The sequence below is a fragment of the Gillisia sp. CAL575 genome (assembly GCF_000403785.1).
In the GTDB taxonomy this organism is placed as follows: domain Bacteria; phylum Bacteroidota; class Bacteroidia; order Flavobacteriales; family Flavobacteriaceae; genus Gillisia.
Genome location: NZ_APHJ01000021.1, coordinates 403,699 through 461,369, shown reverse-complemented (window position 1 = coordinate 461,369; position 57,671 = coordinate 403,699). Strand labels below are relative to the sequence as shown.

Annotated in this window: 43 protein-coding genes and 1 tRNA gene (2 of these 44 only partly in view); 16 read left to right on the top strand and 28 right to left on the bottom strand. The window is 35.6% G+C overall.

The genetic code is table 11. The features are described 5' to 3' along the window. From I130_RS04800 to I130_RS04765, 8 genes are all read left to right on the top strand, one after another. A protein-coding gene (locus I130_RS04800; protein ID WP_034920001.1) for a triple tyrosine motif-containing protein crosses the window boundary here: on the top strand, positions 1–709 show its final stretch. 2,069 nt of this gene lie to the left of the window's left edge; the window shows 709 of its 2,778 coding nt (coding positions 2,070–2,778); the start codon falls outside the window, past its left edge; it ends in the stop codon at positions 707–709. 240 nt (positions 710–949) lie between these two features. Continuing rightward, positions 950–3,976, top strand: coding sequence for a SusC/RagA family TonB-linked outer membrane protein (locus tag I130_RS04795; RefSeq protein WP_034920000.1), 3,027 nt, complete (start codon positions 950–952; stop codon positions 3,974–3,976). 11 nt (positions 3,977–3,987) lie between these two features. Continuing rightward, the gene (locus I130_RS04790) at positions 3,988–5,448 is read left to right on the top strand and encodes a RagB/SusD family nutrient uptake outer membrane protein (RefSeq protein WP_034919999.1); all 1,461 of its coding nucleotides are present in this window, start codon (positions 3,988–3,990) and stop codon (positions 5,446–5,448) included. A gap of 22 nt (positions 5,449–5,470) precedes the next feature. Then, complete coding sequence (locus tag I130_RS04785; protein ID WP_034919998.1) at positions 5,471–8,170, top strand: hypothetical protein; 2,700 nt, start codon at positions 5,471–5,473, stop codon at positions 8,168–8,170. 11 nt (positions 8,171–8,181) lie between these two features. Then, a complete protein-coding gene (locus tag I130_RS04780) occupies positions 8,182–9,834 on the top strand; it encodes a family 16 glycosylhydrolase (RefSeq protein WP_034919997.1) in 1,653 nt (550 codons plus the stop codon). Between the two features lie 64 nt (positions 9,835–9,898). Beyond that, a complete protein-coding gene (bglX, locus tag I130_RS04775) occupies positions 9,899–12,178 on the top strand; it encodes a beta-glucosidase BglX (RefSeq protein ID WP_034919996.1) in 2,280 nt (759 codons plus the stop codon). Positions 12,179–12,190: 12 nt separating this feature from the next. Next, positions 12,191–12,946, top strand: coding sequence for a family 16 glycosylhydrolase (locus I130_RS04770; RefSeq protein ID WP_034919993.1), 756 nt, complete (start codon positions 12,191–12,193; stop codon positions 12,944–12,946). 28 nt (positions 12,947–12,974) lie between these two features. Then, on the top strand, positions 12,975–14,375 hold the full coding sequence (locus I130_RS04765; RefSeq protein WP_034919990.1) for a sugar porter family MFS transporter: 1,401 nt from the start codon (positions 12,975–12,977) through the stop codon (positions 14,373–14,375). 249 nt (positions 14,376–14,624) lie between these two features. On the opposite strand, the gene I130_RS04760 is transcribed toward I130_RS04765, so the two are convergent. Further along, positions 14,625–15,074: a nucleoside deaminase gene (locus I130_RS04760; RefSeq protein ID WP_034919988.1), complete on the bottom strand. Its 450-nt coding sequence runs from the start codon at positions 15,072–15,074 to the stop codon at positions 14,625–14,627. Positions 15,075–15,112: 38 nt separating this feature from the next. On the opposite strand from I130_RS04760, the gene dxs reads away from it, so the two are divergent. Together dxs and I130_RS04750 are read left to right on the top strand one after the other, a co-directional pair. Continuing rightward, the gene (dxs, locus tag I130_RS04755; RefSeq protein WP_034919985.1) at positions 15,113–16,888 is read left to right on the top strand and encodes a 1-deoxy-D-xylulose-5-phosphate synthase; all 1,776 of its coding nucleotides are present in this window, start codon (positions 15,113–15,115) and stop codon (positions 16,886–16,888) included. A 77-nt stretch (positions 16,889–16,965) separates the two neighbouring features. Further along, positions 16,966–17,922 (top strand): DUF3078 domain-containing protein, encoded by a 957-nt coding sequence (locus I130_RS04750; protein ID WP_232224024.1) that lies wholly within the window; start codon positions 16,966–16,968, stop codon positions 17,920–17,922. On the opposite strand, the gene I130_RS04745 is transcribed toward I130_RS04750, so the two are convergent. The 6 genes from I130_RS04745 to I130_RS04720 all read right to left on the bottom strand — a co-directional run bounded on the left by I130_RS04745 (position 17,923) and on the right by I130_RS04720 (position 25,960). Then, positions 17,923–19,062: a sensor histidine kinase gene (locus tag I130_RS04745; RefSeq protein WP_034919980.1), complete on the bottom strand. Its 1,140-nt coding sequence runs from the start codon at positions 19,060–19,062 to the stop codon at positions 17,923–17,925. 27 nt (positions 19,063–19,089) lie between these two features. Beyond that, entirely contained in the window at positions 19,090–20,436 is a 1,347-nt protein-coding gene (dgt, locus tag I130_RS04740; RefSeq protein WP_034920495.1) for a dGTP triphosphohydrolase, read from the bottom strand. Positions 20,437–20,516: 80 nt separating this feature from the next. Continuing rightward, positions 20,517–20,894, bottom strand: a complete 378-nt coding sequence (locus tag I130_RS04735; protein ID WP_034919978.1) for a GxxExxY protein — start codon at positions 20,892–20,894, stop codon at positions 20,517–20,519. 139 nt (positions 20,895–21,033) lie between these two features. Beyond that, entirely contained in the window at positions 21,034–23,508 is a 2,475-nt protein-coding gene (locus tag I130_RS04730) for a ribonucleoside-diphosphate reductase subunit alpha (protein WP_034919975.1), read from the bottom strand. Between the two features lie 194 nt (positions 23,509–23,702). Next, positions 23,703–24,680, bottom strand: a complete 978-nt coding sequence (locus tag I130_RS04725; protein ID WP_034919974.1) for a ribonucleotide-diphosphate reductase subunit beta — start codon at positions 24,678–24,680, stop codon at positions 23,703–23,705. Positions 24,681–25,390: 710 nt separating this feature from the next. Then, positions 25,391–25,960: a DUF3109 family protein gene (locus I130_RS04720; protein ID WP_034919971.1), complete on the bottom strand. Its 570-nt coding sequence runs from the start codon at positions 25,958–25,960 to the stop codon at positions 25,391–25,393. A gap of 145 nt (positions 25,961–26,105) precedes the next feature. On the opposite strand from I130_RS04720, the gene I130_RS04715 reads away from it, so the two are divergent. Both I130_RS04715 and I130_RS04710 read left to right on the top strand, forming a co-directional pair. Continuing rightward, positions 26,106–26,681, top strand: a complete 576-nt coding sequence (locus I130_RS04715) for a MarC family protein (RefSeq protein WP_034919969.1) — start codon at positions 26,106–26,108, stop codon at positions 26,679–26,681. Then, entirely contained in the window at positions 26,678–26,878 is a 201-nt protein-coding gene (locus tag I130_RS04710; protein ID WP_034919967.1) for a hypothetical protein, read from the top strand. The genes I130_RS04715 and I130_RS04710 overlap by 4 nt, the downstream gene beginning before the upstream one ends. A gap of 334 nt (positions 26,879–27,212) precedes the next feature. Here I130_RS04710 and I130_RS04705 read toward each other — a convergent pair whose 3' ends face one another. The 6 genes from I130_RS04705 to I130_RS04680 all read right to left on the bottom strand — a co-directional run bounded on the left by I130_RS04705 (position 27,213) and on the right by I130_RS04680 (position 31,885). Beyond that, a complete protein-coding gene (locus I130_RS04705) occupies positions 27,213–27,533 on the bottom strand; it encodes a hypothetical protein (protein WP_232224023.1) in 321 nt (106 codons plus the stop codon). 7 nt (positions 27,534–27,540) lie between these two features. Next, the gene (locus I130_RS04700; RefSeq protein WP_034919961.1) at positions 27,541–29,130 is read right to left on the bottom strand and encodes a S41 family peptidase; all 1,590 of its coding nucleotides are present in this window, start codon (positions 29,128–29,130) and stop codon (positions 27,541–27,543) included. Then, complete coding sequence (locus I130_RS04695; protein ID WP_034919959.1) at positions 29,127–29,558, bottom strand: deoxycytidylate deaminase; 432 nt, start codon at positions 29,556–29,558, stop codon at positions 29,127–29,129. Before I130_RS04695 ends, I130_RS04700 begins: the two co-directional genes overlap by 4 nt. A 103-nt stretch (positions 29,559–29,661) precedes the next feature. Next, positions 29,662–30,252, bottom strand: coding sequence for a HupE/UreJ family protein (locus I130_RS04690; RefSeq protein ID WP_034919956.1), 591 nt, complete (start codon positions 30,250–30,252; stop codon positions 29,662–29,664). A gap of 124 nt (positions 30,253–30,376) precedes the next feature. Next, positions 30,377–31,321 (bottom strand): PD40 domain-containing protein, encoded by a 945-nt coding sequence (locus tag I130_RS04685; RefSeq protein WP_034919954.1) that lies wholly within the window; start codon positions 31,319–31,321, stop codon positions 30,377–30,379. Between the two features lie 96 nt (positions 31,322–31,417). Continuing rightward, positions 31,418–31,885: a GNAT family N-acetyltransferase gene (locus tag I130_RS04680; protein WP_034919952.1), complete on the bottom strand. Its 468-nt coding sequence runs from the start codon at positions 31,883–31,885 to the stop codon at positions 31,418–31,420. Positions 31,886–32,546: 661 nt separating this feature from the next. Between I130_RS04680 and I130_RS04675 the strand changes: the two genes are divergently transcribed. Further along, a tRNA-Leu gene (locus I130_RS04675) sits at positions 32,547–32,628 on the top strand. Positions 32,629–32,813: 185 nt separating this feature from the next. Next, entirely contained in the window at positions 32,814–34,376 is a 1,563-nt protein-coding gene (locus I130_RS04670; protein WP_034919950.1) for a calcineurin-like phosphoesterase C-terminal domain-containing protein, read from the top strand. A gap of 7 nt (positions 34,377–34,383) precedes the next feature. Here the strand turns inward: I130_RS04670 and bglX (I130_RS04665) are convergent, their stop codons facing one another. The 8 genes from bglX (I130_RS04665) to I130_RS04630 form a co-directional block, all read right to left on the bottom strand. Then, positions 34,384–36,687 carry a beta-glucosidase BglX gene (bglX, locus tag I130_RS04665; protein ID WP_034919948.1) on the bottom strand — a complete coding sequence of 768 codons (2,304 nt, stop codon included), beginning with the start codon at positions 36,685–36,687 and terminating at the stop codon, positions 34,384–34,386. Further along, the gene (locus I130_RS04660) at positions 36,680–37,528 is read right to left on the bottom strand and encodes an endonuclease/exonuclease/phosphatase family protein (protein ID WP_034920494.1); all 849 of its coding nucleotides are present in this window, start codon (positions 37,526–37,528) and stop codon (positions 36,680–36,682) included. The genes bglX (I130_RS04665) and I130_RS04660 overlap by 8 nt, the downstream gene beginning before the upstream one ends. Then, positions 37,521–38,429 carry a family 16 glycosylhydrolase gene (locus tag I130_RS04655; RefSeq protein WP_034920493.1) on the bottom strand — a complete coding sequence of 303 codons (909 nt, stop codon included), beginning with the start codon at positions 38,427–38,429 and terminating at the stop codon, positions 37,521–37,523. Before I130_RS04655 ends, I130_RS04660 begins: the two co-directional genes overlap by 8 nt. A 174-nt stretch (positions 38,430–38,603) precedes the next feature. Beyond that, the gene (locus I130_RS04650) at positions 38,604–40,205 is read right to left on the bottom strand and encodes a RagB/SusD family nutrient uptake outer membrane protein (protein ID WP_051119607.1); all 1,602 of its coding nucleotides are present in this window, start codon (positions 40,203–40,205) and stop codon (positions 38,604–38,606) included. 11 nt (positions 40,206–40,216) lie between these two features. Beyond that, positions 40,217–43,276 carry a SusC/RagA family TonB-linked outer membrane protein gene (locus I130_RS04645; protein ID WP_198012031.1) on the bottom strand — a complete coding sequence of 1,020 codons (3,060 nt, stop codon included), beginning with the start codon at positions 43,274–43,276 and terminating at the stop codon, positions 40,217–40,219. A 260-nt stretch (positions 43,277–43,536) separates the two neighbouring features. Further along, on the bottom strand, positions 43,537–46,389 hold the full coding sequence (locus I130_RS04640) for a triple tyrosine motif-containing protein (RefSeq protein ID WP_157480500.1): 2,853 nt from the start codon (positions 46,387–46,389) through the stop codon (positions 43,537–43,539). A gap of 399 nt (positions 46,390–46,788) precedes the next feature. After that, positions 46,789–49,347, bottom strand: coding sequence for an ABC transporter permease (locus tag I130_RS04635; protein WP_232224022.1), 2,559 nt, complete (start codon positions 49,345–49,347; stop codon positions 46,789–46,791). Beyond that, a complete protein-coding gene (locus I130_RS04630; protein WP_034919944.1) occupies positions 49,347–50,033 on the bottom strand; it encodes an ABC transporter ATP-binding protein in 687 nt (228 codons plus the stop codon). Before I130_RS04630 ends, I130_RS04635 begins: the two co-directional genes overlap by 1 nt. A gap of 70 nt (positions 50,034–50,103) precedes the next feature. Between I130_RS04630 and I130_RS04625 the strand changes: the two genes are divergently transcribed. Further along, positions 50,104–50,805: an arylesterase gene (locus I130_RS04625; RefSeq protein ID WP_034919942.1), complete on the top strand. Its 702-nt coding sequence runs from the start codon at positions 50,104–50,106 to the stop codon at positions 50,803–50,805. An 8-nt stretch (positions 50,806–50,813) separates the two neighbouring features. On the opposite strand, the gene I130_RS04620 is transcribed toward I130_RS04625, so the two are convergent. After that, the gene (locus tag I130_RS04620) at positions 50,814–51,161 is read right to left on the bottom strand and encodes a hypothetical protein (RefSeq protein ID WP_034919941.1); all 348 of its coding nucleotides are present in this window, start codon (positions 51,159–51,161) and stop codon (positions 50,814–50,816) included. A gap of 218 nt (positions 51,162–51,379) precedes the next feature. On the opposite strand from I130_RS04620, the gene I130_RS04615 reads away from it, so the two are divergent. Next, on the top strand, positions 51,380–52,459 hold the full coding sequence (locus I130_RS04615; RefSeq protein WP_034919939.1) for a transporter substrate-binding domain-containing protein: 1,080 nt from the start codon (positions 51,380–51,382) through the stop codon (positions 52,457–52,459). Between the two features lie 75 nt (positions 52,460–52,534). Here I130_RS04615 and I130_RS04610 read toward each other — a convergent pair whose 3' ends face one another. From I130_RS04610 to I130_RS04585, 6 genes are all read right to left on the bottom strand, one after another. After that, positions 52,535–53,290 (bottom strand): sulfite exporter TauE/SafE family protein, encoded by a 756-nt coding sequence (locus tag I130_RS04610; protein WP_051119605.1) that lies wholly within the window; start codon positions 53,288–53,290, stop codon positions 52,535–52,537. A gap of 1 nt (position 53,291) precedes the next feature. Next, on the bottom strand, positions 53,292–54,458 hold the full coding sequence (gene glp / locus I130_RS04605) for a gephyrin-like molybdotransferase Glp (RefSeq protein ID WP_034919936.1): 1,167 nt from the start codon (positions 54,456–54,458) through the stop codon (positions 53,292–53,294). After that, the gene (moaA, locus tag I130_RS04600; RefSeq protein WP_034919934.1) at positions 54,458–55,450 is read right to left on the bottom strand and encodes a GTP 3',8-cyclase MoaA; all 993 of its coding nucleotides are present in this window, start codon (positions 55,448–55,450) and stop codon (positions 54,458–54,460) included. Before moaA ends, glp begins: the two co-directional genes overlap by 1 nt. After that, positions 55,443–56,339, bottom strand: coding sequence for a bifunctional molybdenum cofactor biosynthesis protein MoaC/MoaB (gene moaCB, locus I130_RS04595; protein WP_034919931.1), 897 nt, complete (start codon positions 56,337–56,339; stop codon positions 55,443–55,445). The genes moaA and moaCB overlap by 8 nt, the downstream gene beginning before the upstream one ends. A 1-nt stretch (position 56,340) precedes the next feature. Next, the gene (locus I130_RS04590; protein WP_034919929.1) at positions 56,341–56,784 is read right to left on the bottom strand and encodes a molybdenum cofactor biosynthesis protein MoaE; all 444 of its coding nucleotides are present in this window, start codon (positions 56,782–56,784) and stop codon (positions 56,341–56,343) included. A 168-nt stretch (positions 56,785–56,952) separates the two neighbouring features. Beyond that, positions 56,953–57,671, bottom strand: the 3' portion of a protein-coding gene (locus I130_RS04585; RefSeq protein WP_034919926.1) for a HesA/MoeB/ThiF family protein. 295 nt of this gene lie beyond the right edge of the window; 719 of the gene's 1,014 nt are visible here — the last part of the coding sequence; its start codon lies beyond the right edge, outside the window; it ends in the stop codon at positions 56,953–56,955.

Genomic DNA, 57,671 nt, shown 5'->3' with positions numbered 1-57,671 from the left:
AAACTTTAAAAATTTAAGATTTGGTCAATATAGTTTTGAGGTTAAAGCAAAAATAGGAGATAAAATAACTAGTGTTACTAGTTATAATTTCAGCATAGATCCTCCTTTTTATTTTAGTACACTAGCAATTATAGGATATTTTTTATTGTTCTTCCTTATTCTAATAATAGTTCATTTTGTTAATCGGCAACATCACAGAAAAATTGTTATAAGAAACGAGCGAACATTGAAATTGAAAAACCTTGAGGCTGAAAAGCAGATCATCAATTTAAAAAATGAGAAACTTGAGCAGGACATGGCCAATAAAAATAGAGAACTGGCCGTATCTACCATGAGCTTAATTAAGAAAAATGAATTTCTTACTAGTATCAAAGAAAAGCTTAAAGATTCTGAAGACTCATCTAAAGTTAGATCTGTTATTAAAACTATAGATAAAGATATTAGCGATGAAGATAACTGGAAGTTTTTCAAAAAAGCTTTCAGTAATGCAGATAAAGATTTTTTTAAAAAGGTAAAAGAAAAGCATCCAGAATTAACATCTAATGATCTTAAACTTTGTGCGTATTTAAGACTTAATTTATCCTCTAAAGAAATTGCTCCTTTGTTAAATATTTCTGTAAAAAGTATAGAGATTAAACGATATCGATTGCGTAAAAAGATGAATTTAGACCGAAATACGAATCTTACAGATTATATTCTAGCCATATAAACTTAACAGAGCAGTGAAATAACTCTACATCACCTCTACATTAGTATTATTTCCAGACTTTCAGTAAATTAATTTTTATTGTTAAAACATCCTCTATCCTCCTGTTTAATTGTGAGTATGGTAAAATTGGCCATCGCTAATTATTAATTTCTCAATTGTATGTTTTTTGTAAAGGTATATTTCTCAGGTTCTTAACATTCTATTAATATATTTCAACTACAATTTTAACAATCAATCATAATGAAGAGATTTACATGTTTATTAATTGTCCTTTTTGGGGGGATTTTTTCTATGTATTCGCAATCGATTTCGGTCCAAGGGAGTGTTATAGATGAGAATAATGTCCCACTGTTAGGGGTAAACGTATTAGTTAAGAATGAATCGCGTGGAACGACCACCGATTTTGATGGTAATTTTAAGATAGAGAATGTGAATGTAGGTGATGTACTTCAATTCTCTTATATAGGATTCTTGCCGAAAGAGATCTCGGTCTCTTCTACACAAACTTTAAATGTCGTTTTACAAACCGATTCTGAATCATTAGATGAGGTTGTTGTAATTGGATATGGTACTCAACAAAGAAAAGATATTACAGGTGCTGTTTCGGTAGTTTCCTCTAAAACCATTGAGGAGTTAAATCCAATAAAATTAGAACAAGCTTTACAAGGAACAGCAGCGGGGGTTAATGTAACTCCTACTTCCGGGGCACCAGGTGCTGGTTTAAATATAACTATTAGAGGTATTGCTTCTAATAGTGTGAACGGTCCTTTAGTTTTAATAGATGGATATCAAGGTGACCTTGGAACTTTAAATCCTAATGATGTTGAATCCATTTCTATATTAAAAGATGCTCAAGCTGCCATTTATGGAATAGCTGGTGCAAATGGGGTGGTTTTGATAACTACAAAAGGGGGTAAGAAAAATACTGCAGCAACAGTACAATATGATACTTATGTGGGAATTCAACAAACCTCCAGACAACTTCCATTATTGAATGCTACAGAATATGCATTGCTTTTAAATGAGAGTTATGCAAATAATGGGCAGAATTTACCTTACCCAGATGTAAGTCAATTAGGCGAGGGAACCGATTTTCAAGATGCAGTTTTTGATGAAGTGCCAATTATAAGTCATAATCTCACCCTTTCAGGTGGTTCAGAAAAAGTTACATATTCTATTGGAGGGTCTCATTTATACCAGGAGGGAATTGTTGGATCAGAAAAATCTGACTTCAGAAGAAGTACAGCACGATTCAGTTTAGGTATAGACATCAGTGATAAATTCGCGCTTAGCGGAAACTCTATTTTCACTAGTATAGACAGACGTTCTATTAATGAAAATGGATTAGGTTCTGTTTTGTTTAATGCTCTTAATTATGCGCCAACCTTTGCAGTAGATGAGCAGGATGTGAATGGATCATTAGGAAATGAGGTGGTAAATCCACTTACTCAAATAGAGAACACTTTCAACGATTATAATTTAAGCAAACTTAACGGGTCCTTTAGTTTGGATTATTCCCCAATAGAAGCATTAAAATTTACCTCCCGTATTGGTTACAACATGAGTGTGAGCAAGGGAAAAGATTTTGCGCCGGTTATAAATATATTTGGTCCCGGAAAGGTATTTAATAATGATAGGAGTAGAGTTAACCAAAACAGAATTAATGATAATGGGTACACCTACGATCTCTTTGGGAACTACGATAATACCTTCGCAGAAGTTCATCATGTAACAGGGACTGCAGGGATGACGGTTATAAGAAACTGGGGTGATGGTTTGTTCGCTACAGGATACGATGTGCCGAATAACACTTATGAATTTGCCGATATAAGTTTAACTACCGGTACAAATGACGGTCTAAATAACGGGGCATATGTTTATGATATTCGTAAGCTTTCCTTTTTTGGACGCCTTCAATACGATTACGAAGGAAAATATTTAATTTCCGGGATGTTGCGTAGAGATACGTCTACTCGTTTCAGTAAGGATAACCGAGTTGGATATTTCCCGTCGGCAACGGCTGGTTGGATAATTTCTGAAGAAGCATTTATGCAGGACTCCAAGGTTATCTCATTCTTAAAGCTGAGAGGAAGTTTCGGGATTTTAGGAAATGATGAAGCAGGAGGAGCGCAATTCTACAGGTCCTTATTGAATGGTGAAGCAACTTATGTACTGGATGGGAATTTAGTTAATGGAATTGCTATTGGCGGAATTGCTAATCCCGATGCAGGATGGGAAGAAGCTGAAAAAACCAACATTGGAATAGACTTAAGGCTTTTTAATAATAAGTTAGACATAACAACCGATATCTTTCGCGAAGACAGACGTGATCTATTGATCTCAGGTATTCCTGTTTCAGGAATATTTGGAGGATCTGCTCCTGGAGCAGGCGCACCAACAATAAATGCTGGTACTACTAGAAATGAAGGAGTAGAATTATCCCTGAAATACAGAGATAATATTGGAGATGATTTTAGTTATAGTTTTGGGTATAATGCTACTTATTTAGATAATGAGGTAGTAGAAGTAAATGGAGCTGAATTTTTACAAGGAGGCCAATTTAGTGTGGGGCAACCACAACCCTCCAGATTCCAGGAAGGATTCCCAATTGGATACTTCTATGGGTATAGGACCGATGGGATCTTTCAAACCCAGGCAGAAGTAGACGCACATCCTGCACAAGATGCACTTGGTTCCCCAGCAACTCCCGGAGATCTACGCTTTGTAGATATAAATGGAGATAATGTTATAGATACCAATGACAGAACTAATATTGGAGATCCAATTCCAGAGGTAACTATGGGATTAAATATTAATCTTAACTATAAGAATTTCGACTTTACAGCATATACCTATGCTTCCATAGGAAATGATATGGTTAGAAATTACGGCAGAACTCAGCCTAATGTTAACAGACATGCCTTATACCTTGATAGATGGACAGGAGCAGGAACAAGTAATGAGGTGCCGAAACTTACCACAGCAGCTTCTTCCAACATTGCCTTTTCAGATTTCTATGTAGAGGATGCTTCATATGTTCGACTGCAGAATGTTCAAATAGGTTATTTGCTTCCCGCAGATCTTCTAACCAGAATAGGGGTAAATAAGATTAGAATCTATGGTTCTGTAAGTAATTTATTTACGCTAACAGAGTATAATGGATATGATCCTTCAGCAAGTTCCGGATCACCAATTGGTGGTGGAATTGATTTTGGGTTCTATCCTGTTCCAAGAATTTACATGGCTGGTTTAAACCTTAACTTTTAAAAAATAGCATAATGAAAATAAACAGTTCAATTTTTAAATCCATTTCGTTAGTCATGCTATTCGCCATGCTCCTTGGCTGTAGTGAGGATTATCTGGAAAAGACTAAGGAATACAATATAGATTCCGAAAATTATTTTAATTCTGAAGCAGATTATTACAACGCCTTAATAGGAGCTTATGATATTTTGCAATCAACCTATGTAAATGTTTTATTAGGTGAAATAGCATCAGATAACACTTTAAGTGGTGGAGAAAGCGCTACAGATGTGATAGGTTTTCAGCAAGTAGATGAAATGACACACACTCAGGTAAATGATAATCTGGATGATGTCTGGGATTGGAATTTTGCAGGAGTTCAACGTGCTAATTACATCCTTGAGTTTCAAGACAAAACAGAATTTGACGGGAAAAATAAAATTATAGCAGAAGCTCGATTTTTAAGGGCCTATTTCACATTCGAACTTGTTAAATGGTTCGGGCCATTACCTTTAAAGGGGGATGCACGTTTTGTGTTAGGAGACGAAAAGTCTATTCCAAGATCTCCGGTAACTGAGGTATATGCACAAATTGAAGGCGATCTTAAATTCGCAATTGACAATCTGGATTATACGGCACCGCAAATAGGTCGAGTTACTAAGGGTGCTGCACAGGCATTGTTAGGAAAGGCATATTTATATCAGAGAAAATATCCAGAAGCGGCAGATGTACTTGATAACTTAATAGTAAATGGACCATATTCCCTTTCAGATTTTGCTACACTTTTTGAACAAGAAGGAGAGAATAATTCAGAATCGGTTTTTGAAATTCAATATACAGGAGAAGAAGGCGCAGGATTTGATTGTTTACAATGTAGTGAAGGAAATGTTGCCGTAGGGTTTCAAGGAATAAGAAATTATACAGGTCCTTTGTTTGAATCTGGATTTAGTTTTAATGTGCCTACTCAGGAAGCATACGATATGTTCGCTGATAATGATATAAGAAAAGATATCTCAATTCTAGATATTGAGGCTTGGGCAGACGAAACCGGAGCATCGTATATAGAAGGATATAAACACACCGGATATTTCAATAGAAAATATCTTCCAAGAAAGAATGAGAATGCTGGGGACGCCAATCTTACACAACCCAATAATTACAGAGCGATACGTTTTGCAGATGTTCTGTTAATGGCTGCTGAAGCATACCAAAAAAGTGGGAGCGATGAGAAAGCTAGAACTTACCTGAATCTGGTAAGAGATAGAGCTGAATTAGACCCTGCAACAGAGTCTGGGAATAGCTTGGCCGATGTAATTTTTCAAGAGAGAAGATTAGAGTTAATTGGAGAAGGGCATCGTTTCTTTGATCTGGTAAGAACAGATAGAGCCGCTCAAAATATTGATGGTTTTACCACTGGTAAAAACGAATTATTTCCTATTCCATTAGAAGAAATAGAGTTTTCACAAGGTAATTGGAGTCAAAATCCTGGATATTAATAAAATTTAAATCAAGTTTAAAATGAGACATATTAAAAAATTATTAGTGTTGTTTTTAGTTTTTAGTGGGATTACCTCCTGTGAGAAAGAGGAAGTATCCTACGCATTGCAGGACATTTCTGCACCAACAGATGTTAATGCAATATTCGATATTTCACAAGATGAAGTGGGATTAGTAACATTAACGCCAACTGGTCAGGGTGCTTCTAGCTTTGAAGTTTATTTTGGGGATGTGGAAAATGAATCTCCAACCATTGTGAATCCTGGGGAGACTATAAGTCATACCTATGCAGAGGGAGAATACAACTTAAGAATTGTGGCGGTAGGATTAACCGGCTTAACAAGTGAATTAGTTCGAGTAGTAACGGTCTCTTTCGATCCTCCAACAGATCTTGAAGTAGATATAAAAATATCTACAACAAATCCTTTTGAACTGTTAGTGACTCCTACAGCAACCAACGCAACGGTTTACGACGTGTATTTTGGAGATGTAGAAGATGAAGAACCTCTTACTATAATGGATACAGAAACTGCTTCTCATGTGTATACTGAAGTTGGCGATTATATTGTAAGAGTTGTAGCAAGAGGTGGAGGAGCAGCCACCTTAGAGTATACCGAAGAGGTAACAATTACAGGAGCAGTTAATGCAGTTACACTTCCAATTACTTTTGAAGATGCAACCGTAAATTATGCTGCATCTGGTTTTGGAGCCGCAGATTTTGGACCAATCCCTGCTGAAGTTATCGATAATCCGGATGCATCCGGAATAAATACTTCTGCAAAAGTATTTTCAGTTAATAAACTACAAGATGCACAGGTTTGGGCAGGAGCAAGCATTCCGCTTGCAGGTCCTATAGACTTTACAAATTCAACGACTGTTTCTATTAAGGTATGGTCTCCAAGAGCAGGAACTCCAATCTTGTTCAAAATTGAAGATTCCAGTTCACCAAAAGACAATAATGGAAATCCAACGGTCTTCGTAGAAATTCAAACGAGCACTACCTTGGTAAATACCTGGGAAGAAATAACATTCGACTTAAGTAGTATTGATTCTTTCGATGCAGCAAACTCTTATGATACCGCTATTGTATTTCCAGATTTTGGAACTGCTGGAAAAGGGGAATTGTTTTATTTTGATGATATCAAATTAGATGGGGAAGGAGCTTCTGAACCAGTGAAGCTTCCAATCACATTCGATGATGCTACCGTAAATTATACCGTTAATGGTTTTGGAGCCGCAGATTTTGGACCAATCCCTGCAGAAGTGATCAATAATCCGGATGCTTCGGGAATAAATACTACTGCAAAAGTTCTTTCAGTTAATAAACTACAAGATGCACAGGTATGGGCAGGAGCAAGTATTCCACTTGCGGGTCCTATTGACTTTTCAAATTCAACCACTGTTTCATTGAAGGTTTGGTCTCCAAGAGCAGGAACACCAATCTTGTTCAAAATTGAAGATTCCAACTCTCCAAAAGACAATAATGGAAATCCAACGGTCTTTGTAGAAATTCAGACGAGCTCAACCATGGTAAATACTTGGGAAGAAATAACATTCGACCTAAGTTCTATTGCATCTTTCGATGCATCAAATTCTTACGATACCGCTATAGTATTTCCAGATTTTGGAACTGCTGGAAAAGGAGAGCTGTTTTATTTCGATGATATTAAGTTAGCTGCAGATGGGGGAACCGGTGGTGGAACAAATGGCGGAACCAATCCAACTGCTGCAGCACCAACTCCAACCAACTCCGCGGGAAACGTGAAGTCTATATTTAGTGATGTATATTCAGATCCTGCCGGAGTAAACTATTACCCGGACTGGGGTCAGTCTACCGCTTTTGAAATGATTGATATAAGCGGAAATGAAACTATTAAATATAGTAATATAAATTACCAGGGAATCCTTACTGGGGAGGTTGTAGATGCATCTACTTTCGAATTTGTTCATATTGATGTATGGTCTGCGGATTATACTTCCCTTCCTTTCTTTCTCATTAGTGGGTCAGGAGAAAAAAGTGTCACACTGACTTTGATTCCAAATCAATGGAATAGCATTGATATACCACTATCAGATTTTACAGGCCAGGGGCTTGTAATTAGTGACCTTAAAGAATTTAAATTTGATGTTCAGCCTAATGATGGAGGTACTATATTCATAGACAATCTGTATTTCCATAAAACCGGCGACGGTGGTGACGGTGGCGGCACTTCCGGTACCGCTCCACATTCTCCAATCGATTTTGAAACAGGTGGAAATGGCGCAAACTGGACCTGGAGCGTATTTGAAAATGATACAAATCCTGCGTTGGAATTTGTAACAAATCCGGGTGCATCCGGGATCAATACATCTTCAACTGTTGCCAAATTTACAGCTTTACAGGGAGGACAACCTTATGCAGGTGTTGAATCTGAACACGGTTCAGATATTGGGTCTTTTACCTTTGATGAATCAAACAAAATTGTCAGAATTATGGTGTATAAATCTGTAATAAGTGATGTAGGATTGAAATTTTCAGAATCAAACGGGGAGGCTCAGCCTGAAGTAAAGGTTGCCAATACCAAAATAAATGAATGGGAAGAATTAACCTTTGACATGTCAGGAAGTATTGGTAAAGGAATAACTGGAATTATTGATCAAATAATCATTTTTCCGGATTTTCAATCCAGAACTTCGGATAACGTAGTTTATTTTGATAATATCACATTTGGTAGTAATTAAAATTAAAAAACATGAAAAATATTAAGAGTATTATATTTTCTCTGATGCTGGTATTTCTCTTCGTTGGTTGTGATCAAGATGACTACGAGCTTGGGAAGATCACAGTACCAACAGGATTAAATGTTACTACCCAGGTAGTAGGAGCAACAGAAGACATGCCTTTTGGGGACGGAAGTGGGATGGTGACATTCAAGGCAACTGCCAATGGAGCTATGAACTATAAGTTTATTTTTAGTAATGGGAGTTCTGCTATAAGTTCAGATGGAGATTACACCCATCAATTCTCAGAATCCGGGGTGTCCACCAACAACGTAAGTATTATAGCTTATGGTGCAGGGGGTGCATCTAGTTCTAAAACTGTGGATGTAGATGTATTAGTTACTTATTCTCCACCACAAGATTTAATTGATAAATTAGTTGGAGATGGAGCTAAAGAATGGCGTATTAAAGCTGATGTTCCAGGTCATTTTGGGTTGGGACCAGTAGGAGGTGTAGTTGTTTCTGAATGGTACAGTGCAGGGCCCAATGAGAAAGCCGCTGTTGGAATGTATGATGATAGATATATCTTTGGTGAGGGTGGAACCTTTACTCATATTACAAATAACACTAATGATGATCCAACTTTAGATCCATCAGGGACTGTTTTTGGTAGAGTTAATTTAATTGATCAGTTAGGAGTTAGTGGCGGAGAAGTTAGCGGTGCAGACGTTCTAAACCTTCCGTACTCAGATTATTCTGTGAATTGGTCTATTTCAGCTCCCGGTGGTGCAGAATCAATTAACCTTACTGGAATAGGTTTTATTGGCTATTACATTGGGGGTAATCATAGATATGAAATTTTCGATCGCTCAGTGCCTAATGAATTAATACTTAAATCTACTGATGGTAATGGTGAATTTGATTGGTGGTTTATACTTACAGCTGATTCCGGAGATGAAGAAGAGCCTGAAGAACAAAGCTTTCAAACTGAATTTACGGACCTGTTATGGTCAGATGAATTCGATGGGAATGCTTTAGATACAGCGAACTGGAATTACGAAATTGGTAATGGTGACAATGGCTGGGGTAATGGAGAAGCTCAGTACTATACAAACTCTGAAGATAATGTAAAAGTTCAGGACGGAAATCTTGTTATAACGGCTAAAAGAGAGTCTGAAAGCGGGTTTGATTTTACTTCAGCAAGAATTACAACAAAAGATAAATTTGAATTTACCTATGGAAGGATTGAAGTAAAGGCTAAAATGCCGGGAGGCGGCGGAACCTGGCCTGCGATTTGGATGCTGGGGGCTAATTTTTCTGAAGTGGACTGGCCTGCGACGGGTGAGATCGATATTATGGAGTGGGTAGGTAATAACCCAATCAGAACTTCTTCAGCGCTTCATTTTCCTGGAAATTCAGGAGGAAATGCCTCAGTAGGTGAGACAACAATTACCAATGCCACTTCTGAATTTCATACTTACACGGCTGAGTGGACTGAAGAAAATATCACTTTCCTTTTAGATGGGGAAGTATATTTCATATTTGATAATGACATCTCAAAACCATTCAATAAAGATTTCTTCTTAATTTTGAATGTCGCTATGGGTGGAACTCTTGGAGGAACTATAGCAGATGATTTTCAAGAGTCATCTATGGAAATAGACTATGTAAGAGTCTACCAATAATTAAAATGTATTAGCCAAGATTATCTGGAGGAAATAGTTTCCTCCAGGTATTTATTTATCAAATATGAAAAAGCAAACCTTATATATTATAACCCTTCTATTAAGCTGCCTAACAACATTTGGTCAGAATTCTAAAATTCCTAGTTCTATTGAAAATATAGAAATGAAAATAGATTCTGTCCTGTCTTTAATGACTTTAGAAGAGAAAGTTGGACAGTTGGTGCAATACAACGGTAGTTGGGACCTAACAGGTCCTGCATCAGAACTTGGTAGTAAGCAAAAAGAAGACAATCTCAAAAATGGTCTGGTGGGCTCCATGTTAAATGTGCTTTCTGTTGAAGCAACAAGAGAAGCACAAAAACTGGTCATGGAAAATTCGAGAATGAAGATCCCTTTGATTTTTGGATACGATGTAATTCACGGTTATAAAACTATTTTTCCTATTCCTCTGGGCGAAACAGCAAGTTGGGATTTGGATGCAATGGAACGTTCTGCCCGTATTGCAGCTATAGAATCTGTTGCAGAAGGAGTGAACTGGACTTTTTCACCAATGATAGATGTTTCCAGGGATGCACGTTGGGGACGAATTATGGAAGGTTCAGGGGAAGATCCTTATCTTACCTCTGTAGTTGGTGTTGCTAAAATAAAAGGATATCAGGGAGACGATCTGGCAGGAGATCTTACAATAGCAGCAACTGCTAAGCATTTTGCTGGATATGGTTTTGCTGAAGCGGGAAGAGATTATAATACGGTAAATTTAGGTGAGAATGAGTTACAAAACTCAGTCCTTCCTCCATTTAAAGCTGCAGCCGAGGCGGGGGTAGCAACTTTTATGAACTCTTTTAATGAAATTGATGGAATTCCATCAACAGGAAACAAGTATCTACAAAGAGATCTTTTAAAAGGGGAATGGGATTGGAAAGGCTTTATGGTTTCAGATTGGGCTTCTATTACTGAAATGATAGATCATGGTTTTGCGAAGGACAAAAAGCATGCTGCACAAATTGCCATGAATGCAGGAAGCGATATGGATATGGAAGGCGGCGCTTATGAATCCAGTCTTGCTGAATTAGTTAAAGAAGGAAGCATAGAAGAAACATTAATTGATGACGCGGTAAAGCGAGTTTTAAGGGTAAAGTTTAAATTAGGCCTTTTTGAAGATCCTTATAAATACTCTAACCCAGATGTTAAAAAGAATATATCTTATGAAGATCATAGAAAGGAAGCAAGAACAATTGCCGCAAAATCTATTGTACTTCTGAAGAATGAAAAACAATTATTACCAATAAATAACACTGTGAAATCTATCGCTGTTATTGGACCTTTGGCTAATGATAAAGATGCACCAATTGGAAATTGGAGAGCACAAGGAGAAGCAAATTCTGCAGTTTCTGTATTAGAAGGAATAAAAGGCGCAGTGAACAAGAATACGAAGGTAGAATATGCTTTAGGGACTATTTTAGGAACTAGCGAACGATCCTTTTTATTACCATTAGATATTAATACTTCTGATAGATCTGGATTTCAAGCGGCTATAGAGCTTGCTAAGAATTCAGAATTAGTGGTAATGGTACTGGGAGAAGATGCATTTCAAGCTGGAGAGGGAAGAAGTCAGGCGAAAATTGGTTTGGCTGGTCTTCAGCAGGAACTTTTAGAAGAAATTAAAAAGGTAAATAGCAATATAGTTTTGGTGCTTATTAACGGAAGACCAATGGAGATCTCTTGGGCATCAGAAAATCTTCCAGCTATTGTTGTAGCATGGCAATTGGGGTCAGAAAGTGGAAATGCGATTGCAGATGTGCTATTCGGAAAATACAATCCTTCAGGAAAATTACCGGTATCATTTCCTAGATTAGTAGGGCAGGAACCTTTATACTATAATCAAAAAAATACTGGAAGACCTACAAATGGCGAACATGTAACCTATTCTCATTATACCGATGTTAAGAAAGATGCGTTGTATCCTTTTGGATATGGGTTGAGCTATACGCAATTTGAATATGGTGATTTATCCCTTTCAAGAACTGAAATGAATTCAGAAAATAATATAGAAGCTACGATCACGATAAAAAATACTGGGAAAGTAAAAGGAAAAGAAGTGGTACAATTATATCTTCAGGACATTATCGGGAGCAGAACAAGACCTGTAAAGGAGCTGAAAGGCTTTCAGTTAGTAGAGCTGGAGCCGGGAGAAAGTAAAACTGTAACATTCCCTATCACAACAAAAATGTTAGAATTTTATACTGCTAACAGAGTTTGGGAAGTTGAAGATGGAGAATTTAATATATTTGTTGGAGGAAATTCCATAGATTTAAAGTCTTCTAACTTTAAATTTAAAAATTAATTGGATCATTTCATGAATTACAAATTAGCAATTCTTGTAATAAGCCTGTTGCCATTCACATCTTGCGCACCAAAGATCTTTCAGGATAATTTTAATGGAAATTCCCTTAACATGGATCATTGGAGTTATGAGGAAGGGGATGGGTGCCCAAATCTATGCGGTTGGGGAAATAATGAGCTTCAGATCTATGATAGAGAATATGTTAAAGTAGAAGACGGAAATCTGGTGATTACGGCAGTAAAAAAAGGTGAGCGATATTTCTCAGGTAAAATCAATACCAAAAATAAAATTGAATTTCAATATGGAAGTATTGAGGTTAGAGCTAAATTAGCAACTGCTAAAGGTTTTTGGCCGGCACTTTGGATGTTGGGAGCAGATGTGAATGAAGTTGGTTGGCCAGCTTCTGGAGAAATAGATATTATGGAATATGTAGGTAAAGAGCCTGGCGTGGTGTTTACTACACTTCATACACCAATAAGTCATGGCAATACTGTAAATACTAAAAAATCGAAAATTGAAGGGATAGAAGATGGTTTTCATATTTTTAAGGCAGATTGGAGTAAAGACAATATCAAATTCTATGTAGATGAGGTATTGTTGTACACATTTGTTCCAAAAGAGTATGATGAAAAACATTATCCTTTTAGAAAACCCTTTTATTTCTTGATCAATCTAGCAGTTGGTGGGAATTTAGGAGGTGCAGTTGTGGATGATTATGCATTGCCTCAAAAACTTTACGTAGATTACATTAAGGTTACAAAATTATAAAAATATATTACCACCAAATTCTTCAACAATGAAAAACCAGACATTTCTAATTTTAATCACCATTGTTTCCGCCTTAGGGGGTTTACTCTTTGGATATGACACCGGAGTAATTAACGGATCACAATACTATTTTAGCCAGTATTTCGATTTGGATGCAGGAATGAAAGGTTGGGTTGTTGGTAGTGCCTTAATTGGTTGTTTTGTGGGTGCAATCTTATCGGGACCACTTAGTAAGGGGATAGGGAGAAAATATTCGTTGATCATTTCCGCGATATTATTTTCTATTTCCGCATGGGGTTCTGGATTGCCAGCCTTTTTGCCAGAATCTGTAAGCTTATTGGTAGTATTCAGAATTATTGGAGGTTTAGGGATTGGAATAGCATCTATGAATGCCCCAACTTATATTGCTGAAATCGCTCCTGCGAAAATTAGAGGGACCTTAGTTACTTATTACCAACTAGCGATTGTAGTTGGTTTCTTTGTGGTTTTTTTAGCGACCTATTTTATTGGTAATAGCGCTACGGAAGCAGAAAATATTCAGTCTGGTTGGAGAATGATGTTCTGGTCTGAACTTATTCCAAGTTTATCATTTCTATTTTTATTATTCTTTGTGCCTAAAAGTCCGCGTTGGCTTGCTATGAAAGGTTTGAGATCTGATGCATTAAAAGTCCTAACCAGAATTCATGGTGCAGAGATTGCTGAAAATGAAATTATCGAGATTGAGAAATCACTTCAGAAAGACAATAACAAATTGAAGGTGAGTATTTTCGCAAAAGGTGTTTTTGCAATTATAGCTATAGGTACAGTTCTTTCTATGTTGCAGCAATTCACAGGGATCAATGCGGTGTTATATTATGGAGCCGATATCTTTGAAAAAGCCTTAGGTTTTGGAAAGGATGATGTGTTGCTACAACAAGTATTATTAGCAGGAATCAATTTAGTATTCACTTTTGTTGCGATGGCCACTGTAGATAGGTTTGGTAGAAAGCCACTTTTATATATTGGAGCGGTAGGAATGTTAGCTGGATTTATATTATTAGGAACCACCTTAATGACCAACTCTGTAGGAATACTATCCCTAATAGGAGTATTGTTATTTATAGCCTCTTTCGCTATGTCTATGGGCCCAGTTGTTTGGGTGATTCTTTCAGAAATGTTCCCAAATAATATAAGAAGCGCCGCTATGTCTATTGCAGTTGCCGCACAATGGGCAGCAAATTATATGGTAACTCAATCTTTCCCAATGGTTGCTGAAAGTGAAGTGAACGCAAGTGATTTTTGGAATGGATCTTTACCATATTTTATCTTTTCAGTATTCATCTTGGGAATTATATTTTTTACCTATAAATATATCCCTGAAACAAAAGGAAAAACTTTAGAAGAGCTTGAAGATATGTGGGATATTCCTGAGGAATCTTTGAAATCATAAAGTATTTATAATACAAATAAACCCTTCACGGAGTAATAAAACTACTTTTTGAAGGGGGTTTTATTTAAACTAGATTCCTCTCCCGATAGGAATGACTTTTGTCATCCTGAGCGTAGCATAGCGGAGCGAAGGATCTCAGCGGAATAATATTTTGGTTTATAATGGATTCCTACTTTGTCGGAATGACAAGGGTTTATCATCCTGAGCTGGCCGAAGGATCTCATTGAGTCAGAATTTCTAATAAAAAATCTAATTCAAATTCCTGCGTTCAATAAAGAAGCGTTTAAGAAGTTTAGAAGATTCTTCTTCCATTATTCCAGTTTTCACAGTTGTTTTTGGATGTAATTGCCCACCCATTTTCCTATATCCACGTTCATGATCTGTAGCCGCAAAGATTAAATTGGAAAGCTGGCTCCAGTATAAAGCACCTGCACACATCTGGCAAGGCTCTAAGGTTACATACATTGTGCAATCCTTCAGATATTTTCCGCCTAAAAAATTAGCAGCAGCGGTTATTGCCTGCATTTCGGCATGAGCAGTTACATCATTCAGCATTTCGGTAAGGTTGTGCCCCCGCGCGATGATCTGCTGATTTATTACAATTACTACCCCAACAGGAATTTCTCCTTTTTCGTAAGCGTAAGAAGCCTCATCTAAGGCTTTTCGCATAAAATACTCGTCGTCAAAAATCAATTGCATATCCAAAAATACAAATTCAAAATGTACCTTTGCTTTTCATGGAAAAAAGTATTTTAAATAATATTGATTCCCCATTAGATCTACGCAAACTTTCTATCGAAGAATTACCGATTCTGGCAAAGGAACTCAGGAAATTCATCATAGATATCGTAGCTACTAAAGAGGGGCATTTAGGTGCTAGTTTAGGGGTTATAGAGCTAACCATTGCTCTGCATTATGCCTTTAACACTCCCAATGACCTCTTGGTTTGGGATGTAGGCCATCAAGCTTATGGGCATAAGATTCTTACTGGAAGACGCGATATATTTGATACTAACAGACAATTACATGGTCTAAGCGGATTTCCCAAGAGATCTGAAAGTAAATATGATACTTTTGGAGTTGGGCATTCTTCTACTTCTATTTCTGCTGCATTAGGAATGGCAATTGCTTCAAATTTGAAAGGAGAATTTAACAAGCAGCACATTGCAGTTATAGGAGATGCTTCTATTGCTAGCGGGATGGCTTTTGAAGGCTTGAATCATGCCGGAGTGAGCAAAGCCAACTTGTTGGTGATATTAAATGATAATGCTATTGGAATAGATCCTAGCGTGGGTGCATTAAAACAATATCTTACAAAAGCAAAAGTTGGTCACAAACCACAGCAAGACAATATGGTTGAGGCTTTGAATTTTAATTATTTTGGCCCTGTAGACGGTCACGATATTCAAGGATTACTAAAGACTTTTGAGGAATTAAAAAAAATACAAGGCCCAAAATTCCTTCATGTCATTACTACCAAAGGAAAAGGCTTGAAGAAAGCTGAAGAAGATCAGGTAAAGTACCATGCTCCGGGAAAATTCACTCCCGAAACAGGTGAGTTATTACCTTCTAACTCAGCCGGATTACCTTTAAAATATCAAGACGTTTTTGGACTGACTTTAGTAGAATTAGCTAAAAAAAACGAAAAAATAATAGGGATTACTCCAGCAATGCCAACGGGGAGTTCTTTAAAATATATGATGGAAGCTTTTCCTGAAAGAGCTTTTGATGTTGGGATAGCAGAACAGCATGCGGTTACCTTGTCTGCAGGAATGAGTACGCAGGGATTTGTTGTGTATTGTGCTATTTATTCTACATTTTTACAACGTGCATACGACCAAGTGATACATGATGTTGCAATACAGGATCTTCCGGTGATCTTTTGCTTAGATAGAGCCGGTTTGGTGGGAGAAGATGGAGCTACGCATCATGGTGTTTTTGACATTGCTTATTTAAGATGTATCCCAAATTTAATAATTGCTGCGCCTCGCGATGAGGTGGAATTACGAAATTTGTTATACACCTCGCAAATAAACTTACAACATCCATTAGTAATCCGCTATCCTCGGGGAAGAGGAGTGCGCTTAGATTGGAAGCAGGAATTCAAAAAACTGAAGCTAGGGAAGGGAGAATTGCTGAGAGAAGGAACAGACTTAGCAGTAATTAGTGTGGGAACTATTGCTGAAAATGTTAAGCAGGCAATTGTATCCCTGAATGCCAAAGTTAAAGTAGCTCATTATGATGCAGGTTTTATAAAACCATTAGATGAAGTTATGCTGCATAAAATGTTTTCGAAATTTAAAAAAGTGGTTACAGTGGAGGAAGGAGCCATCTCTGGAGGATTTGGAAGTGCAGTTTTAGAATTCGCTGCGAAATACAATTATACCAGTCAGATTAAATGTTTGGGAATTCCAGATCAATTTATAGAACAAGGAAGTATGAAAGAATTATATGAAATCGTTAAATTGGACGTTAGAAGTATAGTTGATGCCATTAATGACTTTTTAAAATAATACTAGCCTAATTTATAATGAGATTTAAGTTTACCCCAATCATACCCATAGTATTAGTTTTTCTTTTTTCCGTTTCCATGACATTTGGAAATCGTTTACCAAAAACCATTTCGGACACTACTGCTGTAGATAGTACTAAAACAGATTCTATTAAAGAAGATAGTCAGGATATTTTGATGATGTGGTCTAAGAAGAACTCTGTTGGTATAAATATGAATGAAGTTGCATTTGTAAACTGGAATGCTGGAGGTAACAATTCAATTTCGGCCCTGTTCTATGGAAATTTCGAAAGAAAATTTCAAAAGGATCTTTTGCTTTGGAAGACATCTGCAACTGTAAGGTACGGGCTTAATGCTCAAGACGGCAGAAAAGTTAGAAAGACAGATGATGAGATCTCCTTAAATTCCACTTATGGATATAAGCGGGATTCTACTTCAAATTTCAGGTATTCTGCAAAATTCAATTTTAAAACACAGTTTGCAAATGGTTATAAATACCCGCAACGGGACAAAGAGATCTCTAGTTTTATGGCTCCTGGATATGTGTTTTTGGGGGTAGGTGCAGAGTATTCTGCGCCTAAGGAAGATCTTACCGTTTATCTATCTCCTTTAACAGATAAGTCTACTTTTGTTTTAGACCAAAGGTTGGCAGATGAAGGCATGTTTGGGGTAACTCCAGCTGTAAGAGACAGTATTGGGAATATTATTACCAGAGGGGAAAATGTGCGCACAGAAGTTGGGATATTGGTAACTAACAATTTTAGTAAAGAGGTTTTTACCAATGTGAATCTGGAGAACCAGGTAAGTTTTTATACAGATTATCTTAATAAGTTTGGAAACATAGATGTTGACTGGGAGCTGAAATTGAATTTGGTGGTTAATGAATTTGTAAAGGCTAATATAGGGTCTCATCTAATTTACGATGACGATGTAAAATTCAAAGAAGACACAAATGACGATGGCACCTTAGAAACTTTAGGGCCAAAAATTCAGTTTAAACAATTATTGGGGGTGGGAGTGATGTACGAGTTTTAATTAAGCCTCTACATTTAAAAGCGTCCTCGTTTTTCCGGGCACATTGCTATATTTATTTAATTTGATCTGAAATTCGGTTCCAAAACCTTTTTCACTCCGTAAAATGACTGTCCCTCCATGTGCTTCGGCAACCATTTTCACTAATGTTAAGCCAATTCCATAACTCCGGATTTTCTTTTCTCTTTGCTGTTTTCCATGTTCTAAAAAGGTAAAAATTTCTTTTTGTTTTTCTTTAGGAATTGGTTCTCCATAATTGTGGACAGAGATATGTAACCATTCTTCTTCATTAGTAATCTTAATAACTACTGGTTTTTCAGAATGGCCATATTTTATGCCATTGGTTACAAGATTTTCTAAAAGTCTTCTTATTGCAGTGGCATCAAAAACACCTTCAACTGCTTCTTCTTTTTTCTCTAAAATTATTTCTTCTGAAAACACCTCGCAAGCTTCATCATAAACAGTTTGAATATCTGCGCTAAGATCCATTTGTGTAAATGATAGCATAATTCCTTCTCCCGCCTTAACAGTAATAGAATCTAACAAGCCCTCTATAAGGTCTATAGCTTTATTAACACTATTGTAAGACATTTTCTTTACCTTCTTGAATCTTTCTTCTCCTGCTTTATAATCTAACATTTCTATAGCCATTCGAGCAGCTGCGAGAGGATTTCTAATATCATGAGCCAATGTCCCAATTAATTTATGCTGCATTTCTTCTATAGACTCTGTAAATGAAGCAACAGAATTAAGCATTGCTTTATCTATAGCGCATTTTATAAGATGAAATAAGGATTTTTCAGTGATTTGATTTTGGTGAAGTACTCTTATAATTACGTTGTTGAAAATTATATATTCATGTATTATTTGATCTACTGTATAATTAGGAGAAGTGGCCCGATGTCTCCCATGCTCCAAACTGTTTTTTTCTATTTTATGGAGCTTTTCATCATTAAAATAATCATCGGTATTTTCGTGATGATTCATAATATCAATAATATCTTCCAGAATATTTGGAACGTGATCGTGAAGTGCAATTTTATTAGTACTTGGGGCGGCTTTAACTACTTCTAGAACCTCTTTTTCCCAGAGATCTATAATTTCATCACGTTTATTTTTTAGTAGTCTGGCAGTTTTTCTCATGTTTTTAGTTGTAGGGAATAGAAAATATCATATACGGTTTCCTTTATATCTATTAAAAGACGCTACAGTAATCCCATCGGTTAGAGAAGCAGTGTATGTGCAAAGTTGCATTAAAGTTTCATAAACTGTTTGTCCATCTTGAATTATTAATTTAGGAACCGATTTTCTTACCAGATTATTGTAATTGGAGTCTTCTAGTTCTATAGATTCCGGTAAAAAGGCTTCCGTATAGGTGTCTAGTAAATGAGAGAGCATTTTATAGCCCGCAATTTCCTTATTGATTACTTCTTCACTTTGATAAATTCGTTCTACAGAGATCTTAATAATGTCCTTGATTTGCGCTTCGTAACTGCTCATATCAAATAGCGATTCATGAAATTCCCCTTTTAAGATCGCTTCTTCATTTTCCAGGAAAATATCTACAGCTTCGGTGATAAGCGTATTAATAGCCAGTGCTCTCAAATAGCTTAATCTATCTGCAGTGTTGGTAAGGGAATTATATTTTGAAGTGTTTATGCTATTTTTTACAAGCTTAATTAAATATTCCAGAGCATATTCCTCATCTATCAAACCTAGATTAATGCCATCTTCAAAGTCGATGATAGTATAACAAATATCATCTGCAGCTTCCACTAAAAATGCCAGTGGATGTCTTGTGTATGCTGTAAATTCACCATTTCTAACATTATTAAGACCTAGTTCTTCTGCAATCTCTTCAAATATTTCTTTTTCCGTTTGAAAAACACCAAATTTCTTATCGCCTATATTTTTTGTGGGTTTATGCGGAAGGGATTCTTTCGGGTATTTTATAAATGCTCCCAAAGTGGCATAGGACAAACGCAAACCACCTTCTATTCCAGGTCTGTTTTCTGTTAGGATCTTAAAGCCGTTAGCATTCCCTTCGAATTTTATGAGATCCTGATATTCTTTATCTGAAAGTTGTTCTTTAAAACGCTTTCCATTACCAAGGCTAAAGTATTCTCCAATTGCTTTCTCGCCAGAATGTCCAAAAGGTGGATTTCCGATATCGTGCGCTAAAGCAGCAGCAGCTACTATTGCTCCAAAATCATTCATTTGGTATCCATGAGTTTCCTTTAGCTGAGGATGCTTTTCTAGGATCTTTTGCCCAGCAAGTCTCCCTAAGGATCTTCCAACTACAGAAACTTCTAAACTGTGGGTTAAACGGGTATGGACAAAATCTGTTTTAGAAAGCGGAATTACCTGGGTTTTATCTTGAAGGCTTCTAAAGGCCGAAGAAAAAATAATGCGATCGTAATCTACTTCGAAACCAAGACGGGTTTCGTTTTGTTCTTTTCGTAATCTTTTATTAGTATCTCCATATCTCTTTAAAGAAAGAAGTTGTTCCCAATTCATCATGTTGTAATTTTATTTCTCCCGCAGATCTCGCGAATTTTCGCAGATTTTTATCTACGCTTTTGTTTATATTTAAAAAATTATAATCCATTTACTTTCCTAAAAATACCGGAGTTTATATTTTCCACATTAAAGTTGACTAAAATAGCCAATTTTAATTTTGTGAGCTTTAAATACGTGATTGTTTGTTTATGATGAACCTCGGCTAAGTTCTCGACAGATTTCACTTCAATTATCACTTTGTCTTCAATTAAAAGATCTAACCTGAATCCTACTTCTAATTTTTCGCCTTCGTAGTAAACTGGAACGGGAACTTCTCTTTTAACTTTTAAACCTACTTTACTTAATTCATATAGCAATGTAGCAACATACACAGATTCTAAAAGTCCAGGACCTAAATTGTTATAGACATTAAAGATGGCTCCTCTAACTTTATAAGAAATTTGGTTTTCATCCATAACATAATCTTACTTTTCTGCGTTTATCGGCGCGATCTGCGGGCTTATTTCTTTTAAAGTACTAAAAAAGGGAAGTAAACTTGCGAATACTTCCCTTTTGTTAATGATGACTATATACTAGTCGGGGTAAAATTGAATTTTAAGACCCACACATCAGGCAATCATCACCTTCTGCTTCCTTGGCTTGAGCAATAAGTGCTTTTAGCTCGTCTGGAGAAAGTGCATCTCCTTCTACAGCTACTTCTGCAGGTTGCGGTGTTGGTTGAGCTGCCGCTTTTATTGGAGCAACCACTACATCTGGTTGCGCTAATTCTGCGTAAGATTCTAATACCGGTTCTTTCTTAGTTTCTTTAGAAAGGGTGAACTTAATAGCGTCTACCGCACTCTTAGTTCTTAAGTAATACATTCCAGTTTTAAGTCCGCTCTTCCATGCGTAAAAGTGCATTGAAGTTAACTTGCTATTGTTTGCATTTTCCATGAACAGGTTAAGCGATTGTGACTGATCTATGAAATATCCACGTTGTCTGGACATGTCTATAATATCCTTCATACTTAATTCCCAAACTGTTTTGTACAATTCCTTAAGGTCTTGAGGGATAATATCTATTCCTTGTACAGATCCGTTTGCCCGTAAAATAGCATTTTTTACATCTTCTGTCCAAAGGTTACGTTCTACAAGATCTTCTAATAGGTGCTTGTTCACAACTATGAATTCTCCTGAAAGTACTCTTCTTGTATAGATGTTAGATGTATAAGGCTCAAAAGCCTCGTTATTTCCAAGAATCTGAGAAGTGGAAGCTGTAGGCATTGGCGCCATTAAAAGGGAGTTTCTAACTCCGTTCTTCATTACTTGCTTACGCAACTTAGCCCAATCCCAACGCCCGCTAAGGTCTTCATCTTTAATTCCCCACATATTATACTGAAATTCTCCTTTACTAATTGGAGATCCTTCGTAGGTAGAGTATGGTCCTTCTTCAATTGCCAATTCCATAGAAGCCGTAACAGATGCGAAATAAAGGGTTTCAAATATTTCCTGATTCAAAGCTTTTGCCTCGTCACTGGTAAATGGCATTCTTAATTTTATAAAAGCATCTGCCAATCCTTGTACTCCTAATCCAACAGGACGGTGACGCACATTAGAGTTTTCTGCTTCTTTAACAGGGTAGTAGTTTCTATCTATTACCTTATTTAAATTCTTAATTACTCGTTTGGTGATCTTATAAAGTTCCTTATGATCAAATTCTTTACCTTTTATAAACATAGGTAAAGCGATAGAAGCAAGGTTACAAACCGCAACTTCATCTGGGCTAGTATATTCCATGATCTCTGTACAGAGGTTGGAAGATCTAATAGTCCCAAGGTTTTTCTGATTGGATTTTCTGTTTGCTGCATCTTTGTACAACATGTAAGGAGTTCCAGTCTCTACTTGAGATTCTAAGATTTTCTCCCATAACTCGCGAGCCTTGATAGTTTTTCTACCTTTTCCTTCTTCTTCGTATTTATGATACAAAGCTTCGAATTCATCTCCATAAATATCGAAAAGTCCCGGGCATTCATTAGGGCACATAAGCGTCCAAGTTGAATCTTGTTCTACACGTTGCATGAAAAGATCTGGGATCCACATTGCATAAAATAGATCTCTTGCACGCATTTCCTCTTTTCCGTGGTTCTTTTTAAGATCTAGAAAATCGAAGATATCTGCATGCCATGGTTCTACATACATTGCAAAAGAACCTTTACGTTTTCCTCCACCTTGATCTACGTATCTCGCAGTATCATTAAATACTCTAAGCATAGGCACAATCCCGTTGGAAGTTCCATTGGTTCCGGAAATATAAGATCCAGTTGCACGAACATTGTGTATAGATAATCCAATTCCACCTGCAGATTGTGAGATCTTGGCGGTTTGCTTTAACGTATCGTATATACCATCTATACTATCATCTTTCATTGTAAGAAGAAAGCAGGATGACATTTGTGGTTTTGGTGTTCCTGAATTGAAAAGCGTAGGCGTTGCATGCGTAAAGAACTTTTTAGACATTAAGTCGTAAGTTTCTATTGCCGCATCAATATCATCTATATGAATTCCAATGGAAACACGCATTAACATATGTTGTGGGCGCTCTGCTATTTTCCCATTCAATTTCAATAAATACGAACGCTCTAAGGTTTTAAATCCGAAGTAATCGTAATTAAAATCACGATTATATATAATTGTTGAATCTAGTAGTTCTTTATTTTCCTGAATGACTTTTTGAACTTCATCTGCTAAAAGAGGAGCATCTTTTCCAGTTCTAGGATTTACATATTCATGAAGGTCTGTCATTACCTCAGAAAATGTTTTCTTAGTATTCTTGTGTAGGTTAGATACAGAAATTCTTGCAGCAAGTTTGGCGTAATCTGGGTGAGAAGTAGTCATGGTTGCAGAAACCTCTGCAGCAAGATTATCTAATTCACTTGTGGTAACACCATCATATAAACCTTCAATAACGCGCATTGCAACCTTAAGCGGATCCACAAGTTCGTTTAAACCATAACAAAGTTTTCTAATTCTGGCTGTAATTTTGTCGAACATAACAGGCTCTTTACGGCCGTCTCTTTTTAGTACATACATAGACTTGTGGTGTTTAATGGGCTTGTGTTCTATGAGTAATCAAGGAATACAAACAGAAATTTATATTAACCGAAAAGTAGAAGTAGAGAAGTTGGGGTTCTCAATTTCAGTTATTCGAATATTTTCCGGGTTAAAAAAATATTAAATACGATCGCGATGGGGGGCACGATCATATTTAATTGAAAAACGCTTAATTAAAAGTCAGCGTCAAAACTTATTTTATCGGTGTCTTTATCTTTATTCATTACACCCGCTTTTTGGTATTCACCAACTCGTTTTTCAAAGAAGTTTGTTTTTCCTTGTAAGTTGATCATATCCATAAAGTCAAATGGATTTGCACTACCATATTCTTTTTCACATCCAAATTCTACTAACAATCTATCTGCAACAAATTCCAGATATTCCGTCATTAATTTGGCATTCATACCAATAAGACTTGCTGGTAAAGATTCGGTGATAAATTCACGCTCAATAGTTAAAGCATCGGTAAGTATTTGGCGAATACGTTCTTTAGGCACTTTATTTATAATGTGATTTTGGTGTAAATGCACTGCGAAGTCACAGTGAACACCCTCGTCACGAGATATCAATTCGTTAGAGAAAGTAAGCCCTGGCATTAATCCACGTTTCTTTAACCAGAAAATAGAGCAAAAAGCTCCAGAGAAGAAAATTCCTTCTACTGCAGCAAATGCAATTAATCTTTCAGCAAAAGAATCAGATTCTATCCACTGTAAAGCCCAATCTGCTTTTTTCTTGATAGCAGGAAATGTCTCTATAGCGTGAAAAAGCTGATCTTTTTCTTTTTCATCTTTTACGTATGTATCTATAAGTAGAGAATACGTTTCAGAATGAATATTTTCCATCATAATTTGGAAACCATAAAAGAATTTTGCTTCTGCGTATTGAACTTCGTTCACGAAATTTTCAGCAAGATTTTCATTTACAATACCATCTGACGCTGCAAAAAACGCAAGAATATGTTTTATAAAATAACGCTCATCTGCGTTCAACTTATTGTTCCAATCTGAAAGATCTTGATGAAGATCGATCTCTTCAGCAGTCCAAAAACTTGCTTCCATTTTTTTATACCAATCCCAAATATCATGATGTTTAATTGGAAAGATTACAAATCGATCTTTGTTCTCTTGTAAAATGGGTTCAAGTTGTGCCATAGAATAGTGGTTTTTTAAGGTGATCTAAACGTGAAATTCTCGTTCAAACAAATATTGAAAAATCTATTAGATTTTGAAAGGAAAATGGACAAACGTTTTCAACAAAGTTTTTAACAGAGCTGTAATTTTAAATTCTTAAAATAATATTAAATAAGCTCGATAATATATTGGCAATCAGTTCATTGTAATTATTTGTAAAAAACTAACCAAACATAGGTAAATACAGTGGAACCCCTTTAAAACAGACTGATACAAGCTTGTTTAATAGCTATTAACAATTAGCCTTTTTCCGACTAAATTTTAACAAATCGAGGAATGGAGTTTTATGTGATCTAGAAGAGAGTAGAAAAGAAAATAATTAAAAGTAGATTGAAAGATCTAAGATTAAAAAGCTTAGATCTTTTTAAAATTTAATTATTATGATAAACAGTCAGAGTTGTATTTCTGTTTTGGAAGTACATTTAAAAAAATCTTGAAAAGTGAGATTTTTCGAGAAAGTATATAAAAAGGGGGAAGGGGAATACTAAAAATGTTGGGTAATATGCTGACAGAAATTTACAACCATAATTATAACCAATAGTTATAATTAACTTATAATTAAGTTGTTATTTGATATTTTTAACTCGCAATTAATTTTTATCTATCAATGGGATTTTCAAAATTCAAATTATTGAAAACAATTGAGGTTTTTGATACAGAAGAGGAAGATTTTATTTATTTAATTTCTGTGCGGTTTCTTCAAGTTCGCCATACCAGTCTTCTCCAAACTTTCTTATCAATGCTTGTTTTACAAATTTGTAGACGGGAACTTGCAATTCTTTACCAAGAGTACATGCATCATCGCAAATATGCCAATGATGATAATTTACTGCTGCAAATTCAGAATAATCCTGAACTCTAACTGGATATAAATGACAGGATACTGGCTTTTTCCAATCGATCTCACCTTGATTATATGCTTCTTCAATTCCGCATAGGGCAGTCCCTCTATTATCAAAGGTCACATAAGCACAATCTGCTCCATTTATAAGAGGAGTTTCTAACTCACCATCCTCGGTAGTGATAAATGTACCTTGAGCTTCTATGGCTGCAATTCCTTCTTTACGTAGAAAAGGCTTAACGTTAGGATAAATATCTTGAAGTATTTTAGTTTCTTCGGCATCTAAAGGTGCTCCGGCATCGCCGTCTATACAACAAGCGCCTTTACATGCAGCTAGATTGCACACGAAATCCTTTTGGATTATATCTTCAGAAACGATGGTTTTACCTATTTGGAACATAGCCGCAAAGATATTATATAAACTGAATTTATAGACCCTTTAACCTAGGTTTTTTAAGGATTCCTGCTTTTGTAAATTTCCTAAGGAATTTATTTGCTTTCTGCAATTTAAGAGTAATTTTGCGGCGATTTTAAAGTTTATTGTTATGAAATTAGATATTCGTGAAATTGGTACCGCCAGCATGATTTTATTCGCTGTAATAGATATCATTGGAAGTATCCCAATCATTATAGATCTAAAGAAAAAAGCAGGTCATATACAAAGCGAAAAGGCTTCTATTGTAGCAGGTATATTAATGATTATGTTTCTGTTTGTAGGAGCAGAGATCTTAAATTTAATTGGAATAGATGTGAACTCTTTTGCAGTTGCAGGTTCCTTTATCTTGTTTTTTCTAGCTCTTGAAATGATTCTTGGAATAACGCTCTATAAAGATGATACACCAGAAACTTCTGCTGTGGTTCCTTTGGCCTTTCCTTTAATAGCAGGGGCTGGGACAATGACAACCTTATTGTCTTTAAGATCAGAATATGATACAATTAATATTATTGTTGCAATTGTAATCAATATCATCTTTGTCTTTTTAGTGCTAAAGTCTTCTGGTAAGATTGAGCACTTTTTAGGAAAACAAGGAATTAACGTAATCCGAAAAATATTTGGTGTAATTTTATTAGCTATCGCTGTGAAATTATTTGCTGCTAACATTCAGAATTTATTTAAATGAGAATATTTATCTACATATTAATAGCGCTTTCTGCTGCTGTTGTTGCCTACAATATTACAGTCTTAAATTTTGATGATCTTTTAAGTGAGGATAGTTCAATAGCACTTATTGGAATTGTTGGTGCAGCTTGTGTTATTGTTTTGCTTTCAATTTTATTGACATCTAAAGCAATAGATAAAAAAGTGAATGGCAAGTAATTGAGGAATTTTTAATCAGTTCATTATCACGCAACCTGATCTACTTAAGAATTAAATTTATGCGTATGATTATTCTTACGCAACAATCAAATTACGAAGGAATTGTCTTACAAAATTAGTTAATCGATATATTATACTTTGTAATATTGATTTAACCCTTTTCTAAAACTTTAGGTTCTCTGAAAAAATCTCTTTGTCTTCAAAAATTGTTCTTTTATATTTATTACAGAAGTATTTATATTTGTTTCAAATAATTGAATTACAAATAGTTAAAATAATTTAGACTTGTTATTTTTGATAGATTACACGGATAATAATCCTTACGACAAATTTCTTATGTATAAAATAATGTGAAATAAGTAACAACTGTAACTGGTAGTGAAGCGATCATTAAGATAATAAACACGCGATGAAGCTTTCTATAAAGTAAAGCTCTTTTAAGTTTGGATTTAAAATCGGAATCCGCAGAAGAATCTATTTGACTTTTTATGGCTCCCAGAGAAACATTTGATGAATCTACCAAGATCTCTTTTTGTAAGAATAGTAGCGCACTGTTATCCAATAGGCGGAAGCTCACTGCCACAATGTAAAAGAACAAAGGAGACAGTAAAAGGAAAATGGCCGTATAGTCGTTGTAAGCATCCAAACTGTCCACGAATATACTAGTTTGTTAAAGATAATTCAATCACTTTATTAATAATTCGGTCATTTTCATTAATAATCCGTTGAAATTCATTCGTCCCAAAAAGTTGTTCTGCCATAACTGCTTTGATATATTTTTTCAAGAGGTCTTGATAGTTATTTATTTTCATCGGGACATTCTGACTATTCATATAGGCTAGAAAGTTCTCTGCAGTTTTATCTGTAACTATTTCGCGTTTCTGGAACTCTTTTAAGGTAAGTCTATTGTAAAAAGATCGATTTTTTTCTAATTCTTCAAAAACAAACCTGCTAAAAAGGCCCATTTTAAGTACATAAGTGATACTTTCCTTCTCCATATTGGTGTCCTTACCTACAAAGATATCAGGGATTATTCCGCCCCCACCATATACAATTTTGCCTCCAGGTGTTTCGTAGCGTAGAGAATCTGTTACGTGGATACTATCTGCAGTTGCCATTTCCCCATTTTTATATCTTAGGATATAATCGTTAAAATAAGCTTCATTCCCCAATTCATAAGATTTTTGAATAGATCTTCCTGTTGGGGTGTAATATCTTGCAATGGTTAATCTCACTGCACTGCCATCTCCTAACTCCATCTCTCTCTGCACAAGGCCTTTGCCGTAAGAGCGTCTTCCAATTATAGTTCCTCGGTCGTTATCTTGAAAAGCACCCGCAACAATTTCACTGGCAGATGCTGAGTTTTCATTGATTAGCACAAAAAGTTTGTTCTTCTCAAAGGCTCCTTTTTTATTAGAAAAAGTTTCTTCGATATCTCCTTTCTTATTCTTAGTGAATAAAATTAATTGACCATCTTCCAAAAATTCATCTACGATATTTATAGCTTCTGAGAGGTAACCTCCTGGGTTATCCCTGAGATCTATAGCAATTTGAGTAGCACCTTCTTTTTTTAATTTATTGAGAGATGATTTGAATTCTTGATAAGTAGTTTCAGAAAAACGATTCACTTTTATATAGCCCAAATCTTCATTCAGCATATAGGCTGCATCAACGCTTTTTAATGGAACTTTAGCGCGCTTCACATTAAATTTTAGCAATTTGTTTAGGCCTTTGCGCATTACAGTTAGCGTAACCTTTGAATCCTCCACTCCCTTTAACTGCGCAATTATAGAGTCGTTGGTTATTTGCTTGTTAAAAAGTTGTTTATCATTGGCGTAAAGTATTCTATCTCCTCCTTTAATCCCTAACTTCTCACTAGGTCCGCCCTTCATTGCTTGAATTACCACAATAGTATCCTGTACACTATAAAAACTTACACCAATCCCCACAAAATCTCCTTGCATGTTCTCTGTTACTCCTGCATATTCATTTTTGGGAATATAGACAGAGTGTGGATCCAGATTTTCTAATATCCTATTTACCGTAACATCTACAATACTATCTGTATTTACATCATCTACATATTCGTAGTCAATATAATCTATAAGTCTATTTAGTTTCTCTTTTTTGGCATTAGAAGAAAAAAGCCCTTTTTGGTCTGGTGTAAAATCTAACTTTGAGCCAAGCAGAACTCCTGCGGCACAAGCTAAACCCAGTAATAAAGGGAGATATATTTTGTGTTTCTTCTTCAATGGTCTAATTCTGTTACTTGATTTAATTCTATCCCAGCTTTTTCTAAAAACTCTAATCCACTGTTGTCTTTATATCCAATTTCGTAAACAATTCTGGTAATACCTGCTTGATGGATTAACTTACTACATTCCTTGCAAGGAGACATTGTAATATAAAGAGTTGCACCTTTACATGATTGTGTGGAAGAGGCAACCTTTAGAATAGCGTTAGCTTCAGCATGTAAAACGTACCATTTGGTATATCCTTCATCATCTTCACAATAATTCTCAAAACCTGAAGGAGTTCCATTATATCCGTCGGAAATTATCATTCTATCTTTCACAATAAGTGCACCAACTTGTTTACGCTTACAATGCGACAGTTTACCCCATTCATTTGCTATTCTTAAATAGGCTTTGTCAAATTTTAATTGCTTCTCTTTTTGCATTTTTTTAAATAAATTCCTTCTCAATAGTAGAGTATGCATTAAACAAATAGCCTACTAGAATATTGTAAGACACGGGTTGAAATAATTTATAGGCCATTGACTTTTACCAAACGGCCAAAATTGTATCTTTTAAAATAGGTAATAAGATACCAATTACTATTGCTGAAATTACTAAAATCCAATCTCTTCTGTTTACTCGAAACACATTTTGAAGAATAAAAGACAGAATTAAGACAGAAAGCACTACTATTATTTGTGCGGCTTCAATACCAAGCGCGAATTCTAAAAGTGGTAAAAACTTACTAGAAGAGTCGGGAAAGATCATTTTAAAATATCTCGAAAAGCCTAATCCGTGTATTATTCCGAAGAAAGCTGTACTAAAATATAATACATTAATATTCCTTTGATGCTCTCTTTTCTTTGCAGAAAGTAGGTTGTAGAATGCTGTAAAGAGTATTGTTAGGGCTATTAGTAATTCTACCCAAGAGGCCGTTACTCTTACCACATCATACACAGCTAAAAATAGAGATAGTGTGTGTCCAAGAGTAAAAATACTTACCAGCCATAGAACTCGTTTCCAGCTGCTAAACGAGTAGGCTGCAACCAATACAACAATAAATAAAATATGATCGTAGGCCAACCAATCTAAAACATGTTCTAGACCTAATCTAAAATATAACCAAAACTCAGACATAATGTGGGGATGATAAGACTCGAAATTACAATTTATTATAGTGCCGACAAAAATATGATTTGATAGATTCTAGAATAGAATTATTCTCTCTATAAAACAGAATTTTCACATACCTTTTATCCAATTACAGGAATTGCTTTAGATTAAATGGAACTTTATATATTTTACTTTCACCATTTTTATAGGTATTAAGCAAGGTTTTAAATTCTTCTAAGGAGTTGAAATCTTCAGGTTTTATCTCACTTCTCTTACTTGTAAAATACAGGCTGCTAGTTTTAAAATCTATGAACGGACAATAATCCATTTTATCTGAATTGATACTTTCTCCCATATTTCTGGATTGGCTCCAATCCCCATTTTTCAACTTAGTACTTAAATATAAATCCCCGCTTCCATATCCATCCTCGCGATTATATCCGCTACAGATTAAAAAGTCTTCATTTGGAGAGATATAGGCATTAAATTCATACCCATCCGTATTTATGGAATCGCTTAAGGATACAGGGGTTTGATAAGAATTGGAATTCCACTCACTCTTGTAAATATCATCTTTTCCTTTACTACCCGATTTATCGCTGGTAAAATATAAATTTCCATTGGCCGAAACAGAAGGATAAAATTCATTGAATTCAGAATTTATTGTAGCCCCAATATTAATAGGATCTGACCACTTATCATCAATATGTTTACGCTCTAAATACCAAATATCAAAATCTTCTTTTATTTCTGAAGAATCTAAAAGTGGGCGGTTAGAAGCAAAATATAATCTTAATTCATCTGGAGCTAAAAATGGCTCCAGATCTTTGTGTTTTCCAGAAGGCGTTATTAACTGTTGCACATTCCATGAATTTTCATACTTCATAGCTTCAACAATGATAGAAACTTCGTTTAACTGACTTTGAATGGTGAAATATATAGTAGTTCCTTTTTGATTTATACTTAAATCACGAATGTTTTGGTATTCAGATAATAATTTTGGGAAAGCGGGTTCAACGAAATTCGCTTGTTGTGCCGAAGCTGAAAAAGCAAATGATAGGTAAGAGACAAATAAGAGTAATTTAAGAGGCATATAAGTTTTTTGATTTATAATTCTTTTAAAGATAATAGAGAGGTTTCAATTCGATTTGCCTTCATAGTATAACTTTTAAAATGAAATGCGCAATTATTAATCTGCCATCCAACTTATTTTAACAGCAGAGATCTTTGGTAATTCAAGTCTAGATTCTTTCAATAATTTAAAATCGTTCTTTAAATAAAATTCTAAGGGAGATTTGTAGATAGTATCATCATTTTTAACATATTTAGCACGATCTATCACCCAAGCATTAAGGGTTTTATTTCTTTTTTTAGCCTTTTTAATTAAACTGGTTCCTATTCCTTTTCCATGAATGCTAGTATCAAGGATCATTGCAAACCAAACTTCATTTTCTCTTTTAAAAGTGATATACCAACCCAAAATTTTGTTCTGATCGTCTTTAACTAAAACATGGTTTTGATCTTCCAATCCTGCGAGGTAATCATCAAATTCCTTCATTTTATTGTAGTTCAAGCTTTTAGGATATTCGCGATTCCAAAGTTCGAAAACAACTTGTTTTTCCTTTGAATCTAATGAGGTGGTTCGAGTTAGTATCATTAATTGAATTTACGGAAATCCGTAATAGAATTAACCTGAACTTTTTAAATTTGGATAACTTTAGATTTGAAAATATTAATTAAGCGCCAAACCAAGAAAGAAGTTATACTTGTAGGGAAGTCTAAATTCCTAATGGAATGGCGCTATATTTTAATTAAATTTTTCTAAAAAGGATTATCCGGTCTTATAGAACATATAAGATATTCTCCTATTCGTTACAGAATTCAAAGAGAGGCTACTATGCCCTTTGTTGGAGGGTGGAAGTCAATATTTAGCAATTAGTTAATATTCTAAAAGATATTTTTTTGATAAGGGAGAATTCAAAATTAAATCTTTAAACCTTAAAATCATGGTTTTTTAACTAGCCACTTTTGTCATTATAAATACTACTAGAGCTATGCTACTAATCAAAAACAAAAATTTAGCAAGACGGATTAAACTATCATCTCTCATAGATTGAAATTTATTACGTAGGGCAAATTGAGAAATTTTGTAAGGTATTGTAGTGTTAACAGTAGTAAAGTTGGATGAAAATTTTTAATAAGCATATGGGGGATTTCCCTCTTATTTGACATAAAGTAAAATCTTTCAGATTTTAAGAATTAAAATGTTTGATTTTATGTTGCAGATGATTATTTTTTTATAATTTTGCCGACCACTAGCTCGAGTGGCGGAATTGGTAGACGCGCTGGATTCAAAATCCAGTATTTTCGGATGTGCGGGTTCAAGTCCCGCCTCGAGTACTACAAACCCTGAAAATCAAAAGATTTTCGGGGTTTTTTGTTTTTTCGGTTTTATTTGAAACTAATTTGACACCAAAGAAAGACGTTTTATTCGGAGTGATTTTAAATATAAATCGGGTATCTTTAAATTGTATATTATCTCCAAATTAGGATGAAATCTTAATAAATTAGAAACATTTTTAAGTATGAAAATCATTTTAGCTTTATTTTTTATTATATGCATTCCAAATTTTATTCTTTCTCAAAACAGGATGGTTAAAGGTCAGGTTTTCTTAGATGAAAATAAAAATGAAGTATTTGACAATGGAGAACCTACTATTCCTAATGTTGCTATTTCTAATGGTCGAGATGTAGTTCAAACGGATAAGAAAGGTAAATATGTTATAAAAGTTGATAACGATGAAACGATATTTTTAATTAAACCTTCAGGTTATATTTCAAAACTTTCCGAAGACAATGTACCATTAAACTACACGTTTAATAAGCCAAACGGCTCACCCGATTTTAAATTTCCAGGCGTAAAACCTCAGGAAATTCCTAAGCCTTATAATTTTCCGCTTTATAAGAATGAAGGTGAGGATACCCTTAAAATTGCACTTTTGGGGGATACCCAGACCAAAACCATAGATGAAGTCTATTATTTGAGTAAAGTGGTTTCAGAAAAAATGCTTGGTGAGAACTACGATTTTATCGTACCCCTTGGTGATATTACATATGATAATCTTCGATTATTTGATCCAATCAAGAGAATACTGGGTAAAGTTGGAGCACCAGTTTATTATGTATATGGAAATCATGATAGGAATTATGATGCGAAGGAATTAGAGCATCGTGATGAGACTTATGAATCTAATTTTGGACCCTCATATTATGCTTTTACATACGGAAATCAAAGTTTCATTACACTCAACAATGTGTTTCCAAAACCTTATTACCGCTATGATGCCTTAATTGATGAAGACCAGATGGAATTTGTAAAGGGATTTTTAAAAACTATACCTTCAGAAAATTCTGTCCATTTATTAATGCATATTCCGTTAGAAGAGCTAATCAACCTTAAAGAATTTTCCCTATTATTTAAAGATCATCCTAATGTATCTGCATACGCGGGGCATACCCACACTCAATTTTTTGAAACTATAAGTAAAGAAGACGGTTGGATCTCGAACGGGGCAGTGGAAGAGTTAGTGGCAGGTGCAGTTTGCGGATCGTGGTGGCATGGAGAGAAGGATATGTTTGGTGTTCCCCAGGCGATGATGGCAGATGGAACCCCAAAAGGTTTTTGGGTGATGAGTTTAGAGAACAATAAAAAGACTTATGAATATGAGGTTTCTGAACCGGACAACCGCCAAATGCATATCTGGACGCCTTTCGATTTTGAAAGGGAACTTATAGAAATTGACAGCAAGGATATTATCGCCAATGTTTACGCTGGTAATAAAGACACCGAAGTACAAGTGAAAATAGGTGAGGGGGAATGGCAAGACATGATATATTCTGAAGATCTTGACCCCTATTTTTTAAGATTAAATAAGCTTCAAATAATGGAAATCACACCTACTGAGAATAGTGTGAAGCTTGGAAAACCAAAACAAAGTGAACATTTATGGAAATTCCCAATCCCAGAAAATCTGGAACCGGGAATTTATACAATTACTGTTCGGGCTTCAAACAAATATGGTTTGGATGCAACTGCACATACCATGTTATTTCATATAGATAATTCGGAATACTTTATAGATAAATAGAAATTACTTACTGGACTTTAAAGATAGCACCTAATTTAATTTGGGAATCTCCCCCAATACCTAATCGGAAATTTCCAGGTTCCACATCCCAGATCTTATCTACAGTATAAAATTCAAGCTGATCTTTAGTGATCTCAAAAGAAACGGTTTTTGTCTCTCCTTTTTTAATCATTAACTTTTTAAATCCTTTAAGTTCTCTTACAGGCCTGGTAAGACTACCAATAAGATCTCTTATATAAAGTTGAACAATTTCCTCTCCATCTTTATTTCCCGTATTGGTAACTTCTATGGATGCAAGAATTTTACCATTCTTGGTCATGGTAGTATCACTTAGCTTAAGCTTATCGTATTTAAAAGTGGTGTAACTTAAGCCAAATCCAAATGGATATAAGGCTGTTTTCTCAGAATCTGTATAGCCTGAAAATGTTACAGTATTTTGACTATTAGGCCTTCCGGTGTTTTTCTGATTATAAAATAAAGGTTCTTGGCCAACACTTCTTGGAAAAGAAACAGGTAGCTTCCCAGAAGGATTGTATTTCCCAAAAAGAACATCTGCAATGGAATTTCCAGCTTGAGACCCCAGATGCCATGTTTCCAGAATAGCAGAAATATTTTCTGATTCCCAGCTAAGATCCAAAGGTCTACCATTCATCAACACTAGTACGGTATTAGGATTCGCTTTACGAACTTTCTTCAGAAAATCTTTCTGAAGCTTATTGATCTGAATATCAACCTGGCTTCTTCCTTCCCCTGTCTGATATGCATTTTCTCCCATTGCGACGATAACTACATCTGCATTTTTGGCAACGTTTAGAGCATTGGCAGTTCCAGTAGTATCGTTTTCATTAAATTTTAAGGGCCATAAAAATTGTCTTTTTCCCTCTTCTAGAACATCTGTCACAAACTCCGGACCTCTGGCAAACGTTATGTTCTCAGGAGGGATGGCATTTTTGATTCCTTCCAATAATGAAACAGCAGATTTTCTTTCAGCCTTGGCTCGCCAGTTACCAAGTGGCGTATCTTTATCATCCGCCAGATCACCAATAACCGCAATTTTTTGATTTGTTCTTAAAGGTAATAATGGGGAGCTTTTCGTTGGAAGTGTATCATTTTTTAACAATACTATAGATTTTCTGCCAGCTTCACGGGCAATTTCTTGATGTGCTTCTGTATAGATATCAGATGCTTCCCGATCTAGATTAGAATATTTATAAGGATCTTTAAATAAACCCAATTTCATCTTTAGTCGTAGCACTCTTTTCACAGCATCATCAACAAGATCTATGGAAACTTTATTTTCTTCAACCAGGTTTTTTAGCCCAATTTCATAAGCGCTGGATTCCATATCCATATCACTTCCTCCTTTTATTGCTAATTCCCCTGCATGTGTCTTATCACGAGCATAACCGTGCGCGATCATTTCTCCAATAGAACCCCAATCAGATACCATCAAACCTTCCCAATTCCAACCATCTTTTAAAACATCTCTTTGCAGGTATTTATGGGCGGTTGCAGGAATTCCGTCGATTTCATTAAAAGCGTTCATAAAAGTAGCCACATTCGCTTCGGCTGCAGCTTTAAACGGTGGTAGAATACTGTTATGTAATTCATAAACTCCTACATCTACGCTGTTATAATCTTTACCAGCTTCCGCAAAACCATAACCGGCAAAATGCTTTGCACAAGCAGCGATCGTGTGGGTAGCTGTTAGATCGTCTCCCTGAAAACCTTTTATTCGCGCAACTCCTACTACACTATTGAAATAAGGATCTTCCCCGGCTCCTTCCATAACTCTTCCCCAACGGGCATCTCGGGACACGTCTATCATAGGAGCAAATGTCCAATGAATCCCTGCCGCAGAAGCTTCTTTTGCAGCAATGGATGCAGATTTTTCCATGAGTTCCAAGTCCCAACTGGCACTCTCACCCAACGGGATAGGGAAAATTGTTTTATAACCGTGAATCACGTCATATCCAAAAACAAGTGGAATCTTTAAACGGGTATGCTCCATCACCGCTTTTTGAGCTTCTCGAGTAGCCTCTGCTGAAGTCACATTAAGCATAGCTCCAATCTTTCCATTTTTTAATTTTTCAAACTTATCTTTAGCGTTAACGGTACCCGGTGGTCCCGTGAGATCCCAACTACCATTGTACATAGTCATTTGTCCTATTTTTTCCTCCAAAGTCATCAATTTTAAAATTGAATCGATTTTCTTTTCAATTTCATGATCATTTTCTGAAGAAGTTTGTGCTTGTATATTGCACCCAAAAATCGAAATCAGGCAGATGAAAACTGCTTTAATATTATTCATTAGAATTATCTTTTAAATTGAATTCAACATAAACCGGCAAATGATCTGAAGGATACTTTAAATCTTTAGAATCGCTTAACACTCCATATTTTTCAACTGAAAGTCCGAAGCCTTTTCCAAACATTATATAGTCTATTCTTCTTTCTACAGGCTCTGAAAATTGGAATCCATTAAAAGTTCCATTAGGTCCAAAAACTACTTTCGTACTCATCATTTTAGAGTCTTGAGTGAACTGCTCAAACTTTTTGATAACCTCATCATTTGGTTCTACGTTAAAATCACCTGTAACTATGAACGGATATTTTTTAACATTCAGTTCCATTATTTTTTGGGCGATTAGATCCACAGATTGTAGTCTAGCTTCCTGACCTTTGTTATCTAAATGAGTATTAAAAACCCAGAATTTTTCTTTTGTTTTAGTGTTTTGGAACAATCCATAAGTGCAGATTCTGATATATGCTGAGTTCCAACCTTTAGAAATTTTTTCAGGAGTTTCTGACAACCAAAAAGTCCCTTGGTCAATAATCTTTAATTTTTCTGAATTATAGAAAATCGCTGTATATTCTCCTTTGTTTCCTCCATCCCTGCCTTCTCCAATAAATTTATAATGATCCAAATTCTCGTTGAGAAATTTAATTTGATGCGGAAGCCCTTCCTGAGTTCCCAAAATATCAGGTTCGTAAAATTTTACCTGATTTAGTAAAAAGTCTTTTCTATTAGGCCATGCATTTTCACCATCAGACTTTACATCCAGACGAATATTATAAGTCATAATGGAATGTTGCTGCGCTGAACAGCTTACAAATAATATTGAAAATATAAGAATTAGTAATTTATTCATAAGATTCTTTTTGATATACGCGAACATAGTCTACTAGCATCCTTTGTGGAAATACGGCATCGTCTATACCTTTTCTACCTCCCAACATTCCGCCAACAGCAATGTTTATTTTTAAATGAAATTTTTGATCAAACGGCCATTCGTCAGTAGTTTTATGGCGATTTTCAAAGGTATTATAAACCTTGCCATCCATTAAGAAATCAATCTTATTGGGCGTCCAGTCAATGGCAAAAACATGAAAAGAATCATATGGATCTTTAATAAATATTTTTTTGCCCTGTTGGGTTCCCTTCATATGATTAAAGGTCTTGGTATGTACTGTACCAAATATGGAATCTGCTTGATAGCCCACGTGTTCCATGATATCTATCTCGCCAGTTTCGGGCCAGCCAATTTGTTTCCAGTTTTCACCCAACATCCAGATGGCAGGCCACATGCCCTTTCCCTTAGGTAAGTTTGCTCTGATTTCAATTCTGCCATATCTCCATTCCCCTTTATCTTTACTGGTAAGACTAGCAGATGAATAATTTGCATAGCGCCATTTCTCTTGCCATCTTTTAGTAGTATCACTTTCAAAATTTGCATTTGGAACGGAATCTTTATGGGCTTCAAGAATTAGAAAACCATCTTCTACCCGTATGTTTTTTTTGTTTGAAGTATAATATTGTTTCTCACGGTTTCTTTTGAAACCTTCTTCCGTGCTCCATTTTTTGGTATTAGGTTTACCAGTATAATCAAATTCATCATACCATACCAGTTTCATATCCTTATAGGCTGAGGTCTCAACCATATCAAGGTTTTCTTTTTTACTGGGAGTAATAGTGGTTTTATTTTTAGAGGAATGCGGCTTACATCCAAGAAATGAGAATAATATGATGACCAAAAAGAATATTTTATTCATCTCTTTAAGTTTATTTGTTTTTAATCTGTCTGATGATTTCGAAGTTTGAAACGCTATTAATCCTTTCAAATGTTAAAGAAATTTGTTTGAGGCGTTTCAGAAGATGAATAAAGATAATTATCGGGAACCCCAATGTAGGGTTGGGATTCCCGATAATTATTTAAAAATCTCAATTTAATATCCCGAGTTTTGTGGATAGCTAGGGCCTAATAAGTCTAAATCGATTTGAGCAATTGGGAAATTTATATAATGATCCATCCAGTTAACTCTAGGATCTCTTTCTCCACCAAAATTATTTGGAAAAAATTCTCCGTCTCCGGCAAAATTTGTAATCTGTCTATTTATAACCTGTTGTCCCATTCTTTTTAAAGTAAACCAACGCTGGCCTTCAAAAGCTAATTCACGTGCACGTTCATCTAAGATCGCTTGTTCGTTCACACTGGTCAATTCAGCTGCTCCAGCTCTGGTTCTTATCGCATTGATATAAGGTAAAGGATCTCCCGATGATCTCATTATGGCTTCTGCAGCAATTAAGTAAGTCTCAGCTAACCTGTAGACCATAATATTGCTTCTTTGTAGATAGGAGTCTGGCTCGTCGTCTTCCTGAACAAATTTTAGATTGGATGGATGAAGTCTTTGATAATATCTTTCCACCTGAATACCTTCTGGATTTTCATCTGAAATAGGCTTATAAATATTGATTTTTTTACCAATACTGTCTCCTGACGTATAGAAATATTCTAATCTAAAATAGGTGTTATCATCTCTAGTATCCATTGAATCCTCAGCAATCAAATTCAACAAATAGCGGTTGGGCAGTATTCTAGAAAAACCTCTGCCTCCTTGTTCTATATTTGATTCTATCCCAGGTATTTGGAAGTATTGCGTAGTATAATTAGCGTTGATCATTGTAGGATCTCCACCTCCCAATAGCCCATCTTGAGATTGAACTACAAATAACTGTTCAGAATTATTCCTATCTCCTTTAAAAACATCAGCAGTAGAAGAAACTAAACTGTGTGGCCCTTCTTCAATTAAGGAAACCGCCTGCGACTTAGCTTCTTCCCAGTCGCCTTGCCACATAGCTACTTTTGCTTTCACATGTTTAGCTGTACCTTTTGTAACGCGACCAAATTGGCCGTTCCATTCTAGATTTTCTATTGCAAAGCTGAGGTCACTGTTTAATAATGCAAATATTTCTTCTTCAGAAGACTTATCATTAATAACATCAAAAGCGTTATCTACTGTAACAGATTCTGTTGTAACATAAATATTATTATACATTCTGTATAGATAGAAGTAGGATTCTGCTCTAAAAAATTTTGCTTCAGCTATAACTTTGTTTCTTACATCCTCATCAATGTTTTCAATAGATTCTGCGGCATTTATAATATCTGTTGCCCTGTTAGCAATATTGTAATAATGCTTCCAAAACAAAGTCGATCCAAAATTAGCGCCTTGGTCTACAGGGGAAACAAATCTTTGGTATCTTCCAATCAATCCCAGATATCCAGACCTGTTAAAAGCCAAATCACTTCTAGAAGGTATTAATACCCCACCCATAAAATCTTCAGTGTCTCTATCATAACGATCCCTGTTGAATTTGTAAAGACTTACCACTCCAGACTTTAAGCCTTCTTCAGTACTATAGATATAATTTGAATCGATTAATGTACTTGGTTGCTCCTCCAAATAATCTTCACAGGAAACTGTAAAACAAAACAGGAAAATCAATAATAAACTACCTTTTACTTTATAATAAATATTTGTATTCATAGTTCTTTTTTTTATAATTTAACTTTTACTCCGAAAGTATAACTGCTTGCATCTGGATATCCAGTATCTGCATTGGAAAATGTATTTCTAATATTAACTTCGGGACTATATCCTATATAATCCGTATTGGTAAATACATTTGTTGCGGTAATATAAAATCTAATTTGATCTATACTTAGTTTTGAAATTATCGCTTCAGACAGCGTGTACCCAAGGCTAACTGTTCTTAACCTAATATAAGAGGCATCTTTAATTGCCAATGAATTAAGATATTGAGGTGCCGTATCAAAATTAGCCCTCGGAAATGTTGTTGAAGGATTTTCCGGTGTATAATAAAGTACCCTAACACCGTTTAATTTACTTGAAAGCGTTCCACCATTATTGAAATCTGAAAGAAATGGGTTTGTTTTGGTAGCGCCATCAACCGCATAGAAATCTACAAATAAGTCAAAACCTTTGTAAGCGATGGTGGTTGATAGTGATCCAAACCAATCTGGATTCGGGTCTGTAAAAGTTCTATCCTCTGGTGTTATTTTGCCGTCTGGAATACCGGTAACATTTCCATTCTCGTCTACACCATTTACATCTCTAATTCTTATATCACCGGGCCTTAAATTTTCTTGGCTAAGCGTTGATTCTGGATTAGCCTGAGGCGCATTTTCAAAATCATCGCCCTCCTGAAATATACCGTCAAACTCATATTGATAAATTACACCAATTGGTTGGCCAACATAATAGGTATAAGTATCATCAGTAAGTATAGGATCTCCATTTCCATCATTATAAAGCTCTTTCAATTCATTTCGATTATTAGACCAATTTGTAGAGACGGACCATCTAAAGTCTTCAGTAGTTATAATATTAGCTGTTAAGCCTAACTCAATTCCTGTATTTTGTAATTCACCAGCATTAAAATATGTGAATTGATACCCAGTAATAGAAGGAACCCCTCTTCTTAATAGTAAATCTTTAGTTCTAGCATCATAATAGTCAATATTACCAACCAATAATTGGTTGAATAATGAGAAATCCAAACCTAAATTTAATGTTGTAATTCTCTCGAATTTTAAATTGGTGTTAGGTAAGATTACTGATGGAGAATATCCTGAGAATGATTCTCCATCAAAAATATAATTCTGACCATCTGCAGTAAATAGTGAAGTGTAAGGCCTTCCAATACCATTCACTAAAGTTCCATAACTAGCTCTTAATTTTAACTCCCTTACAGCATCCAATTCTTCCATAAACTTTTCATTATGAATCTTCCAGGCGAAGGAAGCTGCCGGGTTGAAACTCCATTTATTATCTTCAGAGTTTACAGATCCTCCATCTGCTCTTGCAGTTGCAGTGAATAGATATTTATCTAATAAATTGTAACGAGCTCTAGCCATAAAAGATGCTAATCGTTCTTTATTTTTATCTCGCTCTACAATCACATTACCAATTGCATTGGTAATTCCATCATATCCTAAACTTTCATTTGTAAATCCATCTGCCTGAGTAAAAGTTCTACTGAATTGATCTTCTTGAACAGATTGCACCAAGGTAAAATTCAGCTTATTATTAGGGTTGAACTGTTTATCGTAGGTTAAGATGTTTTCTATTAAATAAGATTCTCGTAATTGATTGTCTATTCTTGCAATTCCATTTACATCATCCCCGGCAGAGCTCAGAGAAGATTGATATTGGCCTCTTTCAGATGTACGTCTAGTTAGGTTAGTTTTTAGTTGGTACTGTAAATTGTCAGTAATTTGCCAAATTGGTGTTACATTAATTACATAGTCATTACCTTTTTCATCATTATCCTGCTCTCTAAGATTAAAGATTGGGTTCACTGGGGAGGATTCTTCTCCACTAGGAAAACGCGTTGGATTTCCATCTTCGTCAAATGCTTTACCCAAAGGTGAAAAAGTGATAACATTTACATTAGCCGCTCTTTCTATATCATCATTTAATAAGTTTAAATCGAAATTGACAGAAAATTTATCTCCAATTTTTTGGTCGACATTTAAACGTAATGTTTTTCGAACATAGTTGGATGTTGGTATAATTCCTTCTTCCTTAAAATAATTGATACTTCCGTACACCTTAGTCATTTCTGTACCTCCGCTCAAACTGAATGCTTGACTATTTACAATACCATTACTTACCAATTCGTCTTCCCAGTTCACAAAATCATTGTCAGCTATGGATTGTAATTCGATTTCTGAAAAAATATCCTCATCTGGTGAGAAAGAATCATCTGCATTGGTAGACCTTACAGCTTCCCTACGCAATTGCGCAAATTCTTCTCCACTATAAACATCAAAGTTTCTTTCTAAGGTTTTAGTAGTGATGTATCCATGATAATTAACGTTTACTTTACCCTCTTTTCCTCGCTTGGTAGTAATTACAACAACACCATTTGCTCCTCTACTACCATATATGGCCTGTGCTGAAGCATCTTTAAGAAATTCTATAGATTCAATATCATCAGAGTCTATATCTTCTATGCCACCTTCTCTAATAATACCATCAACTACATAGATAGCACTTACATTACCTTCGATTGAACCTCGTCCTCTAAAAATAATGTCAGAGGTACCGCCAGGTCGTAAAGTACCACCACCTACATCTACTTGTAATCCTGCTATTCTACCTCTCAACATTTCATTTACATCTGAGGTAGGTGTTAAGATTGCTTTCTCCATATCGGCACTGGCTACGGCATTTACTAAATCACTTTTTCTTTGTGAACCATAACCCACTACAACTACCTCATCCAACTGACTTTCGTCTTTTGGAAGCATAATTGTCATAAAATCTGAAGAGATCTCTCTTTCTAAAGTTTTAAAACTTATAAAGGAGATTACCAGGATTTTGTCTTCTTCAGAAATAGTTAAACTGAAGTTACCATCAAAATCTGTAATTACTCCAGTTGAAGTATTTTTTACAGATACTGTTGCTCCTGGTAGTGGAATTCCAGATTCATCCACAACTTTACCTTTAACTTCGGTTTGTGCATAAATAAAACCTGAGACCATGACCATAAACATTATAATGGTTTGTCTTAATTTGTTAGTTAATCTCATAAACATCGATTTAGTTGATTTTTCTTCAAACTTAAACTCAATTAGTACAATCAAACTGAATTCAAAGTTATTGAATGGTAAACTAATCTTAAATTTTATGGAATCTTTATAATCTGTCGCTACAAAAAACATACAACCTAATAGAGAACTAGTAATTTCAGCAATACTCTTATTTTTAAGCTATATCGTTGTAGTTAACTTTTTCTGTTGTAGGGGCCTATTTTATTTTTTGTAGTGGATTTGTAGGGGTTGAAATAGACTTAAATATTTAGAATATAGTCTGTTAAATTCACATCTTGTTGTAAATGAAGTTTTTTTCTAAGCCTATACCTTCTCACCTCGACACTTTTTGAGGATATATTTAGTAACTGAGCGATCTCTTTAGAGGATAAATTTAATCTAAGATATGCACAAAACTTTAGGTCATTATTGTTGAGTTTTGGATGTTTCTCTTTGGCTCTGGAAAAAAATTCAGTATCGGCTTGATTAAAGGCATCTTCAAAAAGCTTCCAATCTTCTTGACTATTTAAGTTTTTATTAATTAATTCGAATACTGAATTATTTGTATTTAATGAAGTATTGTTTTTTAGTTCTTTCTTTATATTTCTAAGCACTTCGTTTCTTTTAACAATACTCATTGTAGAAATTGCGAGTTCTCTATTTTTACCCTCAATCTCCTGATGGAGCTTTTCATTTCGAAGTTTGAAAACTTCTTTCTGATTTTGAATATTGTTTAATTCAATCTCATTTTGTTTCTTCTGAAGCGCTTTCTCATGCCGATTTTTATAAAATCTTTTGTAAGATTTATTTATCACAAATGCAATTATGATCGCTATAACCAGATAACAAATAAGCATAAAATTAGAAAGGTAAAAAGGCCGCTTAATAGTAAATAAAAATTCCTCTGTATTACTAGATAGACTTTCGCCTATTTTTGATCTCACCTCGAAAATATAATCTCCATACGCAAGCTTTTCAAAAGAAACTGATTGCGAATTTTTCCATGGACTCCACTCTTCTTTTAATCCTTTTAACCTGTACTGGTATAAGGTAGCCTCATATTTATTGTAATTTGGAACACTGTATTTGAATCTTAAAGATCGTTCGGTGTAGGGTAGCTGTAAACCCCTCTCTTTATTTACCAAACTAAATGTATTATTTGCTCCTCCTACTTGAACGCTGTTCATAAAAATTTGATGGTCGGAATCGATAAGCTTATTTAAATCCAGTATCAAGTAATTATTAGTTCCCCCAATTAAATATTTATCTTCTCCTATTTCAGAGATGTTTTCAAAACTTACAGTAGTTTTCCTAGATTCTAAATTAAGTGGTATTGATCTGGAAATTATATCTCCATATATTGGGCTTAACTCTGTGAAAATGATACTTTTTTTAGAAAAAGTCCATAATCTATTGTTGGAATCTTCAATCATTTTACCTGATAAAAACTCACGAGATGAAGTGATTTTATCCAAAATGGAATCCTTTTTAATAGTTCCGGATTTAGTATCGACTTTGAAAATTCCATCTTTGGTATAATAAAGTAACTCTGAATTATATTTAAGAATACCCGAATTTTCTGCTTTCGGAATTTTCGATGATAGCTTAGTACTGGTTACCTTACGGAAGTCATTATCTAATTCTAACTTAAAAATCCCTTTATATTCGTGATTTACCCATATTTCATTATTAGGCATGATTTCAAAAAATCGGGAAGAATAATTAAATCCATCAATTTTATTCCTCAATTGCCATTTGTTATTTACCTTCTCTAGAACACTGAGCCCTTGGTAATTTCCAGTTAAAATTTTATTAGGATGTTCTGGAATTTGTTTGAAACCCCAAGCGCCCTGAACGGTACTTACTAAAGTGGAGGAATCACCATTGATTAAAAAAGTCCCGTCCGTATGGCCACACAGCAAATCTCCATCGAATATCTCTAGTGACCATATCTGGCCCCTTGTGCCCTTTACTAAGACTGGATTTGATTCTGTATTTAGGTTTTTACGAAATAATCCCTGATTTGTCCCCAAGTAAAGACTTCCATTTATAATCTTTGAAGCATAAATGGTTCCTAAATTTCCTGAACTATCAAAATACTCCGTGATATAGGAGTTCGTATTTAAACAGTCAATTCCATTATCCAGTCCGGCCCATACATTATTATCAGAATCTTCAAACAAGCTGAGAACAGTATTATTCCCAAGACCATCAGATTTGTCGATCTGATATTTTAGTTTGCCCTGGCTATCTAAAACAATAAGCCCGTTTGAAATGGTGCCTAAAACAAAACTACCATCTCTTAACTGTATACCACCAAAAATTTGATATTTACTTACAATATCTTTAGCAGGGAAATCCCATTGCTCAACTCCTGAATTTGTTAAAATGTATATTCCCTTCTTCCGAGTTAAAAAAAGGAGCTGTTTATTAGTTGTCTCGAAAATGTTCAGAACCAACTTAATATCAAACTCGTCTGCTAGGTGAACAATTAGTTCTTCTTTACCGTTTCGTAGCAAATAAATACTTCTGTCCTTTTTTTGAAGATATAATCGATTGCTGACATTAAAAATCCTGTAATAATTACCAACATCTGTATTGAACGTAATTTTTCCTGAATCAGGTTGATAGAAATAAATTCTGTTATAAGATTGAAATACTATCCATTGATCAATAGATTTAATATTCCAAATGTTTTCATCCTCGAACATTTCTGATGGTAGAGAGTCAGAGACGGAAGTATATTTTAAAGCTCCTGAATCGTTTCTTTTCCAATAACCAAACTCACGATGATAGCCAGCATACACTCTTCCTTCAGAGACCATAACCGATCGCATAATCGAAAAATTGGGACTTTTATATAAATTCCATTCAGAGCCATTAAACTCTAATAAACCATCATTGTTGGCGATATAAATAAAACCATTATCATCTTGAGATATTCCCCAATTTTGATTTTCTCCATTATAAACCGAAGGTTGAAAATTTATAATTGGCGGGTGCTCTTGCCCAAGCAATTGTTTGCTTAATATAAAATTAAACAACACCAATAAAGCCACAATTAATTTTCTGAATGGACGCATTAAAATGATCAATTTGTTTTTTGATATCAATTTTGAAAATAAGCCAAATAAAGGAATATTAATCTATATAGTAATTTAAATATGGGTATAACTCAATTTTCAGAAACAATAGAAATTTTCAATCAATCGAGATTCAAAATCCTCATTTATTTAAAACTGTATTAAAATTTTTAATTTATATAGATTTACAATGATTGAAATATTATTTAGAGCAATAAAAATATTGATATGATAATATGTTTTTCAATTTTCAGATGGTAAAGCATATACTTGCCCAGAACTCGAATACTTTGTTAATTCCTCTATTTATATAACCTTTAATGATATTATATAATGCAACATTTAATTTGAGTTAAGGTGCCTTCAATAAAATATCCTTCCTCAAAAGACCTATAAGGCTTACAAAGAGAATAGAGAGACAGCAATTATTTACAATCCTTCTTTTCTTAATACTACAAGAGGAGGACTTTTTATTACACTTATACTATTTGCCAAACCAATTATGAGTACCAAAAGGCTTATTCCAGGTAGTAGCACCAAAAACGGGAAAAGAGAAGGGACAAATGTCGTGTCAAATACCTGCCAGGCCAACAATTGGCTACTAACCAGGGATAGTAATATTCCGGATAAGGATCCAAGTACTCCAAGATAGATATATTCTAAAGCCAGTATCTTTAAAATTTGGGTACTCGTAGCCCCTATGGTTCTTAGCAATACACTCTCTTTGATCCTTTGATATTTACTTGTGCGTACAGCTCCTAACAGTACTATGATTCCTGTTAGAATGCTGAAAAATGCCATGAAATTGATTAGCCATGAGATCTTTGCAAGAAGGCCTTCAATAACACTTAAAACCTGCCTTAGATCTATTATTGAAACATTAGGAAATTTGCTTACTAGTTCTTGTTGCAAGGCTGCTGAAGATTCCTCGTCTGTTACCAAGGTTGTTAAAACGCGGAATTGTGGAGCATCTTCCAGAACTCCCTTAGGAAAAACAATAGAAAAATTCATCTGCATCCTACTCCAGTCAACGGTTCTTACGCTACCTACAACAGTATTTAAAATAACCCCTTGAACGTTAAAAGTTAATTTATCTCCAACCGAAACTTTTGCATCTTTCGCAAAATTATCACTAACTGAAATGGGCACAAGATCTGTGTTGTCAATATCAGAAACCCATTCTCCTTGTTCGATAGTTTCCGAAGCAATGATAGAATCTCTATAAGTCACTCGGAATTCATGATTCAAAATCCAGCCGTTTATCCCGGAAGTTGAATCTTTTTCGATCTCAATAAGCGTTTTTCCTTTAATGCTGTTAACCCGCATCGTGACTATTGGAATATTATTTATTACTGGTAGATTACTTCCAGAAATAGTTTGGGCCACTTCTTCCTGCTGCTCAGTTTGTACATCGAGCAAAATCATATTTGGACTGTCAGCTTGGGCTTCAATTGAGGCTTGTGCGAGCAATACATCTTTAGTAAAATACAAGGTACTTATAAGAAAAGTTCCTACCCCAATGGAGAGAATCAAGGTGAGCGTTTGATTTTGAGGTCTGAAAAGATTTAATAAACTCTGCCTTGCAGGAAAACCCCAAGAGGATGGAAAGTATTTTTTAATAGCTTTCATGAATAATTTGGCTATTCCTGAAAGTATAGAAAAGCTAACAACAATTCCTGCTACAAATGCAAAGGAATATCTCCAGTCCTCCAAAAGCCAATAAGAGAATAGAAGGATAAAAAGGAATATCCCGATCAAAACCAGAATGCCTGCTTTTCCAGAATTTTCTTTCCCTTCACTTTGAACTCTCAGAGCCTGAAGTGGGGAAACATATAAAGTTCCCATCAAAGGATAAAGCGCAAATAAAACAGACATAAAAACGCCAAGTAATACACCCATAAAAATCACACGTGGTGAAAAGCTCATCTGTACATTTACGGGCAATAGATCTCCTAAGAATAATGGGAATAGCTGCTGAAGTAAGAGACCTGCGGCCGTACCTAATATTCCTCCCAGCAATCCCATAAAAGCAATTTGAGAGAGATAGATGAGGAAAGTTTGTCTTCGTGAAGCCCCAATACATTTTAAAACTGCAACCGCACGTAATTTCCCTTTTATATAAATACTTATGGCACTAGCTATGCCTACACATCCTAAAAGCAAAGCGATGAAGGCGACAAGATTCAGGAACTTTCCAAAATTTTCATATCTGCGACCTAAACGTTCACTTGTAGAAGTATGAGTGTCCAGATCGGCATCGTTAATATCTAGGACACCCTCCAGGCTGTTCTCTAGTTTTTCCATGCTTGTCCCGGGATTTGCTACAAAATAATAGTCGTAACCTATTCTGCTTCCGGTTTGCACGAGTCCTGTTTCTTCAATAAGCCCGTAAGGCATCAAAACTGGTGGCGCGATAGAGCTGAAAATGGAAGTACTTCCAGGAACAGAAATCAGGGTTCCTGCTATCGGGATGGTTATTTCGCCTATTTTGATGCTGTCACCGGTTTTCAATCCCAATTGCAGCATTAGAGTTGCATCTACAAGAGCTGCTTCTTTCGGTTGATATTCACTAGCAGCAGTAGTTGGTGCTGTTTTCAGTTCTCCATAAAAAGGGAAATTCCCTTCAATTCCTCTTACCTGTACCAGTTTAGTAGCTGATGTGGAAGGAAAAGCAGCCATAGAGGCAAAATTGATCTCCTTGCCATCTGCACCTCCAAGAGAATCTATAATTCCCTGCACCTTGTCATTAACGGGTTTATCACTATCTATCCTAAAATCTGCACCCATTAAGGATTTCGATTGTAGCTGAATGTTTTCTTTAAGGTTTTGACCGAAAGATTGAATGGAAACAACCGCAGCGATGCCCAAGACAATAGACGCCATAAAAAGGATCAATTTATTCCCACTGGCTTTCCCGTCTCTCCAGGCCATTTTTAAGATCCACCCAAAATTGGCACTCGAGGATGTGGTTGCTTTGTTGCTATTCATCAGGATGCAGATATTGGATTATCAACGATTCTTCCACCTTTAAGCCGAAGGATGCGCTGTGTTTTTTGAGCTAACTCAAGATCGTGTGTTACGATTACCAAAGTGGTTCCAGACTCTTTATTTAAATTGAATAGAAGTTCAATCACTTTTTCTCCGGTTTCTGCATCTAGATTTCCTGTAGGTTCATCTGCAAATAGAATTGAAGGGCTATTAGAAAAAGCTCTTGCCACAGCAACCCGTTGTTGTTCTCCTCCTGAAAGTTGACTTGGATAATGATGAAATCTGTCTCCTAATCCGACTTTTTCAAGAAGTTCTCGGCTTATTTTTGAAGCATTCTTTGACCCCTGAAGTTCCAAGGGGACGGCAACATTTTCTAAAGCCGTTAGAGTGGGTAGGAGCTGGAAATCTTGAAAAACAAAACCTACCTTCTTATTTCTAAGAATAGCACGTTCATCTTCAGTGAGGCTTTCAATTTCTGTTCCGCACAATTCTATAGAACCAGAATTGGGTCTGTCGAGTCCTGCACAAAGTCCAAGAAGGGTTGTTTTTCCGCTTCCCGAAGGTCCAACAATGGCAAAAGTTTCACGTTCTTCTATACTAAAGCTGATATCATGTAGCACAGTAAGTTTTTTAGATCCGCTGGAATAGGTCTTATCTAAGTTGTGAACGTTTAATATCTTTGTCATCTTTGGATTTTGTGATTCTTAATTCGGATAAAACAAAATAAAGAAATGATTTGGATTTAAAACCTATGCCATGAGAAACTTGTCTATATTTTATGTTTTGTTTGCTCTCCTTACTTTGTCTTCATGTGGTGAAACCGCAAAGAAAGATCAAGAAGTTGTTGCAGAGGAGAAGGTTTCTGGTGAGGAAACTTCTGAAGAAAATGGGGTTATTTTATTCTTTGGTAATAGTCTTACAGCTGGAATGGGTCTTGATACGGAAGATGCCTTTCCTGCAATAATTCAAGAAAAGATCGATTCACTAGGACTGGAATACCAGGTGGTAAATGCAGGATTAAGTGGTGAAACTACCGCTGCAGGAAAAAATAGAATCAGTTGGGTATTGAATCAGGATGTAGCTATTTTTGTGTTGGAGTTAGGTGCAAATGATGGATTACGAGGAGTTCCACTAGAGGAAACACGGAAGAATTTACAGGCAATTATAGATACAGTTCGTGCAAAAAATCCTGAAACAAAAATAATTTTAACGGGAATGCAAATCCCACCAAATATGGGAAAGGAATACGCATCAGGATTTAGTAATATTTTTCCTGAACTAGCTAAAACAAATGATATTTATTTGGTGCCTTTCTTACTTAAAGATGTTGGTGGAAACCCAGAGCTTAATCAGGCAGACGGAATTCATCCTACAGCAGCAGGGCAAAAGATCTTGGCTGCTAATGTTTGGGATATCTTGGAGCCGATAGTCAAAAATAAAGTAGAAAGTTCCTTATAAATTCAGAATTAGTGGGTATACTTTTTTTCAGTCCTCATCAAGTAACCAGCAGTGACTAAAACTGCTCCGGCTAATACTCCTAGGGCTGGTTTGCTAGTGATGTATTGTTTGAATTTTGATGGCGTGTTAATAGTTTCAACATATTTAGTGAAGCCCAATTCGAGAGCTTTATGGAAATTAAGATCGGGCAGGTATTTATCTTCACCTCTTTTGATGATCTTGTAGTGAAGCAACTCTTTATAAGCGGCTTCAAATTCTGTAGGATATTCAATAACATCTTCAATCTCACCTTCATATTTAATGATCAGTAAGATCACTTCTGCGGTTTGATAGATATCTTTTTTTTCTTCTTCCATTTTCTGAAAAATTATTATAGCAAAGGTAATGCATTAGCTCTATCGTAGAAATTGGAAAATATAAAGTTGTATTAAATTTACATAAGATGATAAAGGGCTAAAATCTTTTTTAACCAATCATTTATACCTAGTTAACTTTACAAATCTGGCAAAGTAGCTTTTTCTTTAGCTTCAGCCGAAAAAACTTCTTAATTTGGGATTTCACCAAATTCAGGAACATGAGATCTATTATTGCCGTATTTCTAATCAACATCTTCTTTTTTTCAGAAATAGGGATAGCACAAGAAACATCAGATTCGTTAATATTACCAGATACAAATAAGAAACTTGTTATAGGAATCACAGCAACGCCTCCATTTGTAGTGCAGGAGGGAAGGGAATTTTCAGGATTAAGCATTGCCTCATGGGAACTGGTTAATGAAACTTTGGAGTTGGAATATGAGTACAAAACCTATCCTTCACTTATAAGTTTAATGAAAGCCGTTGAAAGTAATGAGGTAGATTTGAGCATCAATCCTGTGACAGTGACAAATTCAAGAATGAAACGCATGGATTTTTCTCAGCCTTATTTTATTTCCTATACAGGCATCGCAAAAAAAAGTGAAACAATGATCTGGTCTTATCTGGCCAATATGTTCAGCTGGAAATTCATATCTGCCATACTTATTTTACTGGGTGTCATTCTTCTCTTCGGATTTCTTGTTTGGTTATTTGAAAGAAAAAAGAATAAGGAAGAATTTGGAGATGGATTAAAAGGTGTTTTTCATGGATTTTGGTGGAGTGCTGTAACCATGACCACCGTTGGCTACGGAGATAAATCTCCTAAAACCTTTGGAGGGCGCTTCATTGGCTTAATCTGGATGTTTATGGCTATCATAATGATCTCTAGTCTTACTGCGGGAATTGCATCTTCTCTTACTGTTCAAAATATCTCAGACGAAATAAGCTCTATTCAGGATTTGGATAATTTTGAAGTGATTTCAGTGGCTGGATCAAGTGCACAGGAGCTTCTTGATCAATATAACATTAGAAGTGAAGAGGTTGTCAATGAGCAGGAGGGAATACAGAAAATTCAAGATAAAGAATCTGCGTTGTTTGTGTATGACCAGCCAATATTAAAATATGAGATCGACAGAAGAAAATTAAATGATGAACTTGAAGTGGTTCAGAAAACATTGAAAAGAGACTATTATAGTTATAGTTTTCCAAAAGGCTCGGCTCTAGTAGAAAAGATTAATCCGGTTCTTATTAACACCTTAAAAACAATGGAGTGGAATAATCTTATCAAAGATTACTAATAAAAACATGTTGGTTCGATATAATTTGTATTATTAAAAACTAATTGAAATTTAGTAGTGATTTCTTTCACCAAATCAGATCTGAATTCCGAAGCCATGGTCAAGAATAAGTTTTAGGCCTACATAAAACACGAGCACCGCTGTAAGAATCCCTAAAATCTTTAAGTTGAATTTCTTACTGGAAAGATAAGAGCCAAGGCTTCCACCAAGTATAACTGCGATGATGAGCTTGAAAATAAGATCGTAATCTAAACGAAAAGTTCCTGCTACGTTTAACCCAGCAAGTCCGGCTAGAGAATTCACAAGGATAAAAATGGAAGCTAGTGAAGCTATAACTCTTGAGTCTTTCCATTTTAAAAGATTTAGCACCGGAGATAGAAATATTCCTCCTCCAATTCCAGAAATCCCTGAAAGCAATCCAATGCTTCCCCCTAAAAACACCTTCTTAGAAGTGGAGAATTCTACAGATTCTAATTTACTTTGAACAAATTTTAGTAGCATAAAAATTCCTGCTAAGAGCAAAGCACTCCCTAAAAACAAGAAAAAGGCATTTTGAGAAAGTTCTATCAGAGCTCCTAAATAGGCCATTGGGATGCTGAGTATAAAAAAAGGCCAAAGCAATTTTGGCTTTAAAACCCCATTTTTAATATAAATAATTGTTCCTATAGTAACTACACATATATTTAAGATCAAGGCTGTAGAACGGATCTCATAAAAGTCGGTAATCACCAAACTTAAAATAGCCAGATAACTGGAACCACCTCCAAAACCCACCGAACTGTAAAATAAAGCGATAAAGAAAAAGATAAATGGCAGGTATTCTATAGGCATACTATGAGATTAGTAAACATTCCACCATTTCTCCTTTTTTATGCGAAGTTTCAGCATCAATAAAGGCCAACGCGTTTCCGTGTGCCATTGACAAGATCATAGAGGAACCTTGCCCGTCCAGGATCTCGACTATCCCATTACTGATCTTTGCTTTTAAGAATGAAGGCCGATCTCCTTTGTTCGCAAAATCATGGGAAATCGGAAATGAGTATCGCTGCAATCCGTTTTTAGCTGATCCGCTTAGCTGATAAAGAAAAGGCAATACATACACGTAGAAACAACTTAAGGAAGACGCAGGATTTCCTGGTAAAGCGAATACAAATTGCTCTGATTTTCTTCCGAAGTAAAGCGGTTTCCCAGGTTTCTGAAAGACTTTATAGAACTTCTCTTTCACGCCATTTTCCTCTAATGCTTGCTTTACATAATCATAATCTCCCACTGAAATTCCTCCGGAAAGGATCAACACATCTGTAGTTTCTAAGGATTTTTTGATTCCCAATTTAATTGCTTCAAAATCATCCTCGATCTGCTTCTTATTCCCACATTTAAATCCAAATTGCTCACATGCAGAAGCCAGTGCATAACTATTAGATTCGTAGATCTGTCCTTCCGCCTTTGGTTTTCCCGGCTCTATCAATTCATTTCCGGTAGTGATCAAATTAATAACTGGCTTTCTAAATACCTCAACTTTCTGGATTCCCAGACTTCCAATCAATCCAATTCCTGCCGGAGTGATCGTAGTTCCTTTTTCAAAAACAAGTTGTCCTTTAGTTAGTTCTTCTCCTTTTCTACGTATACTCTGCCCTTCCTTTGGCATTTGTTCCAACGAAAGCTTATTTCCAGCTACACTCGTTTTTTCCTGCATCATCACTGCAGAAGTATTTTCAGGAACTTTCGCTCCGGTAAAAATGCGTACCGCTTCCCCCTCCTTTAATTCAAATTGCTTTTTATCACCGGCTGCGACTTCTCCAACAATGATATATTCTTGAGAAATTCCACATAAGGCATAACCATCCATAGCCGAATTGTCAAAAGAAGGCATATCGAAGGGAGCATTAAGCTCTTCTGAAATTGAAAAACCAAGACAGTCACTAAGCCTTCTTGTTTCTGTTTTCAGCCTTATTTTCTGATCTTTGATGATCTTATGTGCTTCTTCAATTGTTACCATTATCCTCCAATTGAGATCATAGATCTGTTCTGCTCATAATGATCGGCATCCATTTTCACATCCATGCCATCACGAGAAAACTTTTTCGTCTTGATCGCATTTATAATAAGATCGTTCATTTGTTCACCATTACGCATAGGAGTAAGCAGATCGGTTTCAGAATTGGCAAAAAGACAATTCATCATTTTTCCATCAGCAGTTACTCGAATACGGTTACACTCCGCGCAGAAAGGATTCGTAATAGTGCTTACAATTGCAAAACTTCCTGTGTGACCTTTCACTTGAAAATTTGAAGATGTACTGTGCTTTGGATTTTTTAACTCTTCTATATCTCCGAAACGTTTAGAAACAATATCCAGAATCTCTTGTTTTCCAACTCCCTTGCTCCAGTCCCATTTATTGCCTTTAAAAGGCATAAATTCTATGAATTTTACGGTAAGATTCTTATGCCTGGTCAGTTCGATAAAATCATTGATCTCATTGTCATTCACACCTTTGATCAATACAATATTCAACTTCACTTCCATATCCATCTCCAACGCCATTTCGATATTCTTCAGAATGCGCTCAAAATAATCCCGTTTCGTGATAAAAACCGACTTTGCCTTATCCAAAGTGTCCAGACTCAAATTGATCTTTTTCAAACCTATCTTCTTAAATAAATCTAGAAATTTATCTAGCATAATTCCGTTAGTAGTTATCTTTAATGTCACTCCCAGTTTTGCAAGTTCCTCTACTAAAAACCCAAAGTTTTTTCGCACCAAAGGTTCCCCGCCCGTAAGTCGAATAGTATCCACTCCCAGATCGCGAAAAGTCGTAGCCAGTTCGATGATCTCTTCAATGCTCATGATACTCGACTTTTCCATAAGTTCGATACCCTCTTCAGGCATGCAGTAGAAACAACGCAGGTTACAACGGTCTGTCAGGGAAATCCTGAGATAGGTATGTGCTCTTCCAAAATTATCTACTATTTTCTTTTTCTCTTCAATCATGTCTTTTTCCTTCTATCACTTTAAAAACGTGCAATACATGCGGAAATATTGCATCCATACATTCTGCAGCTCCTTTAGTAGATCCCGGCAATGCCAGCACTACTTTTCCGTCCTTAATTCCGGCTACAGATCTAGAAAGCATCGCATATGGCATGCGTTGCTGCCCGTAATTTCTCATTTGCTCCTCAACGCCTTTCAGTTTCAAGTCCAGCATTGGTTCTATAGTTTCTGAAGTTACGTCACGTGGCCCAACACCCGTTCCTCCTGTAAAAATAATTATATCTGCATCTGCAGAATTTAAAGCTAATTTTATCTCATCGGCTTCATCAGGAATAATAATTCTTTCAGCTTTGATTCCAAGTTCTTCCAATTTTGAAACGATGGCCTTTCCCGCTTTATCTTCTCCTTTTTCCTTCGAAATGGTATCTGAACAAACTATTACTTTAGCAGTAAGTCCTTCAGCATCAATTTTATAAGAAGATTTCCCGCCTTTTTTATTCTGAAGTTTTATCGTCCCGATTTCCACATGTTTATCTATAGGTTTTAGCATATCATACATAGTAAGTGCTACAATACTTGCTCCATGCATGGCTTCCACCTCTACGCCAGTCTTATAAATGGTCTTCACCTTAACCGAAATCTGGATCTCCAATCCGTTTATCTCATATTCTATTCCTGTATATTCAATAGGTAGCGGATGGCAATCGGGCAAAAGATCTGGAGTTTTCTTTACTCCCAGGAGTCCTGCCGCTTTGGCCATTTCAAAAACATTCCCTTTCGGAACTCTATTTTCCTGTAACGCCTTTATCGTTTCTTCGCTGGAAGTCCTTACTATCGCAATCGCAGTAGCTTCCCTCAGCGTATTTATTTTATGAGTAATATCAACCATACTATGTATTCACTTTCCATTGGTGGGTTTCATCTTCGAAAATCTCTTTTCCAAAAATTGGCACATTGGCCTTGATCTCTTCAACAAAATAATTACAAGCTTCTATCGCAATCTTTCGGTGTGCCGAAGAGGTAAATACAAAAAGACATAACTCTCCAGTTTTCACAGGGCCCAGACTATGATAAATATGGGCACAGGTAATATCGAATTTAGAAAATGCCGCTTCCCTGATCTCGTGAAAAACACTTTCTGCCATTTCTTCGTAAGCCGAATAATCAATAGCGCTTACCGTTTTACCGTCGATTTCATCAGCGCGAATCTGTCCTAGAAAGATGCTGTGTGCACCGATATTGGTCTTGGATTGATGATTCGCTATAGAATTGCCGATCTTTTCCGGTGGAATTGCGCCCTGTACGAATACTTTCTTTGGTTTTTTCTTATCCATTAATTACTGCTTTAACTCCTTTTTTCTTATCGTCACCCTGAATTTATTTCTGGGTCTATTTTGAATTACTTCTTTAATTTTTACTTTTAGATGCTGAAACAAGTTCAGCATGACGTGTTCCCTATCTTATCGTCACCCTGAACTTGTTTCATGGTCTCAATTTCTTAATCAGGAATTCGAAATTATAGTTTCTATTCCTCCCTCTACATTTGTAAGATTCTGGAAGCCGTATTCAGCTTTCAACAGATCCACAACTTTTTTACTTCGTTTACCCGACTGGCAAAAGACTAATATTTCTTCCTCCTTCGGAATTTCCCATATGCGTTCATCAAGATCGCTCAGTGGGATTTGAATTACTTTTGCTGAATTAATCCTTGGCTGTTCAAAAATTTCACGAATATCTAAATACAACCTGGATTCATCACTTATCTGGCATTCTATCTTAACTGGAATAATTCCATTTTTTCTGATCTTATCAATCTCTTCTGGTCTTTGCTGAAGCTTCAGAATTTGTTCTGAACCTGAAAGCAGATTCGATATTTTAAGTTTTCCTGAAAGCACGTTTCCAACACCTAAAATTATCTTGAGAGCTTCCATCGCCTGAAGCATTCCGAAAATTCCTGGAACTACTCCTAAAACTCCGGTTGCTTCACAACTTATATTTTGTCGTGTTGTCTTCGGAAAAAGACATCTGTATGTCGGTCCATTTTCATAATTAAAAACTGAAAGTTGTCCTTCATTTTTATAGATCGAAGCATATACCCATGGCTTCCCTGTTAAAATACAGGCATCGTTAATCAGGTATTTCGTTTCGAAATTATCGGTTCCATCCAAGATGAGATCATACTGACCGAAAAGCTTTTCCGCATTTTTAATTGTTAAGGCTT

What these genes read in the sequence shown, in the direction of transcription:
- I130_RS04770 (WP_034919993.1), top strand. Translation starts at nt 12,191, where the DNA reads ATGAATTACAAATTAGCAATTCTTGTAATAAGCCTGTTGCCATTCACA.
- I130_RS04650 (WP_051119607.1), bottom strand. Translation starts at nt 40,205, where the DNA reads ATGAATACAAATATTTATTATAAAGTAAAAGGTAGTTTATTATTGATT.
- I130_RS04715 (WP_034919969.1), top strand. Translation starts at nt 26,106, where the DNA reads ATGAAATTAGATATTCGTGAAATTGGTACCGCCAGCATGATTTTATTC.
- I130_RS04655 (WP_034920493.1), bottom strand. Translation starts at nt 38,429, where the DNA reads ATGAATAAAATATTCTTTTTGGTCATCATATTATTCTCATTTCTTGGA.
- I130_RS04765 (WP_034919990.1), top strand. Translation starts at nt 12,975, where the DNA reads ATGAAAAACCAGACATTTCTAATTTTAATCACCATTGTTTCCGCCTTA.
- I130_RS04690 (WP_034919956.1), bottom strand. Translation starts at nt 30,252, where the DNA reads ATGTCTGAGTTTTGGTTATATTTTAGATTAGGTCTAGAACATGTTTTA.
- moaCB (WP_034919931.1), bottom strand. Translation starts at nt 56,339, where the DNA reads ATGGTTGATATTACTCATAAAATAAATACGCTGAGGGAAGCTACTGCG.
- I130_RS04735 (WP_034919978.1), bottom strand. Translation starts at nt 20,894, where the DNA reads ATGGATGAAAACCAAATTTCTTATAAAGTTAGAGGAGCCATCTTTAAT.
- I130_RS04610 (WP_051119605.1), bottom strand. Translation starts at nt 53,290, where the DNA reads ATGCCTATAGAATACCTGCCATTTATCTTTTTCTTTATCGCTTTATTT.
- I130_RS04685 (WP_034919954.1), bottom strand. Translation starts at nt 31,321, where the DNA reads ATGCCTCTTAAATTACTCTTATTTGTCTCTTACCTATCATTTGCTTTT.
- glp (WP_034919936.1), bottom strand. Translation starts at nt 54,458, where the DNA reads ATGGTAACAATTGAAGAAGCACATAAGATCATCAAAGATCAGAAAATA.
- I130_RS04645 (WP_198012031.1), bottom strand. Translation starts at nt 43,276, where the DNA reads ATGAGATTAACTAACAAATTAAGACAAACCATTATAATGTTTATGGTC.
- I130_RS04620 (WP_034919941.1), bottom strand. Translation starts at nt 51,161, where the DNA reads ATGGAAGAAGAAAAAAAAGATATCTATCAAACCGCAGAAGTGATCTTA.
- I130_RS04625 (WP_034919942.1), top strand. Translation starts at nt 50,104, where the DNA reads ATGAGAAACTTGTCTATATTTTATGTTTTGTTTGCTCTCCTTACTTTG.
- I130_RS04780 (WP_034919997.1), top strand. Translation starts at nt 8,182, where the DNA reads ATGAAAAATATTAAGAGTATTATATTTTCTCTGATGCTGGTATTTCTC.
- I130_RS04785 (WP_034919998.1), top strand. Translation starts at nt 5,471, where the DNA reads ATGAGACATATTAAAAAATTATTAGTGTTGTTTTTAGTTTTTAGTGGG.
- I130_RS04760 (WP_034919988.1), bottom strand. Translation starts at nt 15,074, where the DNA reads ATGCAATTGATTTTTGACGACGAGTATTTTATGCGAAAAGCCTTAGAT.
- I130_RS04635 (WP_232224022.1), bottom strand. Translation starts at nt 49,347, where the DNA reads ATGAATAGCAACAAAGCAACCACATCCTCGAGTGCCAATTTTGGGTGG.
- dgt (WP_034920495.1), bottom strand. Translation starts at nt 20,436, where the DNA reads ATGAATTGGGAACAACTTCTTTCTTTAAAGAGATATGGAGATACTAAT.
- I130_RS04790 (WP_034919999.1), top strand. Translation starts at nt 3,988, where the DNA reads ATGAAAATAAACAGTTCAATTTTTAAATCCATTTCGTTAGTCATGCTA.
- bglX (WP_034919948.1), bottom strand. Translation starts at nt 36,687, where the DNA reads ATGAATAATATTAAAGCAGTTTTCATCTGCCTGATTTCGATTTTTGGG.
- I130_RS04670 (WP_034919950.1), top strand. Translation starts at nt 32,814, where the DNA reads ATGAAAATCATTTTAGCTTTATTTTTTATTATATGCATTCCAAATTTT.
- I130_RS04590 (WP_034919929.1), bottom strand. Translation starts at nt 56,784, where the DNA reads ATGGATAAGAAAAAACCAAAGAAAGTATTCGTACAGGGCGCAATTCCA.
- I130_RS04660 (WP_034920494.1), bottom strand. Translation starts at nt 37,528, where the DNA reads ATGAATAAATTACTAATTCTTATATTTTCAATATTATTTGTAAGCTGT.
- I130_RS04745 (WP_034919980.1), bottom strand. Translation starts at nt 19,062, where the DNA reads ATGAGAAAAACTGCCAGACTACTAAAAAATAAACGTGATGAAATTATA.
- I130_RS04710 (WP_034919967.1), top strand. Translation starts at nt 26,678, where the DNA reads ATGAGAATATTTATCTACATATTAATAGCGCTTTCTGCTGCTGTTGTT.
- I130_RS04630 (WP_034919944.1), bottom strand. Translation starts at nt 50,033, where the DNA reads ATGACAAAGATATTAAACGTTCACAACTTAGATAAGACCTATTCCAGC.
- I130_RS04615 (WP_034919939.1), top strand. Translation starts at nt 51,380, where the DNA reads ATGAGATCTATTATTGCCGTATTTCTAATCAACATCTTCTTTTTTTCA.
- moaA (WP_034919934.1), bottom strand. Translation starts at nt 55,450, where the DNA reads ATGATTGAAGAGAAAAAGAAAATAGTAGATAATTTTGGAAGAGCACAT.
- I130_RS04730 (WP_034919975.1), bottom strand. Translation starts at nt 23,508, where the DNA reads ATGTATGTACTAAAAAGAGACGGCCGTAAAGAGCCTGTTATGTTCGAC.
- I130_RS04680 (WP_034919952.1), bottom strand. Translation starts at nt 31,885, where the DNA reads ATGATACTAACTCGAACCACCTCATTAGATTCAAAGGAAAAACAAGTT.
- I130_RS04750 (WP_232224024.1), top strand. Translation starts at nt 16,966, where the DNA reads ATGACATTTGGAAATCGTTTACCAAAAACCATTTCGGACACTACTGCT.
- I130_RS04725 (WP_034919974.1), bottom strand. Translation starts at nt 24,680, where the DNA reads ATGGCACAACTTGAACCCATTTTACAAGAGAACAAAGATCGATTTGTA.
- dxs (WP_034919985.1), top strand. Translation starts at nt 15,113, where the DNA reads ATGGAAAAAAGTATTTTAAATAATATTGATTCCCCATTAGATCTACGC.
- I130_RS04720 (WP_034919971.1), bottom strand. Translation starts at nt 25,960, where the DNA reads ATGTTCCAAATAGGTAAAACCATCGTTTCTGAAGATATAATCCAAAAG.
- I130_RS04695 (WP_034919959.1), bottom strand. Translation starts at nt 29,558, where the DNA reads ATGCAAAAAGAGAAGCAATTAAAATTTGACAAAGCCTATTTAAGAATA.
- I130_RS04795 (WP_034920000.1), top strand. Translation starts at nt 950, where the DNA reads ATGAAGAGATTTACATGTTTATTAATTGTCCTTTTTGGGGGGATTTTT.
- bglX (WP_034919996.1), top strand. Translation starts at nt 9,899, where the DNA reads ATGAAAAAGCAAACCTTATATATTATAACCCTTCTATTAAGCTGCCTA.